The sequence below is a fragment of the uncultured Kordia sp. genome (genome assembly GCF_947489565.1).
GTDB lineage: Bacteria > Bacteroidota > Bacteroidia > Flavobacteriales > Flavobacteriaceae > Kordia.
The window spans coordinates 173014-213968 of record NZ_CANLEA010000013.1 but is presented as its reverse complement, the minus strand read 5'-3'; the positions used below and the strand labels follow the sequence as shown (position 1 = coordinate 213968).

At 34.2% G+C, this 40955-nt stretch carries 26 protein-coding genes; 13 read left to right on the top strand and 13 right to left on the bottom strand.

All coding sequences use genetic code 11. The features are described 5' to 3' along the window. The 6 genes from Q0845_RS18290 to Q0845_RS18265 form a co-directional block, all read left to right on the top strand. A partial coding sequence (locus tag Q0845_RS18290; protein WP_298516306.1) for a leucine-rich repeat domain-containing protein occupies nucleotides 1–2962 on the top strand: 2962 nt, incomplete at its 5' end. Nucleotides 2963–3749: 787 nt separating this feature from the next. Continuing rightward, on the top strand, nucleotides 3750–4121 hold the full coding sequence (locus Q0845_RS18285) for a BlaI/MecI/CopY family transcriptional regulator (RefSeq protein ID WP_298516304.1): 372 nt from the start codon (nucleotides 3750–3752) through the stop codon (nucleotides 4119–4121). Beyond that, on the top strand, nucleotides 4118–6727 hold the full coding sequence (locus Q0845_RS18280) for an ankyrin repeat domain-containing protein (RefSeq protein ID WP_298516301.1): 2610 nt from the start codon (nucleotides 4118–4120) through the stop codon (nucleotides 6725–6727). The genes Q0845_RS18285 and Q0845_RS18280 overlap by 4 nt, the downstream gene beginning before the upstream one ends. 196 nt (nucleotides 6728–6923) lie before the next feature. Next, on the top strand, nucleotides 6924–9023 hold the full coding sequence (locus tag Q0845_RS18275; protein WP_298516299.1) for an FAD-dependent oxidoreductase: 2100 nt from the start codon (nucleotides 6924–6926) through the stop codon (nucleotides 9021–9023). 182 nt (nucleotides 9024–9205) lie between these two features. Beyond that, complete coding sequence (locus Q0845_RS18270; RefSeq protein WP_298516297.1) at nucleotides 9206–10897, top strand: patatin-like phospholipase family protein; 1692 nt, start codon at nucleotides 9206–9208, stop codon at nucleotides 10895–10897. A 422-nt stretch (nucleotides 10898–11319) separates the two neighbouring features. Further along, nucleotides 11320–15918 (top strand): immunoglobulin-like domain-containing protein, encoded by a 4599-nt coding sequence (locus Q0845_RS18265; RefSeq protein WP_298516295.1) that lies wholly within the window; start codon nucleotides 11320–11322, stop codon nucleotides 15916–15918. Between the two features lie 78 nt (nucleotides 15919–15996). Here Q0845_RS18265 and Q0845_RS18260 read toward each other — a convergent pair whose 3' ends face one another. From Q0845_RS18260 to Q0845_RS18250, 3 genes are all read right to left on the bottom strand, one after another. Further along, nucleotides 15997–16560, bottom strand: coding sequence for a biopolymer transporter ExbD (locus Q0845_RS18260; protein WP_298516292.1), 564 nt, complete (start codon nucleotides 16558–16560; stop codon nucleotides 15997–15999). Between the two features lie 163 nt (nucleotides 16561–16723). Continuing rightward, nucleotides 16724–16879 (bottom strand): hypothetical protein, encoded by a 156-nt coding sequence (locus tag Q0845_RS18255; RefSeq protein WP_298516290.1) that lies wholly within the window; start codon nucleotides 16877–16879, stop codon nucleotides 16724–16726. Nucleotides 16880–17021: 142 nt separating this feature from the next. After that, on the bottom strand, nucleotides 17022–17711 hold the full coding sequence (locus tag Q0845_RS18250) for a pseudouridine synthase (RefSeq protein ID WP_298516288.1): 690 nt from the start codon (nucleotides 17709–17711) through the stop codon (nucleotides 17022–17024). Between the two features lie 92 nt (nucleotides 17712–17803). On the opposite strand from Q0845_RS18250, the gene Q0845_RS18245 reads away from it, so the two are divergent. From Q0845_RS18245 to Q0845_RS18225, 5 genes are all read left to right on the top strand, one after another. After that, entirely contained in the window at nucleotides 17804–18466 is a 663-nt protein-coding gene (locus Q0845_RS18245) for a hypothetical protein (protein ID WP_298516287.1), read from the top strand. A 79-nt stretch (nucleotides 18467–18545) separates the two neighbouring features. Further along, on the top strand, nucleotides 18546–20108 hold the full coding sequence (locus Q0845_RS18240; RefSeq protein WP_298516284.1) for a YdiU family protein: 1563 nt from the start codon (nucleotides 18546–18548) through the stop codon (nucleotides 20106–20108). 63 nt (nucleotides 20109–20171) lie between these two features. Continuing rightward, entirely contained in the window at nucleotides 20172–21392 is a 1221-nt protein-coding gene (locus Q0845_RS18235; protein WP_298516282.1) for a bifunctional alpha/beta hydrolase/OsmC family protein, read from the top strand. Between the two features lie 256 nt (nucleotides 21393–21648). Beyond that, nucleotides 21649–21840 (top strand): cold shock domain-containing protein, encoded by a 192-nt coding sequence (locus Q0845_RS18230; RefSeq protein WP_298516280.1) that lies wholly within the window; start codon nucleotides 21649–21651, stop codon nucleotides 21838–21840. Between the two features lie 291 nt (nucleotides 21841–22131). After that, entirely contained in the window at nucleotides 22132–25059 is a 2928-nt protein-coding gene (locus tag Q0845_RS18225; protein ID WP_298516278.1) for a S8 family serine peptidase, read from the top strand. 126 nt (nucleotides 25060–25185) lie between these two features. On the opposite strand, the gene Q0845_RS18220 is transcribed toward Q0845_RS18225, so the two are convergent. The 3 genes from Q0845_RS18220 to Q0845_RS18210 all read right to left on the bottom strand — a co-directional run bounded on the left by Q0845_RS18220 (nucleotide 25186) and on the right by Q0845_RS18210 (nucleotide 29311). Continuing rightward, complete coding sequence (locus Q0845_RS18220; RefSeq protein WP_298516276.1) at nucleotides 25186–25797, bottom strand: hypothetical protein; 612 nt, start codon at nucleotides 25795–25797, stop codon at nucleotides 25186–25188. Nucleotides 25798–25860: 63 nt separating this feature from the next. Further along, the gene (locus Q0845_RS18215) at nucleotides 25861–28041 is read right to left on the bottom strand and encodes a T9SS type A sorting domain-containing protein (protein WP_298516273.1); all 2181 of its coding nucleotides are present in this window, start codon (nucleotides 28039–28041) and stop codon (nucleotides 25861–25863) included. A gap of 55 nt (nucleotides 28042–28096) precedes the next feature. Further along, the gene (locus Q0845_RS18210) at nucleotides 28097–29311 is read right to left on the bottom strand and encodes a multidrug effflux MFS transporter (protein WP_298516271.1); all 1215 of its coding nucleotides are present in this window, start codon (nucleotides 29309–29311) and stop codon (nucleotides 28097–28099) included. Between the two features lie 166 nt (nucleotides 29312–29477). Between Q0845_RS18210 and Q0845_RS18205 the strand changes: the two genes are divergently transcribed. Next, nucleotides 29478–30197, top strand: coding sequence for a hypothetical protein (locus Q0845_RS18205; protein ID WP_298516269.1), 720 nt, complete (start codon nucleotides 29478–29480; stop codon nucleotides 30195–30197). Nucleotides 30198–31004: 807 nt separating this feature from the next. Here Q0845_RS18205 and Q0845_RS18200 read toward each other — a convergent pair. Continuing rightward, on the bottom strand, nucleotides 31005–31226 hold the full coding sequence (locus Q0845_RS18200; protein WP_298516267.1) for a helix-turn-helix transcriptional regulator: 222 nt from the start codon (nucleotides 31224–31226) through the stop codon (nucleotides 31005–31007). 137 nt (nucleotides 31227–31363) lie between these two features. Between Q0845_RS18200 and Q0845_RS18195 the strand changes: the two genes are divergently transcribed. Continuing rightward, the gene (locus tag Q0845_RS18195) at nucleotides 31364–31561 is read left to right on the top strand and encodes a hypothetical protein (RefSeq protein ID WP_298516264.1); all 198 of its coding nucleotides are present in this window, start codon (nucleotides 31364–31366) and stop codon (nucleotides 31559–31561) included. 112 nt (nucleotides 31562–31673) lie between these two features. On the opposite strand, the gene Q0845_RS18190 is transcribed toward Q0845_RS18195, so the two are convergent. The 6 genes from Q0845_RS18190 to Q0845_RS18165 all read right to left on the bottom strand — a co-directional run bounded on the left by Q0845_RS18190 (nucleotide 31674) and on the right by Q0845_RS18165 (nucleotide 40731). Continuing rightward, the gene (locus tag Q0845_RS18190) at nucleotides 31674–34103 is read right to left on the bottom strand and encodes a LytTR family transcriptional regulator DNA-binding domain-containing protein (protein WP_298516262.1); all 2430 of its coding nucleotides are present in this window, start codon (nucleotides 34101–34103) and stop codon (nucleotides 31674–31676) included. Beyond that, nucleotides 34087–34602: an ABC-three component system middle component 4 gene (locus Q0845_RS18185; RefSeq protein WP_298516260.1), complete on the bottom strand. Its 516-nt coding sequence runs from the start codon at nucleotides 34600–34602 to the stop codon at nucleotides 34087–34089. The genes Q0845_RS18190 and Q0845_RS18185 overlap by 17 nt, the downstream gene beginning before the upstream one ends. A 2-nt stretch (nucleotides 34603–34604) precedes the next feature. Then, nucleotides 34605–35825, bottom strand: coding sequence for an ABC-three component system protein (locus tag Q0845_RS18180; RefSeq protein WP_298516258.1), 1221 nt, complete (start codon nucleotides 35823–35825; stop codon nucleotides 34605–34607). 421 nt (nucleotides 35826–36246) lie between these two features. Next, nucleotides 36247–37515, bottom strand: coding sequence for a M18 family aminopeptidase (locus Q0845_RS18175; RefSeq protein WP_298516256.1), 1269 nt, complete (start codon nucleotides 37513–37515; stop codon nucleotides 36247–36249). A gap of 185 nt (nucleotides 37516–37700) precedes the next feature. After that, complete coding sequence (locus Q0845_RS18170) at nucleotides 37701–39860, bottom strand: T9SS type A sorting domain-containing protein (RefSeq protein ID WP_298516254.1); 2160 nt, start codon at nucleotides 39858–39860, stop codon at nucleotides 37701–37703. 382 nt (nucleotides 39861–40242) lie between these two features. Further along, on the bottom strand, nucleotides 40243–40731 hold the full coding sequence (locus tag Q0845_RS18165; protein WP_298516252.1) for a DUF664 domain-containing protein: 489 nt from the start codon (nucleotides 40729–40731) through the stop codon (nucleotides 40243–40245). Between the last annotated feature and the right edge of the window lie 224 nt (nucleotides 40732–40955).

Sequence of the window (40955 nt, the reverse complement as noted above, 5' to 3'; positions counted from 1 at the left end):
TCAAGATATCCAAGCACTTTCCAAGTTGACTTCATTGACTTGGTTGCATCTTTCTGATAATAAAATTCAAGATATCCAAGTACTTTCTAACTTGACTTTATTGACTTCGTTGTATCTTTATGATAATAAAATTCAAGATATTCAAGGACTTTCCAAGCTGACTTCTTTGACTACCTTGTCTCTTTTTTTTAATCAAATTCAAGATATCCAAGCACTTTCCAAGTTGACTTCATTGACTTGGTTGCATCTTTCTGATAATAAAATTCAAGATATCCGAGTTCTTTCCAAGTTGACTTCCTTGACTGCGTTGTATCTTAGATCTAACCAAATTCAAGGTATCCAAGCACTTTCCGAATTGACTTCCTTGACTTCCTTGTATCTTTCTGATAATAAAATTCAAGATATTCAAGGACTTTCTAAGCTGACTTCTTTGACTACCTTGTCTCTTTTTTCTAATCAAATTCAAGATATCCAGGCACTTTCTAAGTTAACTTCATTGAATGAGTTGCGTCTTTCTTCTAATCAAATTCAAGATATCCAAGTACTTTCCAAGTTGACGTCATTGATTGATTTGTATCTTTCTGATAATAAAATTCAAGATATTAGTAGTATCGTGAATCTAACTTCATTACGATATTTAAATCTTAAAAATAATCCCATTAAAAATGTTAAGGAAGATATTCTACAAGGTTCTGCGCAAGAAGTTGTTCGAAGATTGCAAGAGCAACAAAAGTCTCAAAAAAATGAAGAAAAAGAACTTCTCATAAAAGATGTCAAAATATTGCTATTAGGAAATACCAATATTGGGAAATCTAATTTATTAGACTTTTGGAAACAGTGGCATACAGCTAAGGAAATTACAAAAGCGTATCCTGAAGATAGTGACTCTACACATGGTTTGGTCTATGAAGAGTTCGAAGAACAGGACATAATGCCACGTTTGCATATTTGGGATTTTGGAGGACAAGAATATTTTCATGCCACACATCAATTGTTTTTTAGTGCGGGCGCATTGCATGTATTGCTATGGTCAAAAATGCCACCAGAAACCCGTAAAGAAAATGAAGAAGTCTTTGAGTTGGACTATTGGTTGCGCTGTGCGGAGCAATTGAGTAAAGGTAAAAATGCCATCGAAATGGTCTTGGTGGAAACTCATATTGATCATGCAGACAAAGATAAAAGCGTAGAATTCTATTCACATTTTCCAACAGCTAGCTATTTGAATAAGTTCAATATTTATTCACCACATGAAGAAAAAGATAATGACAAACCTTCTTTTATGCTCAATGCCTGTTCGGTAAGTTTGTTGTATCAAAAACGCTTACAAGGCATGTTTGAATTGTTGGAAGAACGTATTGACATGTTGTATCAAAAAAATACCTATCCACCAATTTATACCAAAATAAGAGATGCTTTAGTAGCTTCAAACGAAGCCATTTGGACACTTGAAGCCTATAAAGAAGAGTTTTCCGAAAAAGATGGTGTCATTTTACAAACGCTACATAGAGCAGGTTGTTTATTATATTTTCATAAACATCTTCCAGAAAAAATATTTTTAAAACCAGAAGTTTTACTAGAGTTGATTTATGATAAAATTTTAAATCCAAATCTTAAAAATAAGAATGGAAAAATAACAAACGAGTTAACCAAAGCTGCAAAAAACAATAAACTACAATTATCTGCCCAAGAATTAGAAACACTCTTAAGTGCATTTAAATTAATCTTTAAAACCAAAGAAGGCGATTGGTTCGCTCCACAATATTTACCAGAAGAATCACCTGTTTGGCTGCAATTATTGAAAGAATATACATTTGGAATTGCCAACATTATTGTGTCCACCGATCATTATTTGATGAATAGTATTTTGCTCGATATTTTTTCAGAGTATGCGGGTGTGATCAAAAAAGATGATTCTTATATGTTTTGGCAAAAAGGCTTGGTTATTGAAAAAGATGGACAACTATTATTGATAGAATATGACCGAAAACAAATGCGTTTGTTATTGTATGGAGATCAGCAAGAAAAAAATAAGCAGTTACAGAAGGATGTGGTCGATTTTATATTAAACACGATTAAAGAAGCTGATGGAAGCTTATATGATCAAGATAATTTAGTAGCAGTAGAAGATACTGAAAGTAGGGTCATCTCAAAACGAATGGAGGGAAAACAATACAGACCTAAAAATGCGAACTGGAATAGTACTAAAATAAAAATAGGTGTGAGCGTAGATGGAAAATACTATGTACATGTACAGCAACTCAATGATAATGTTGCAAATGGAATCTATACAATCAAAGCCTTTGATTATGACGATAGCTCTATTCAAAAAACATTTTCAGTATTTCAATTCAATCAATATTTAGATAATCAACATAAAGGAATTCTAAAAAAAGTAGCCATCAGTTATTCCAAAGACGATTTAAAATTAGTGAATGAATTTATCAAAAATTTAGTACCACTACATGACGATGGATTGATTGAAAACCCTTGGTATTGCTCACAATTGGAAGCTGGTACAGAATGGAATAAAGAAATTCAAGAGAAATTCAATCAAGCTGATATTATCTTTTTTATGGTGAGTCCCAACTTTTTAGCTACCAAATACATCAAAGAACACGAAATCAAAACGGCTATTGCACGTCGTCAACAAGAAATTGAAGACAACGTAATGCCAAGCAAGCAAGTCAAAATCATTCCCATCATTTTAGATTTCTGTCGCTGGCAACGAAAAGATGCTAAATATAATTTAGGAACATATACAGCACTTCCATACACTGCCAAACCTGTGATGGATTTTAAAAATAGAAATATGGCGTGGTATATCATTGAAGAAGCCATTCGTGTTGCCATTGAAAAAGATAACGATCCAGAATTTGATTCAACATTATCCAAAGAAGTCAAGAAAATTTACGAACGTATTATGGATAGGAGAGTAGATGATGACAATGATACTTCTAAATAAAAAAGGTTACTCCATATAGACAAGGGTAATCTTTAGAATTTAAGCTATATAATTCCAGCAACTACAATACTAAAACGTCAATTCGAGTACTAAATCTGTGATTTGGCGTACTTCGTCATGCTTAGTAGAACTATCGAGAACAGCTTTGATTTTAGGACTTTTTACATGTGAAATTTAGTATTTTACATTTTCAGTTTTGAAGTACTTCTCGATACAAAATCTTTGCAAGATTTCACTCGAAGTGACGTATTGAGATTCATAAACTGGTAGTATTTATATAATGATACTGTTAAGATACGTCACTACGAGGAGCAAAGCGACGTGGTAGTCTCATTATCGTATAACGTATTCGTTATTTAAAGTAGCAGATTACTTCGTCATGCTTCCTCGCAATGACGTAAACAATTATTTAGAAGAAGAAATATGTATATTTCTTATCATAGTAATTCTCAAAAACTCTATAAAATGCAGGTAAATCACTTGAAATAATGATACTGTTAAGATACGTCACTACGAGGAGCAAAGCGACGTGGTAGTCTGTGTATTGTAGTACATATTCGTTATTTGAAGAAACAGATCATTTCAACGATGTTCAATCTAAATATTTCGTCATGCTTCCTCGTAATGACGTAATTAAGTTGAATTCTACTAAAAAATTAGTAGTTTTAAATGATTGTTTTTCAGTTGTTTAAAATCTGTTTAACAAAATTTCAATCAAATTACCTACTAATAAATTAGTAGTTCTACTAAAAAGTTAGTAGGTTTGTAATGTAATCTTGTAGAAATTATGCAAAAACTAACGAAAAGAGAAGACCAAATTATGCAAATCGTATGGCGATTGAAAACAGCTTTTATTCGTGATATTATTGAACAACTTCCAGAACCCAAACCACATTACAATACGGTAGCTACTATTGTAAAGATTTTGGTAAAGAAAGGAGTTCTGCAATCCGAAATGATCGGGAATACGCATCAATACAGTTCTGCAGTCGATTTTGAAGCGTATCGTGATGAGAATTTGGGAAGCATCAAAAAGAAGTTTTTCGGCAATTCTTTTTCGAAAATGATGGCGTATTTTGCCAAAGAGGAAAATCTCTCTGAAGCAGAAATTGAAGAATTGATACACATGATTAAATCAAACAAAAACAAGAAATCATGATCGCCATTCTTCTAAAAGCATCCATTGCATTATTCGTTTTTCTAGCATTCTATAAATTGTTTCTAGAAAGAGAAAGTTTCTACACCGTAAACCGTTGGTATTTAATCAGCTGTCTAGCATTAGCCTTTATTTTACCTTTTATTTCGGTACCACAATTGGTAAATCATCAAGGCTATGTTTCAGAAGTCATAACGTCCTTTGAAACCCATGAAAGTGCAACAACACATACAATTCCTGTTTCAAAAGAAGGAGATACACCAGAAATAATGCTTACCGAAGTAGAAGAGGAGCAAATCGTTGAAAATACTACAAATGCTAGTATTTCCGCAGTTTCAAAACCTTCGTTGTCATTATTAGATTGGATTTTAGGAATCTATTTCTTTGGTGTCATTGTATTTGCCTTGCATTTGCTGTTTCAAGTGTTGAGCGTTTGGCTGAAAATTATTCGTAGTGATGACAAAATTCACGATGAAAATGCCATCATTATCAATCATCCGAGTATCAAAGAACCCTGTTCTTTTTTCAACTATATCTTCATCAATCCAGAAAATTATGACTATGAAACTTATGAACAAATTCTAGCGCACGAACGTGTTCATGTAGACAAAAAACATAGTGTAGATTTATTATTTGCTGAATTGGTCAAAGTATTTCTATGGTTCAATCCGTTTGTATGGATGTACCGAAAATCCGTTGAAAAAAACATCGAATTCCAAACAGATGCTACTTTACTAAATACCGAAACGATTGAAAATGATCAGTATCAACTGAGTTTACTGAAGATTGCCACGTATACAAAGCCGTTAACCATCACGACGAATTACAATCAATCACTAATCAAAAAACGAATCGTAAAGATGAATTCAAAAAAATCAAATCCGCATAGCTACTGGAAATACTCTTTCCTAGCACCGACCTTAATCGTTTTAATTTTATTCTTAAACAAGCCATTAACAGCCGCTACTGTTGAAAATGCTATTATAGATACTGCTATAACGAATGCTCCTGAAAAAGAAGAAATCACCACAAACGAAATTACTCCAAAGATAACAACGCAAAAAACCTTGACAGCTGCGGAAATCGAAGCTTCATCGGATTGCGCACGTTTATTAAAAGCCATTGCAGACAATGATGTTGCCAAAGTAAAAGAACTTTTAAAAACGGTAGATGCAAACTGTATCGATAAAAATGCAGGTTATGTTGAAAAACGTACAGATGAGTATATATACAGAAACAGAAAACCGCAAACACCGTTAGTGGCGGCCGCACGTACAGGAAATCTAGTGGTTGGAAAACTATTAATTGAAGCTGGAGCAAAGGCAGATTTCTTTTCTCCTGAAAACGAACCACCAGCATTCGCAGCTGCTGCAGAAGGATCTGTGGAATTCTTAAAATTATTAGTAGCCAATGGAATTTCTATTGACAAAGCCTATACAAATCACGGAACCGCATTAATTACCGCAGCATTAAAAGGACATTTAGACGCTGTAAAATACATTCACGGTCAAGGTGCCGATGTCAACAAATCAGTAATGAATGTGGGAACACCTTTGATTGGAGCTGCGAGATGTAAAGACATTGAAATTGTTAAATTTTTATTAGACAAAGGAGCTGATCCAGACAAACATGTGATGAATGTTGGAACGCCGCTTATTTATGCCGCGCGTACTTACAATTCGGAAGCTATAAAATTATTAATTGCCAAAGGCGCAGACGTTAATAAAGAAGTGGCCAATGTGGGAACACCCTTAATTTATGCTGCTCGCAAAGGACATCCAGAAGTCATAAAATTATTATTGGCAAAAGGAGCTGATGTAGACAAACAATCGCCCAATGTAGGAACACCAATGATATACGCTGCTCGTAATGGACATACGGAAGCTATTAAATTGTTACTAAACAATGGTGCCGATATCGATAAAGAAGTAGCGAATGTAGGAACGCCGTTATTGTATGCCGCTAGAAATGGCAATATAGAAGCGATTAAATTACTTTTAAACAAAGGCGCTGACATCGACAAAGAAGTTGTGAATGTAGGAACGCCATTGTTATACGCAGCTAGAAACGCAAATGTAGAAGTTGTAAAATTGCTCTTAGACAAAGGAGCAAATATTAATAAAGGAACTGCTAATGTAGGAACACCTTTGTTATATGCCGCGCGTAAGGGACATAAAGAAATACTAAATTTACTATTGGACAAAGGTGCTGATATTAATAAAGAAGTAGCAAACGTTGGAACGCCATTAATTTATGCGGCTCGCAATGGACATAAAGATATTATTGCACTTTTACTTAACAAAGGAGCTGACATCAATAAAGCTGTTACAAATGTAGGAACTCCGTTGATTTATGCAGCTCGCAGTGGACATACCGATATTGTAAAACTATTGCTAGACAAAGGCGCAAAGGTAGATCTAGAAGCGCCGAATGTTGGGACTGCACTTTCAAAAGCGGTACGTAGCAAGAATCAGGAAGTAGCAAAAATTTTGTTAGAAGCTGGTGCAGATCCGTATTTGGTTTCTCGTCATAATGATTATCCAATGTATTATGCAGTTAAAAACAAGGACAAAGACATGCAAACACTGCTTGAACGCTACAAAAAATAGAATACCTCACTTTTCTCATCAATCAATCAAAAAGCCATTATTGTTCGCAGTAATGGCTTTTTAGATGCAAATGGTATAATTCTCACGTTAGTCAAATTAAAATCACGTAAAAATGCCTATTGTTCATCTGTACTCAGTTCGTTAACTTTGAAACTATCAGTTGAACAACTGATCACTAACCTCAAAACCAAAACAAATGAGTTATTTATCATTTAGCCCTGGAAATCAATCTACCGGAAAGGGCAAAAAGAAGAAAGGAACTGTTCGTAAAGCCTTTTCTGATTGGATTATTCAAAATTACGGAGACGACTACAAAGAAACCTTACTAAAACAACGTTCTGATGTCAAAAACATCGGATTGCTGAAAGAACAAATTATTGAAGTAAAAGACGATACTCAAAAAAAGCCTTTAGTAGGAATTATTGGTGGTGGATTTGCTGGAATGTATGCAGGATTGATTCTACAATCGCTCGATATTGAGTTTGAAATCTTTGAAGCTTCCGATCGTGTTGGCGGACGTATTGATACTTGGTATTCTACGGAATATGATGCCAATAGTCAAGAAAACAAAGGATTATATGGAGAAGTAGGAGGCATGCGCGTTCCACAATTCTCAGAAGATATGTTGCCTGTACAACATTTAGCCTTGTCGTTAAATTATGTACTAGAACGCAATGGATTAACAGATAAAATGCTGCGTTGGCGAAAATTCTATTATAACTCAGACTATCAGCGTTTGCGTTATAATGATATGAAAAAACCAATCATTGCCAAAAATGCAAGTCTCAACTCTTTACAGTTTGGGAAAGATCAAGGAGGCGATTTGAAAGAAGTTTGGGTGACTCCAAAAACGGATGAAAACGGCAATGAATATTTACCTATAAATGTCATTTTAGATAAAGTAAACGGTCCATTTTTAGAAGCTATTGACAAATCTTTTCAAACAGGATTTGCCAAATTGATGCGTTATGATAACTATTCAATGTGGGCATATTTAACAAATGTATTTACCTTGGCGGATTTAGAAGAATACTACGATCCAAAAATGGGAGCACCTTGCGAGAATCTCTCCTACAATGTAGCGAGTTATTTGGAAACCTTGAATGTTGGAACAGGAATGTACAGTGTTTCTTTTGTGGAAATGGTCATTGCGGTATACGATTGGGATGGAAGTAAAAATTCGTACGATCCGTCAGATCCAAATATCTATATGATTACGATGGACAAAGGAATGCAGCACTTTCCAGATGCTTGTAAAGCCGTTTTAAATCTTAAAAATGGAGTTACTGTTGATGATGGAAATTTGGCGAAAGTACTAATTGGTATGGAAAAAGGAGCAAATAACGAATATGGATATTCGCCACCAAACCTAACCAAAGACGCAGAACCACCAGCTTCTGTACCGCCAGCAGATCCTAAAGGACAAGCACATACAAAATTAGATCCTTCTACCTCAAAAGAACGTGTCTTTATGAATCATAGAGTTACCACAGCTCGATATGATGAAAGTTTGTATGAAAATAATGGAGGCATACGCTTATCCATCTTAAATGACAAAAACGAAACTATTGAACGAGCATATGCATATGTGATTAGTACGTTGCCAAATGGTGCGTATTTAAACGGTCAAAAACATAAAAACTTCTTTGATGGTTTATCCTTCTCAAAATCAAGAGCATTGCGCGAATGTAACTATATGCCATCGTTCAAAGCATTTATAACATTCAACACACAATTCTGGAAAGACATTGGAGAACGTCAATATGAAACCGGATTAGGAGTTTCTGCAAGTGATAGACCTAACAGACAGATTGTATATCCATCGTACGGATACGATGCGCAAAAAGGAGTCTTGCAAATTTATTGCTGGGCACAAGATGCAGAACGTATGGGCGCATTGTCTGATGAAGAACGTGTGAATGAATGCTTAAAAGGAATTCAATTCATGTATCCAGAAGTTGACATTTACAAACATTTTGCGGGCTATAAAGATGGTGTAAACACAAAAACATGGTTTTGGGATCAACATGCAGGAGGCGGAGCCTTTGCATTGTTCAATCCTGGGCAATTCAAAAATTTATATCCAACCTTACTAACTCCAGAATTTAACGGAACTCTCAACCTTGCAGGAGAATGTTGTTCTGTACATCACGGCTGGATTGTTGGTGCATTAGATTCAGCCTATAATGCAGTCAATAACATTTTAGAAAAAATGAAAGCCACCAAACATATTGCTAAAATGCAAGCAACTTGGGGCGTATTGACCGCACCAGATATCGCCATAAAAAAGAAATAGACCTCTGTAGGATTCTCAGAATCAAATACTAACAACTATTAAGTGCTCCAAAAGGAAAGTGTTTTTAAAGCTTTCCTTTTGGTTTTTATATAGTTAAAAATGAGTATATTTGAGAGACTTCCCCAAGATTGAAATAACCTCACAGTACAATAATTAACAAAAACTAACCATATACTACTATTATGTCAAAAGACTTTATTCCATTTAAAAGCATCGGGCTTTGTTTCAGTGGTGGCGGTTATCGCGCTACGTTCTTTTCGCTTGGTGTTGTATCGTACCTAGAAAAAATACAGTATCAAAATCACTCGTTGGTAGACAATGTGGAAGCTGTAAGTACAGTAAGTGGTGGAACCTTATTTGGTGTCGCTTATTCCAAGGCAGTGCAAGATCCTAATTTTGATTTTAAAACTTTCTTTCAAAAATTTTACACCAATTTTGAACCTGGGAAAGACAAACTTTTAGAAACGGCCATTGCAAAACTGAGCGATGACCAAGTTTGGAGAGATAATCCGCATAAAAAACGTTCACTTATCAACGCTTTTGCTTTGACGTATGCAGAAATGGATATTTATAAGGATGATTTTAAAATTTTTGCAGAACCGACTTCTCCAAATCTAAAATATGTCTGCTTCAACGCAACTGATTTTTCTTTTGGGTTGGTATTTCGCTTTCAAAATACGGGGAAATTTGGAAACAATCCTTTGGGGAAATCAGAAGTCACTAAAATAAAAAACGAAATACAACTGGCTGATATTGTAGCATCTTCTTCGTGTTTTCCATTAGGATTTGAACCATTGGTTTTTCCGGATGATTATATAAGAGATCAAGAAAGCAGCAACTACAAATCGGTAAAGAATTTAGAATTATTCTCGGATGGAGTCGGAATTATGGATGGTGGAATTGCTGACAATCAAGGGATTGGAAGTATGCTACGTATTAGTGAACGCAGGAAAGATGAAGATGATCCTAAAAAGAAGCGTGAGCTAGACTTAATCATTGTAAGTGATGTGGCAAGTTATAAAATGACACCTTGGCAACCAGAACCCAAAGCAATTTATGAAGGTGAAAATATAAAAACCAAAGCTTCAAACATTCTTAGTTACTTTGGCGTAAAACCACTCTATTGGATTTTATTATTGATTGGTGTTTTGATGATCGTTCTCAATTCCTTTGAAATTATCAGTGGAAGATCGTGGCCAGCGTTATACATTATTGGTGGAATTATTACTGGAGTTGGAATTTTACTGACGGTTTTTGGAATTGGCGCAGGCATTGTAAAAGGATTTGCTGTAAACTGGGTTTCTTCCATGTTCCGAAAAAATGTACCACAACCTTTAGTTGATGATGTCTTGAGTTTTAGAAAACTACGATTAGATTTGGTACAGCGAATGCTTACAGAACGCATCAGCACAACTGTTGTGATGGTAAACGATATCTTTTTAAAACAAATACGACGTCTAAACTATAAGTTCTTATACTTTAAAAAAGGACGCGAATTCAGGTCTGTCACTTCTACAGTATATCAACTCAATGGAGCCAAAACTGCTTATGGAAGGCAACCATTCAACAAAGCTATTACGACAAAACCATCTACATTGCTAGAAAATGTAGCCTTAACAGCTTCTGAAACTCCTACAACACTTTGGTGGGACAAAACAGATATTGCCAAAGGACGTATGGATACCTTGATTGCTTGCGGACAGTTTACAATTTGCTATACATTGATGGATTATATAATTGACTTGAAAAATAGCAAAATTGAATTCTCTGAAGAACAATTAAAAGACATGGATGCACTTTATGATGCCTTGGAAGATGATTGGAAAAAATTCAATAAGAATCCAATGTTTCATGTGGAATCCTTAAAGAGCTAATACATAGTTTCTTACTAAATACAAGCGTTTTTGAAAAAAGACGCTTTTTTTATGAAAAAAAAATAACAAAAAAGACCTAACATTCCGAAATATGCAATAACGTAAGTAAAAACCCTAAAATAGATAAGGTAAAACCAAAAATATTTAATCAATAATTCTTAAGTTTTTTACATTTTTTATGCATTTAAACCTAAAAAAGTGTATTTAATCGATAATAACATGCGTTTTAACGATAGTTTAAGTACAGTCAACTAAATAGTCTGGAGATCATTTTAAATGACGCTAGCTTTATAAGAGTATTAAAATAGCCCTTGAAAATACACATTTTGCCCTGAATGAATTTTTCAAAAAATAAAGACTGTTTTAACAGGTTATTTACCCCAAAATAATCTCTTTGAACTTAACCTAATTAGTAAAAAACCATGAAAAAAATTCTACACCTAATGGTGTTATGTTTACTTGCGTCTTATTTGCAAGCACAAACACCAGGCGTATCGATCTTTTACGAGCAAACAGCTGGCGATACCCGTAACTACATTGAGTACATTCCAGGAAACTTACCGATTATTATTTCTGCGCCACATGGAGGAATACAACAATCTGGACAAACAATTGGAGGGATATTTTATCCTGATAACGACAGTTCTTTACCAGATAGATCATGCGGAACTAATGAAAGAGATGACAATACAGACATTTTAGTACGTGAAATTCAAAAAGAAATCTTTGAACTTACAGGTTGCTATGCACATGTTATCATTAACAATTTACACAGGTCTAAACTCGATCCAAACCGTGAAATTAATGAAGCAACTTGTGGCAATGCAAATGCCGCTGATCATTGGACAGCTTTTCATGGATTTATTGACCAAGCAAGTGCCTCTGTAGAAGCTAATTGGGGAAAAGGATTGTATATTGACTTACATGGTCAAAGTCATTCAGTTCCAAGAATAGAAGCTGGATACAATATCACTGCAGACGAATTGAATTCATCAAACCTAAACGCAGCAAGCATTATTAATAAGTCTACAATAAGAAACTTAGTAAATAATAACTTAAACAATCTAACGCACGAGCAACTCATAAGAGGAAATAACAGTCTTGGAGAAATGTTTCAAAATGCTTCTGGAATATTCTATGCAAGTTTAGGTCATGCAGGTTGCGGAAGTACAAATGGTTACAGAACTGTGCCAAGCGCTACCAACAATGGCGGAGGAACTTGCGATGATACACGTCCATATGGAAACGCATATTTTGATGGAGACTTTTACAACAACCGTCGACACGGATCAGGAAATGGTACAAGTGACGGAACTGGTGGAGCTGGAAATATTGACGGAATCATGACGGAAGTCAACCGTCGTGTACGTGACTTAGGAACCTATAATGGTCAAGTATACGATTCAAGACCACAAACTTTAGTGCCTTTTGCCAAAGATTATGCAGCAGTAGTGCTAAACTTTATTGACACACATTACAACGATTATGCAAGTTTTGGATTTTTGGCTAGCATGTATGCGATCAACGGACCAAATCCGACACCAATTTTGATGAATCCTATTACTACAGGAACATTCTCTGCGCCAGCTGGATTAGCTATCAATGCTGCAACAGGAGAAATTGACACTGCAAATTCAACTCCTGGAGATTATGTAATTACGTATACTGCTGGAACATGCGGATATTTCTCTACATCACAAACCATTTCTATTGTGACAGATATTTCACAAGATACAGAACCGCCAACAGCGCCGTCTGCTTTATCTGCGGTAAATATTACTGAAACAACGGCAGATTTATTATGGAGTACTTCTGTAGACAATGTAGATGTAACTGGCTATAATATTTATCAAAATGGTACTTTACGAGAAACGATTCCACAAGTGACCAATTATGTATTGACAAATCTAACACCTGATACAAGTTATACAATTAGACTAACAGCAATAGATTCTGCTGGAAACGAATCTGCTTCAAGCAATGAAATAAACTTCCTAACATTACCAAACGTAATATTAAACTATTGTGATTCAGCGAGTGAAAATGTAACTGACGAATTTATTAGCAGAGTGCAATTTGGAGATATAGACAATGCTTCTGGAGCACAATTCTATTCAGATTTTACCAATATATCTACGGATTTAGTAAAAAATGGACAATATGTATTGACAGTAACACCAACATGGACAGGAACAGTATACAACGAATCTTATGCTGCTTGGATTGATTACAATCAAGATGGAGACTTTACCGATGCTGGAGAACAAATATGGACACAAGGAAATACACAAGAAACGCCGGTAAGTGCTACAATTACCATTCCTACGTCTGTGCCAAATGGTGCAACTAGAATTCGTATTTCCATGAAATACAACGCATTACCAACACCTTGTGAAACTTTTACGTATGGTGAAGTAGAAGATTATACGGTAAACATTGTTTCTGCAGAACCAGATTCTGTAGCGCCAATTATTACACTATTAGGAGAAAATCCAATTCAAATATTTGTAAATGACACGTATACAGATGCTGGTGCAACGGCGCTAGATAATGTAGATGGTGATATTAGCGATTTAATTGAAGTAACTGGAACGGTAAATACAGCTGTAGCTGGAACATACACACTATCTTATAATGTTAGAGATGCAGCAAATAATCAAGCCGCAGAAGTTACAAGAACAGTCAATGTTGTGGAACTTGTCGATGACATTGCGCCAGTAATCATATTGAATGGAAATAGTCCAATCAGCTTAAATGTTGGTGATGTTTATACAGAATTAGGAGCAACTGCAACGGATAATGTAGACGGAGATATTACTGCAAATATTAGTATCAGTGGAAATGTTGATACGTCTACAGCAGGAATGTATGTAGTTCGTTACAATGTAAGTGATGCTGCTGGAAATGCAGCTACAGAAGTCATTAGAAATGTAAATGTAACGGCAGATACTACCATTCCTGTGATTACGCTTAATGGAAGTGCCGCAATTACCTTAAATATTGGTGATGCGTATACAGAATTAGGCGCTACAGCAACAGACAATGTAGACGGAGACATTACTGCAAATATTAGCACTAGCGGAACGGTTGATACAACTGTCGCAGGAACTTACTTAATTCGTTACAATGTAAATGATGCTGCTGGAAATGCCGCTGCAGAAGTTACACGTACAGTAACTGTATTAGCAGACACAACAATTCCTGTGATTACTTTAAATGGAAATGCTACAATTACCTTAAATATTGGTGACACGTATACAGAATTAGGCGCTACAGCAACGGACAATGTAGATGGAGACATTACCGCAAATATTAGCATTACTGGAACGGTGGATACTGCTGTCGCGGGAACTTACTTAATTAATTACAACGTGAATGATGCTGCTGGAAATGCCGCTGTACAAGTAACACGTACGATAACTGTATTAGCAGATACCACAATTCCTGTAATTACCTTAAACGGAAATGCTAGTATCAACTTAAATGTAGGTGATGCGTATACAGAATTAGGAGCAACAGCAACAGACAATATTGACGGAGATATTACTGCAAATATCAGCATTACAGGAACGGTTGATACCGCTGTAGCTGGAACTTATACAGTACGTTATAATGTAAGTGATGCCGCTGGAAATGCTGCTGTAGAAGTAACACGAACGATCACTGTAGAAGAAGTTGGTGTGGGTTGTGCTAATGGAATTGATACATTCCCATATGCTGAAAGTTTTGAAAATTCGCTTGGCGGATGGACGCAATCTACACAAGATGATATTGATTGGACATTAAATTCTGGAACAACACCTTCAAATGGAACAGGACCAGAAAGTGCTATTGATGGAAATTCGTATGTATATGTGGAAGCTTCTGGAAATGGTGCAGGATATCCTGACAAACAAGCTATTTTAACATCTCCATGTTTTGATTTAACGCAGTTAACACAAGCTACATTTAGCTTTAACTATCACATGTTTGGAACGGATATGGGAACATTGGATGTAGAAATCAGTGAAGATGCTGGCGCTACTTGGACTTCTATCTGGACAAAAACAGGAAATCAAGGAAATGCTTGGCAAACAACCAACTTAGATCTTTCTGCATACACAGGAAGCAATGTACAACTACGTTTCAATAGAGTAACAGGAAGCACATGGAGAGCAGATATCGCGATTGACAATATCAGCTTAATCGATCAAGAAATCGTAGTAGAAGGTTGTGCAAACGGAATAGGAACGTATCCATATACAGAAAGTTACGAAAATACGCTTGGTGATTGGACACAGTCTGGACAAGACGATATTGACTGGACAGTTGATTCAAACGGAACTCCATCAAACAATACAGGACCTTCAAGTGCTACGGATGGAAACTTCTATATCTATGTGGAAGCTTCTGGAAATGGTACAGGTTTCCCTAACAAACAAGCCATCATCAATTCACCTTGTTATGACTTAACAAATGAAGCAAGTGCATCATTCAGCTTTAGCTACCATATGTTTGGATCTGATGATATGGGGACTATTTCACTTGAAATTAGCAATGACAACGGATTGTCTTGGAATACCATTTGGACCGAATCAGGAAACAAAGGAAACCAATGGCTCAATGTAAATTTAGACATCTCTGCATATGTTGGTGGCAGTGTACAATTGCGCTTCAACAGAGTTACTGGCGGAACTTGGCAAGCAGATGTTGCTATTGATAAAGTAGAATTGAAAACAACTTTAGCGGCACGTCAAGAAACAACCACAACAAAAGATAAAGAAGATACAAATACGGTTGTAGCTTCCAATGGAGCTAATTCAATGACCATCTTCCCAAATCCGGTTCGTGGTAGTGTACTAAACATAAAACTAGATCATGGAACGGCAAAAACGTATAAAATTATCAATTTGTACGGACAAGCTATTGTAGCTGGAACGGTGAGCAATCAAATACAAGTCAGTAAAATTCCATCAGGTATATATTTCTTAGAAATTTTTGATGGACATAATACACTTACTAAAAAGTTTATCAGAAACTAATTTCAAACGCTCACTAAACTACACGAAAAGCCCGGTACAGAGATTTGTATCGGGCTTTTTAATAGCTAAAAAATAAATCTATTTTCCTAACTCAGCTTCTGTAATTAAAAAAGGGTAGGAATCTTTTAATACTTTCAGTTCTTCCTTAGTCAAATCTTTAACGTCTTTTTGAAATTTAGCTTTGCTTAAAGTGGTGCGCAATTCAGCATACGCGCCCATTAATTCATTTTGGATGCCAACATAGGCATTGTACGAGGCTTCACGATCGGTTTCAATAGCAATAATCGCTTTTGTCGGATGATCGGATAAATTCTCCTTTTTAGTTCCATTACAATAATCACAAGAGGTATCGCCATTATTGTCTACAAAAGCTTTGACGTTTTCACGCAACGCATCAATAGAAATAAATTCATTGTTTGCCATTAACTGATCATTTTTATTCAGTTTAATCTTAAACACATTCTTTGTACGAATCTCTGAATTACAATCAGTACCTTCGGGACAAGGTTTCCCAATGACACTATTAATTCCCTGATCTTCATCAAAAGTAGTGGTGACTAAAAAAAAGATGAGTAGTAAAAACGCAATGTCGGCCATAGAGCCAGCGTTAATACCAGAAGTGGTCTTTCTGGACATTTTCATAATAAATCGGTTTTAATGTTAATGCTATAATCGCATCAAAAGTAATGCCGAATACTATTTTATAAGCTTAAAATGAGAGAGATACCTTTCTGAATACTAAGGAGAAATAATTGAGATAACTAAAAAACGCTCTCTATAAAGTAGAAAGCGTTTAAAAAAATTATTAACCCCGTAATGGGCAAACACAGATAATTAGTGGATGACTATTAGAAGCTGGATCGACAGTAGTTTTAATATTCCCACCTAAAAGAGCTTCCTTCTGAAAGTTGCTAATTACTGTTTTGTTCATTTTTAAACTTTTTAAATTCTTTTTTTTCATAATTATCTATTTAATGATTTCTATTCAAGATAAGAGAATCGTATGGCCAAAAGAAATAGACTTACCTCCATTTTATATAATAAAGGTTCGATTTTAACTGAAGAATAACTACTATATTGAAAAGTAGATTTCTAGATGTTTTTTAAGGTAATTTCCATTGAAATTTTTCTGTAATTGTATACCAATGTCTTGGGAATGGACACTGAATCACCATTGGTGTATTTAAAAACGGATGCGTAAACGAAAGTGAAGCTGCATGCAAAAACAAATTAGAAATGTCAAATTCCTCCTGAAACATTCTGTTATGAAAACGATCGCCGTATTTTGGATCGCCAATAAGCGGATGACTGATTTTATTAAGATGGATTCGCAATTGATGCATTCTGCCAGTCTTTGGAAGTAATTTTACCAAACTATAACGCGAAGTTTCAAAAGGTTGTACAGGAATTGGCAATTCAATATTCACGAGCGTTTCAAAATGTGTGAGCGCTTCTTTATGCACATTTGCATCACGACCTTTTACAGGAGAATCAATCGCACCATTTTCTGGAGAAAAACCTCGAACAAGACCATAGTACACTTTTTCAATCTGATTCTCAACAAACAACGCTTGAAATGTTGAAACATATTCCTTTTTCTTAGCGCACAACACGATTCCAGAGGTTTTCCTGTCCAAACGATGTATCGGATAATAAGATGCATCAAACTTTTCTTGAAGCAATTCCAACAACGTCTGTTCATCTGACTGATTTCGCGCCATCAACGAATGATGCACCAGCATATTGTTGGGTTTTGACACAGTAATTACAAAATCGTCTTCGTATAAAATCATCTGTAAAACTACTAAACTATACTGGATTCGCAATTTGTACGTTTATTTCTTAAGAATCTTTCTTATATGGAACCCATAAACGCATTGCATGTATGAATTATAGAATATTCATGATCACCATACTTTTCATTGCTGGATGTACTACCAGTTCAGACTTCACAATTCTCACAAGTGAGATACAATTAACGTATAAAGACTCCAATAATCTTGAAACATCATTATTCAAACGTTTTGAAAATGACTATAGAGGACGATATCAAATAACATCAGAAACAAAAAAAGACACTACATTTCTAATTTTAAAGCGTAATGAGGAACTAGCAATGGGATTTCCTCCGTGGCGCTATGATAGACGATTGAAAACAACTACATTAACATGTCCTGAGAAAATTAGAATTGAAACAGGAAGACTCTCTTTTTATTTCTGTTATTCAGATGTGTTGATACACATACAACAACATCCTGCTAAAAATGATGTTGCGTATTCATTTCTTTTTCAAGAAGTTGAAAAATTACTCATCAATCTAAAAGAGAATAGAGGAGCTGCTCTCCCGGATTTAGTGGTGAATGAGCGAATTATTTCTGAATTATTACGTCATATCAATTTTGATATAAAAGATAGTGGAGGAGAAGTTATTGAAATAATTAGTATTGGGGAAATATATTCGGGCTGGTCTAAAGATTTTGAGTATTACTTTATGAATACTCAAAATGATACGATTGCTGCTTTTTCATACAATGAATGGGTACAATAAACCATATACTTCGTCTACGATATCTAATGAGAAATCAGAACAATCTTAGTATCTTTACATACTAAAGAATTGCTAGAGAATGAAACTCAATATAAAAGATACCTTCAACAAAGAATTACCAGCCGATCCAAACAAAAACAATACACGACGTAAAGTATTTGAAGCCTGTTATTCGTATGTAACACCACGAATTCCATCGAATCCCAAACTAATTCACGTTGCTGATGAAGTCGCAGAAATGCTCGATTTGGAACGCGACACAAATTCTGAAGACTTTTTGAATGTCTTTTCAGGAAAAACAGTCTACCCAAAAACAAATCCATTTGCCATGTGTTATGGCGGACATCAATTTGGACATTGGGCAGGACAATTAGGTGATGGAAGAGCCATCAATTTGGCAGAAGTTCGATCAAACGGACAACATTGGGCATTGCAACTCAAAGGAGCAGGAGAGACGCCATATTCGCGTACAGCAGATGGTTTTGCAGTATTACGTTCTTCTATTCGTGAACATTTATGTAGTGAAGCCATGCATTATTTAGGCGTTCCCACAACACGTTCTTTGTCATTAATGCTTACAGGTGATGAAGTCATGCGTGATATGTTGTACGACGGCAATCAAGAATACGAAAAAGGAGCCGTAGTCTGTAGAGTATCTCCAAGTTTTGTACGTTTTGGAAACTTTCAAATATTGACAGCGCGAAAAGATCATAAAAATCTTAAAAATTTAGCGGATTATACGATTCGAAATTTTCATAAAGACATCCAAACAGAAGGAAAAGAAAAGTACGTTGCGTTCTTTCAAAAAGTAGTAGACAACTCGTTAGAAATGGTAGTACACTGGCAACGTGTCGGTTTTGTACATGGCGTAATGAATACAGACAATATGTCCATTTTAGGATTGACCATTGATTACGGTCCGTATGGTTGGTTGGAAGGATATGAACCAAATTGGACACCAAACACAACCGATAGTAGAAATCATCGATATGCGTATGGAAATCAACCAGGAATCACGTTGTGGAATCTGGTGCAATTGGCAAATGCCTTATATCCTTTGATTGAAGATGCCAAACCTTTAGAAGACATCTTGGAAGGATATCAGCAACGTTTTGATCAGAAATATGTGGAAATGATGTCACAAAAAATCGGTTTGACACAAAGAAGTGCGGAAGTTGAACAACTGATTGAAGATTTAGAACAAAATTTACAATTGACAGAAACGGACATGACCATATTTTTCCGCGAATTGCCTCGCATTCAAAAGAAAAATACAGCTGCAGAAGCATTTCAAAAAATACATAAATCGTTTTACAAACCTATAGAATTGGCTGGCGGAACCACAAGTGCTTGGCTCAAATGGTTTACCACATATATCGATTTCTTACAACAAGAAGAAGACAGAGACGAAACTCGAAAATTCAAAATGTATGAAGTCAATCCGAAATTTGTATTGCGAAATTACATGGCACAACTCGCCATTGATGCTGCAAACAAAGGAGATTACACGGTCATTGAAGAATTATACGAAGTCTTAAAGCGTCCGTACAACGAACAACCAGAATATGAAAAATGGTATGTCAAACGTCCTGAATGGGCACGACATAAAGTTGGTTGTTCTATGCTTTCTTGCAGTTCGTAATGTTTTATAATTTTAACGTACTAAACTGTTATCAATAATACAGTTGAAGAATATAACAGACTTATGAAAAGTACCAAACTCAAAATACAGAATCAAAAAGGCCACAATTTAAATGCTTATTTAGAATTGCCAGCCAATCAAAAACCGCATTATTACGCCATTTTTGCACATTGTTTTACCTGTAGCAGCTCTTTAAATGCGGTAAAAAACATCAGTAGAACCTTAACCACGCACGGTTTTGGTGTAGTTCGATTTGATTTTACAGGTTTGGGTAGGAGTGAAGGTGAATTTGCAGAAAGTCATTTTTCAGGAAATGTAGAAGATTTAGTTTCAGTTCATGAATACATGAAAACCAACTTTGAAGTACCAAGTTTATTAGTAGGACATTCTCTTGGTGGCGCTGCCGTATTAGTTGCAGCTTCTCAATTGAAAGATATCAAAGCGGTGGCCACAATTGGAGCGCCTGCCACAGTAAGTCACGTAAAGCACTTGTTTTCACACGATATTCATAAAGTACAAGAAGATGCTGATGTACAGGTAAATATTGGAGGAAGACCTTTTGTGATTAATAAAGATTTTGTGAGCGATTTTGACAAAACAGATCTTCCTGCAATTGTAAAAAACTTACGCAAACCATTATTAATTCTGCATTCGCCGATTGACGCTATTGTGGGAATTGAAAATGCGAAGCAATTATATGTCAACGCGCATCATCCGAAAAGTTTTGTCTCGCTCGATAATGCCGATCATTTATTGATGAATGAACGTGACAGTCGTTATGCCGGAAACATGATAGGATCGTGGGTAGAACGTTATTTTCCAAAGCAAGAAAACACCATGTTAGATACGGAAGGCGAACAATTGATTGGACATTTGAATTTAGTGGAAGATAATTTTACCACAAAAATTCAGATGAAAAATCATAGTCTCATTGCTGACGAACCTATTTCAGTTGGTGGAGATGACTTTGGACCTTCGCCATATCAACTATTATATGCAGGATTGGCAGCTTGTACGACCATGACACTAAAAATGTATGCCAATCGTAAAGGATGGGATTTACAAGAAGTATTCGTGTATATTTCTCACAGTAAAAAGAAAAATACGGAATTAGGAATTGAACTTGAAAAACCTGCACGTGTAGATTTTATCACCAAAAAATTAAAATTCATTGGAAACCTCTCAGACGAGCAGAAACAACGCTTAAAAGAAATTGCTGCAAAATGTCCTGTACATAAAACGTTGGCAGGAAATGTTGTATTTGAGAGCGAAGTTATTGGTTAGACTGACTTAAAACTGTTAGATTTTTAGACTTTCTTAGATTGTAAAATAGCATGACAAAGATCAATCGTTAATTGTCATGACAAGTTAATTAATCTACCGAAACCAATTTACTTGGTAAATTTTACTGACATAAGCTGATCACTAACAAGCAACTTTGGAAGAAATCCATTAAAATACTGAAATAGTGACACTATCTTGATTCTTGGCATAGTAATTGACTGTGTATAAGTATTATTAAAAAATTAAATATATTACAATGAGTAGAGGAACAGTAAAATTTTTCAACGACGCTAAAGGATTTGGTTTCGTAACGGAAGAAGGTTCAAACAAAGAACATTTTGTTCACATTTCAGGTTTAATCGATGAGATTCGCGAAGGTGATGAAGTTGAATTCGATCTACAAGAAGGAAGAAAAGGTTTAAACGCAGTAAACGTAAAAGTTATCTAATACATATACTTCAAGTTTTACAAAGCCCCATCAATAACTGATGGGGCTTTTTTTATGCCGCTATTTTTCAGAAATGACATTCTAATTTCGCTTCTTCAAATCAGCCTAAACGACTTCATGAATATATCAAAAACAGGAAAAACCCTGTTGAAATTCAGGACATTACACTTGTAATAAGAGTGAAACAACTCTTTACTTTAAACGATTAGCAGTCTACATTGGTAGTCTTAGAAAATTATTCCTACGCTAGGCATAGTTTTTTAATGACATTAATAAACCTAAAAAGACCGTATGAAATCAAAAAAAAACCTGAAAAATCTAAAGAAACCAGAGAAAGTTAGTATTCACATTTCACTCCATAATCCAGGAGGGAAACCTTATGAAAAAGAAGCATTAGTACGTTTGGGAAGAACGCGACTGAAACGAGTAAAAGGAAAAAACCTCTATAAAGGCGAAATGCTTAAAGGAAATTATAAAATTTCTGTGACAGCGAATGATATGATAGCACCTCCAAGAATGCTTGAAGTCACTGGAAGAAATGAAATTACACCTATTTATCTAGGAAAAAAAGGATGGCCATCGTATCGCATGGGACAAAATCGCGTTCCTTTCCAACCAGAAGAAAGTCTCGTAGGATTCACATTTGAAATAAAACCTCCTTCTGAAAAAGAGTCAAAAAGAGCCATTGATAGAGTTTGTAAACAGTTTAAGCTAAAGCCATACAAACTTAAAAATGAAAAAGGAACAAACATTGCTGGCGATGGCGCTATATGGATGTTTAAATTAAGAAACCCTAAAGATCTAGATAAAATTAGAGCCAATGCGCCTAAATTCTTGGAAAGAGATGTTAGAGTTGGTATTCCTGTTGATTTGGGCAAAGATCAAATCAAGTTAATTGATCACCGTTTTGTGGTTCGATTTAAAAATCACATGAAGCCTAAAGATATCAATGCGCTCGTAGAAAAAACTGGCGGACGTATTTTAAGAAAGTTTATTCAAGCTGGAAATGCTTTTTTGATTGAATTTTTGAAAGGAAACTGGAAATCGCATCTGGAATTGATGGAATCTTGGTATGAAAAAGACATTGTTAAGTACGCTGAACCAGATATTATCGCAGAAATTACCGACGATGTATTTCCTGCCGATCCACCAAATGATGCATTGTATGGCACACAAGCTAATCTGACACTCCAAAATGCAGATCAAGCTTGGCAATTTTTGAATGGCATTGATCCAAATATTACTTTAGGAAGTACCAATGTAACCGTATGTTCGTTAGATAGAGGAATTGATATCGATCATCCAGATATTGGCGGAAACCTTACGGATGGAAATCCACAATTATCACAATGTTTCGATTTTTCGGGCATGCAACAATGTACCGTCCCTGGATATACTCCGTTTTCGGATCATGGTATGGGCGTTTATGGAATCATTGCTGCATTAACGGATAACAATTCGGCAGTAGCAGGAATCGCGCCTAATACACATCAAATAGGTTTAGAAAGAGTGAATGTAAGTTCCGTTAATTATGGAGATATATTATTATGGGCAGCTGGTTTTACAACAGGTAATACTACTGCAGGTTGGCCAGCGGAACCAATTCCTAATCCAGCAGATATTATATCCTGCTCTCATGGTTCAGACGGATTGGCTTTATCTGGTATCATGGACGACACTTTTGAATACTTAAGCACTTACGGTCGTGGAGGATTGGGAACATTGGTCGTATATTCTGCTGGAAATGGTGGTCAAGCAATTACTGGAGTGAGAACCTTTGCTGCACATCCACGAACATTGGCCATTTCTAATTCGTTACAACCTAACGGAGCAGGCGTTGAAGTATTGAGATTTACGTCTAATTTTGGTCCAGAAATAGACATTTGTGCACAAGGTCACGATGCACCTTCTCTTGATGATGTAGGAGGAACACAAACATTTGGAGGAACTTCTGCCGCAGCTCCAACCGTAGCCGCTGCAGCTGCATTAATGCTATCTGTTGAACCACAATTAACCTGGATTAACCTAAGAGATATTCTTAGAAACACAGCCGTAGTGATTGATGGCGCCAATGTAGATCCTGTTGGACAATGGGTTGGCGGTTTTAGCCAATGGTATGGTTTTGGACGCTTAGATATTCTGGCTGCAGTACAAGCCGCTAATGATTTTGATACAGGAGCCGTGAATCTTGTGATTAGAGACAATCTGTCTGACGACGGATCTGTAGTACCGACAGGAGGAACTTTTTGGAGAAGTCCAGATATTTGGATTAGAAATGCGGATCCGGCCGTAGAAGGATTAGCCGATCCAGCGTATGGAGTCAATCCTCCAAATCAAAATGCAATCTCAGGTTCAGACAATTGGGTACGTGTTCGCGTAAAAAATGCAGGAACAACAGCTTCTTCTAATTTTTATGTCAGATTATATTTATCGCATTTCGCAGGATCGCAATTTGTATATCCAACAGATTTCATTCCAACAGGAAATCCAGGAGATCCTATTCCAAACCCTTTAGTACAAGGAACGTACTTGATAGGAGAGGAGTTTGTAACGACACAAGCTAGTGGCGATGAAATTATTTATGATTTCCAATGGCCAGCAGCAATGGTTCCGCCGGAAACTGTAGGAGCAACTTCTTGGCATCCGTGTCTTTTAGCTGAAGTTTCACCACATACGGGACCAACTCCATCAGGAAACTTAGTTATTGATAATTCCAATCTTGGACAACGAAATATTACCATCGATTATACGGATGACAGTACTGATGATACGTATGAAGCTACCGGAGTTGTTGGAAATGCAGAAGATAAATCGACCATGAAACGTTTGGTATTACACAAAGGAAAATTACCTAAAAAGAGTGCCATTTGGATTCGTTTCTTAGATGAACGTGTTGAAAAAACGGTATTGGAACTGCTTCGAAAAAATCCATCATATAGAGAATATAATGAACTATTGATGATAGAACAGAATGCTTGTAAAAAGGCGAATGCAAAGGTGAAATCTAAAAATGGACAGACTTATTTTTATACGAGAGAATCTCGATTAATTATAAATGTACCTATGATTAATGGACGATTAACACCTGTTGTTATTGGAACAGAGTTTAGCGACAAACCAGGAAAAGATGGAATAGAACTCGTACTGATAGAAGAAAACATGTCTAGTTTACAATTAGGAGGATTTGGACTTCGTTTAGAAGCTGAAAGACCTAAATAACATAAGGTTTATTCAAAAACAATTGATTACATTCAAAAATCAGTTGTAGTCATTTCGAACACCGTTGAGAAACTTAGAAAAGCTATTTTTTCAGAATCTTATCTGTGTTCGATTTGACATTTATTATCATATATTAATAATTTGCTGAACTTCAGTAATTGGAATTTCACACGATTCTGAAACATTCCACTGAAGATTTTTACCCAAATTTATAAGTATAGCTTTATATTCATCATAGAATCTATAAAAACACATTATGGAGCCTTCGTCTCTGGATAATGTGTTTCGAGTATAATAAATGATAAGTCCATCATCAATAGGATCATAGTTAAGTTCTTTATCCCCGTAAGTTGAATCGTATGAGCGATATTCTTCTCTTTTTCTTTTCTTAATATAACTTACATCATTCTTTTGCTCATATCCTTTATACGTTTTTAGAAAAATTTCTGTAAAAGGTCTATATATGTTAGGATGATAGCTTGTAACTCTAAGTTTATTACCAGAACTCCAAAAAGAAAAAACATCTGAACTATCACTTTTATATTTAATGGAAGCATTACAAAAAGTAGTATCTATACCAATAATAAATAATTCTATTGGATTCCAATGACAGATTCGATTTTTAATTATTTTCTCGCAATTGCGAATAAAATTCGGATCGTCGCCTTTTGCTACTGATAAAAAATCTCCTTCAAACTTACAATTGCCAAATTTTATAACTGTTTTCAATTCTTGCATGTAATGTATCTCTGCAATTTTTTATGTTAATCAATTGATTTAGTATGTAATATTGGTCAAAGACTAGTTCTTAATCACTTTTTCTTGTAGCATAATTTTTCCTGTTGAATTATATCCTTTTATAAAATAAATTCCAGTCTGTAAGTTCGGTAAATTGATTGTTTCTTGATTTGAATTGATCGTTTCAGTAAACAGCAAACGTCCGTCAATACTGTATAAATCTACTTTTGAGATTTCCTCGTTTTCTGTTTGAATCGTCAATTGATTTGTGAATGGTACAGGATATACTTTTACGGAGGAAGTTTCAAACGCTTCAGTACTCAAAACACCACTAAAATAGTCATTGGCTTTGGTAAAAGCTTCTACACCAATTTGCGCACCAATAATTCGTCCACGAATATCATCAATTGGAGGATGAATTCCGCCCCAAATTCTTGATAAACTTGTTTGATCTGAAGCATCACGATAGGTTGCCCATTGCAATGTAAATGGCGCACTCGGTCCTTTTTCGAAGACTAAAAAGTTATCTTGTGGAATGTCAAACGTTCCCATTCCGCCAGGGAAAAATTCGTCTCCTGTCAATAATGTCAATACTTCAGCGGCAGCTCTAGAAAAAGTAGAATGTCCTGATAAATATCCTGCAAAAGGCGGCGTAACAAAGGTTCCGCGTTGATATGGCCACCATCTGTTAGCTAAAATCCAACCAACACCCGCAATATCTTGCGTAGGATCGTTGATATAATCTGGACCTTTCCAAGCATATACTTTTACTTTCCCTACATTTTCATCGCTATCTCCAGCTAACGGATCGCCCGTTTCTATCAATTCAATATAATTTGGAATCAACGGTAAACCATGCGGATCGTAACTAGGTAAGGAAGCATCGGTACTTTGTCCTTTTCCTGCCATATAACGAATGGCAGAAATTGGTCGCACATAATCGTAATATCCTTTAATTCCCCAAGTATTAACGGCTGCATCATGCATCGCGCCACCGAGCGCTAAATAACATTTTACATCCCATTCTAAATCCCCTAATATTGATCCTGAACCGTTTAAACGTTTTTCTACTAACGGATGATCACTTACATAGTTCATAATGGTAAACCAGTGTCCTGGAGGCGTTTCAGAATCTGGTCCGTCTGCCCAAAATTCAGCCAATACACGTGCATAATCTGCTCTTTTTACCATTTGTGGTGTATAGGGAAGATTCGTCACAGGATTGATGGCGTGTCCCGTACTAGGATCGCCACCATTTATAATATCATAAAAGGCTTTGTATTCTTCAAAGGTTTCTGGAAAAGCTGTTGTAGGCAAGTTTCCTATCGCGCCAGGTGAAATATCGATCATGGTATTATCGGCAGGATCTAAATGTGAAGACCACAACGAAACTAAGGCAAAGTGCCACTTATACGGATCGTCAATTCCATCTTCATTCGATTCTTGAATGTATACTGGCGGACCTGGATCGCTGTAAACGTAACAGTCAAATCCTTCATTGATAATCTGTAAATCATCATATTTTAAGGCAAAAGGGTAGACTTCTCCCCATTCTGGACTTAAAAAAGGTGGTGTATTTAATGGAAATACATTTCCGCTTTGGTCAATATAAACATCAAATGCTAATGGTTGCCATTTATCTGGATTGATATCGTTGGTGTCTTCGTACAAATCTAAAATCAATGGACTATTTACAGGTTGATAATGCTCATTGGCATAATCATTCTGCTCATTAGCACCATCTTGCATTCCATACGCAATAATTTCATCTGCTAAGTGATTTCCCAATGCTGCATACGAACCGGAACTGTAATCCGTAGACATAAAATTGACATCATATCCATACGATTCAAATAATGTTTGAAAACTCGGTAGGGAAGTGGCAGCACCTGGAGAATTGGCAAAACGATGCGTTAACAAACGATACATGGCATAACTAATAACTTCATGTCGTGCAGCTTCTACATCTGTTGGCGGCGCAATTCCGTTAAAAGTACTGGTATATGTACCATAGGTTTTTCCTAAAAATACCGTTTCTGCCGTAGCATCAAAAATGGCCCAAGCGTCATACATGACCATGGAACTATGAAATAAGTTTCGTGCATGTACTGTGGGACGTGCGAAATCGCCACGAATGGCATGTAATAATTCTTCATTCCAATCGCGTGCAACAGAATGCTGTGCTTGAAGTAATGGGATACAGAGAAATAGACTTAAAAAAGTCGCTACAATTATCTTTTTCATTTTGGTTGATCGAGGTTTTGCCGTAAACTTAGTTAAAAGATTGTTTTTTTACAAACTATGTTGTTGACAATGAAGCCGTTTTATTCACTTTTTTTAGAATCATAAGAATTAGGATTGAAGCGCATCCACAGATCATAAAACCAATAAATAGAGGAGAAGCTGTCGTTTCTATAAAGCTTCCGATGTAGGTTGCAATGGGAACTGCCATGATCGTAGATACAAATCCGTTAATGGCAGCACCAACGCCGGCAATATGTCCAACAGGTTGCATGGCTAACGAGCGTAAATTCCCGAAAAGGAAACCTATAGCGAAGAACTGAATGCCAAAAAATCCAACTAATACATACACACTAGGATTCGGTTGACCGTAGAAAAAAGCCAAATAAATCACCGGAATTGACGTAAAAGCAATCATAAATGCACGTACCATTTTGTACATGCCATACTTGAGTACAAAAGTTCCATTCAAAAATGTCGCAAATCCTACCGAAATGGCCAAAGCTGCAAAGATGTATGGGAACTCTTCCACCAAACCATATTGCTTATGGAAGATGTCTTGTGAAGCACTTAAGTACACCATAAACGAACCTGTAATTAATCCTGAAATTAAGGTGAATGCAATGGAAGTTTTGAATTTTAAAAATTCTTTTAAACCATTGATAAATAAATCTTTAGATATCTTTATTTGATTTTCTGGATGAAGTGTTTCGGGTTGTCGTTTCCAGAGCCAAATCATGATCAAAGCTCCAAAAATTAGTTGACTATTAAAGATGGCTTTCCAACCATAATGATCTAATAAAAGTTTTCCTAATGCTGGCGCAACCACAGGAACTAAGATGAATATGGCTACAATAAACGACATGATTTTTGCCATGTAATCACCGCTAAAACTATCGCGCACCATGGCAATACTGATCGTTCTTGGCGCCGAAAGTCCAATTCCTTGCAGAATACGTCCGAGAATCATGATTTCAAGATTGGGAGCAAAGACACAGAGAATACTGGCCAATACAAACAGGATGAATCCCATGTAAATGATGGGTTTTCGACCAATACTGTCGGATAGTGGACCAAAAATCAATTGTCCAAAACCTAAACCTAAGAAAATCATGGTAATAAGCTTCTGATTGTCTTTAGAATTTGTGGTTCCAATAGAAACTCCGATGGATTCCAATGCAGGTAAAATCGCATCAATAGACAGTGCTACAATAGACATTAATGATGCCATTAGTATGATAAATTCTGTTTGCGATTGCTTTTTTGAAATCATTTTGCAAAAGTACGGCTTCTGGTTGAGTTAAGTGTTTTAAAAAATGAAAGCTTTGTGTTAAATTTGGGTCTTGGGTCTTGGGTCTTGGGGCTTGACTAACAGCGAAGCGACCAAAGACCAAACACCTAACACCATAATTTACTATATTAGAACCAGATTTTCGCTTATGAGATTATTTAACAAACAACGTTTTGAGTATATGGGAGGAAAGAACTTTAAAAAATACCTTAAATACGCTTCTGGTGAGATTATTTTGGTTGTAATTGGAATTTTGATTGCTGTGGGAATTAACAATTGGAATCAGCGAAAACAGCTAAATAATGCAAATGTAGAGCTTAAACAAAACATTATTAAGCAATTAGACAAAGATATTGAAGCTATAAATGTTTATCAAAAGAATTTGGATACGTTGCAGCAAAATTATTTGAATTATTTGAAAACTTCAGAAGATGGTTCGAATCCTTTATTTGGAAATATTTTAGGATCCTTACTGTTTGAAGTCAATACTATGGATATCGATACACACGCCATTACGATGATTGACAATGCAACGTTGAACGAAACCAAAGCATCTGAAAAATTGTTGGATTTAAATTCTGCTTATAAAATGTACCTGGAAGAAATAAAATCTGTAGAGCGTCTAATTTTTACAACCATCACAGAGAACTTGAAAGAAATTGAACGCACACAAGATTGGTATACAGAATTCATTACCAACTTAAAATGTCAAAACGATTGTGTGGATTATTTTACGAATAACAAACAGCACAAAGCAAGAATAGCGTCGTTACGTTTTTTATATGTGAATGGTTATGGACAGATCATTACAGCTTTAAAAAATGATTTAATTGGATATCGTAAAGAACTCAAAGCCATAGAGGACTAGAAATATAGGATTGATGGTGAAGGTTGTAGTGTTGTTGAAATATTCTATTTAACATAATATAAATTATAGTACAAATGTATTTGTAGGCTATAATTCTACATTATGCTAAATATCCCAGAATCTGTCTAGTTTATTAAGGATATTTAGTACTTGGGTTAAGAAAAAATAAAATACGCTATTCTCAGCGATTACCTTTTTAGTTAGACATTTGTCCCATAATTTGTCGTTATGCAAAATTGCCGCGCGCAAATGCTTTATTGCTTTTCAAACACAAATGCGTAGCATTCATGAGCTCTTTAATTTAAAATAAAATGATGCGAATAATTTTCCAACGCTTTCCAGCCGCACAAAAGCTACTTTAGAAATTCTACACAAACATTGTATAAATTAGAATCATTTCGTTAGAAAAAGTTTTATAACCTTTACGTTAGCCTGTCGCATAATTATAAAAATTTTCTGCGAAGAATTTTCTATAACTATGCTAACTGTTTGTTTTCATAAAAACCTTTTTGATTTTCGTTATGTTAAATAGCTTTTGAGTTTTAATGAGAACCTTTTGTAGTTTTTTATTTTGTCTTTTTCTTGATAAAAAGAAACAAAAATCAAGACTTCATAAAACTTTGGAAACAATTACGGCTCGTTCGCTATATTTTAGAAGCGTTTTGAGTTCTTTAGCTTGTTTTGGATTTCGATTAAAATACAGAGTTCTCAATAACAATATTGCTTCATCTCTAGAATATAGACGCTCACTCGCCTATTGTTTTGACCAAAGTTTTCTGAGGTCGTTTTGGCGCTTGCGTTTATGGACTAATTTTCGTCTTTTAATTTAAGGTCTGCGCAAATTTCTTTGAAGATATCACAAGGATCAACATCGATAGCTAAAGCAATTAGATATAATTCATCAGCTCTTAGCTTAGTTTTTTGATTGTTAGCTAGTTCACTAAGTCTAGTTTTACTTATTCCTGTTTTTCTAGCAACATCGGAACGATTTACTGATTTTTTTGATAAGAATAAACCTAATTCGGTCATTATTGTTTGATTTTAAGAACATAAATTTATATAATAAGATAAATTATTCCGATTTTATGAACTATTGATTTTTATTTTATCCGTTTTTATATATATTTGTTCTGATAATCGGAATATTTAATCTTAAAACAAGAACAATGCCATTTCCAAAATACACAAAAGCTGATTTAGAGAAAGTAGTTTATACACAACTAGAAAACTTAAACGCCATTCATGATTTATTACGCATTATGAAAGTTCAAAATGAACTCATAGAAAACGCTAATAAGAAACTGAAAGATGAAATTATAGATTTTAAGAAACGTGTTAATTATGGAACTGGGAAGTTTGAGTGAGATGAATTATTCACAAAAGAAATATACTATTACTTTAGACAAGATTTTATGGTATTAATTAAGATTTTCTTCGGTAAAACATTTCAAATAATTTAATAGCAAAAAAATAAAATCACTTTTTTATAAAGTTTTTATAAGCTTGCTGAAATTCCAATAAATAATTAGATTCAATTTTGATTTTTATATCATCAAATACTACAAAATTATTACTCACACTTCTTATTAAAGTTAGATTAACTATATATTGACGATTTAACCAATAAAAATTTTCTGGTAAAACATTTAAGACTTCATTAAGTGATTTCTTTATAAATAGTTTTTTGTTATCTAATGTTTGAAGCCAAATATAATTCTTCCTAAGAGTAATCTCTTTTCCATCGGTATTTCTGAAATTTGAATTAGTAAAAAACATTATTTCATTTGACATTATTGGGATTTCTTCGTAGTTATTGTAATCAACTAGAGCTAATATATTTATATAATTTGATAATTGAGAATTAGAGTCTAAATCATAAGAATCCACATCAAAATTATTATTAAGTTCTTCACTATTATCTCTAGTGTAATTGACTTCATAAGCATCGTCAATAAATCCAATTTCATCACTTATTGTTGTTGGAGTTGTTGTATAATGTTTAGCTATAAAGGGTTTTAGTTTTTCTTCTAATGTTTTTGGAACATCGTTATCAACAACAATAATTTGAAAACTATCAGATGACTTCAAGCTTAAATTAATTAAATAATTATAAATATTTTCATATTTAGTAGCATCTTTCATTCCTTCTTTTAAATCCTCTTCTATACTTGTATTTGATAAATCAGCTTCTTTCGTTTTACCTATATACTTTGCAATTGTATCTATCATTAAAAGCGATGGATAATTAACACCATTACTAATTGCATATTCAAGTAAACTAAGATAAAACCCTACAGAACTTAGCGTTCTCACTCCACCAGAAGTAATTTTTTCATAATCTCTATTTCTTATTATAGGTAGATAACTTTTAGATGAAATAGAAATATTAGTTACATTTTTCATTCCGACAAATTTTAAAAACTCTTCTAAAGTAGTTCCTAATTTTAGAAAAACTCTATCTAAACTTGGAGCTGAATCTTTTAATACTTTTAAATCATCTCTAAATACTGTGATTCTATTATCCAAAGTCACAATCTCAGCATCAATAATAGTTTGTTGATTGCGTATTTTATAAAAATGTTGAAGATTTTTAAGATCACTATTTATACTTCCAATTTTTGAAGATATAGTATCTCTTTGACTAATAAAAGGAGTTACAATTTCTTTAGTTTGATTATCAAATTGTAACCTCATTTCATCTAAATTTTCAGTATTTAAAGTAATTATTGAGTCATATTTAGATATATCTTCTCTTAAATTAGTATGGATTTTTATTAATTCTTTCTGCCTTCTTCTTAATCCATTAAGTTCTGATTTTATAGTTTCTGTATCGGTATTTGCAAATTGCTTTTTAAGAACACTTAATTTAATATTTTGTTCACATACAGGACAACTAGTGTCTTTATCCTCTATTTTTGGGAACTTTTTCAAAACTTCAATCGTACTAATTATCTTTCTAATATCATTTGCATATTCATTTCTCAAGGCTATGTTTTGCTTAATAGCTTGTTGCTTAAGAGATCGATCATTAATATAATCAAGTAATTGCTTTTCTAAATTACTAATGTTTTTCCTTAAACCATCAAGTTCAGAGCTGTCTGATAAGATACTTTTATCTATTTCCTTTAAAGTACTTTTTAGTAATAAGTATTCTGCTTCTTTTTCTTCTTTCCTTTCTTCTAAAACTTTTAAAGAATCTATTTTAGTTTCTTTTAGAAAACTTGAAACTGAAATATTTCGTTTATTTAAATCATTACGTTCTTTAACTAGTTCTGATATTGACTCTTCTAATTGTAAGATTTGAGTATCAAGAGCATTATACATCAACTTAAATGTCTCTTTTAATTTTGTCAAATAGGCAAAGTTCTCTCCTAATAACTTTTTACTACCAACTTTATCTTGATTTAAATAATTAAATCTAAATATATCACGAAAACTCAATGTTACCATTTTAGAATCCTCCTTTGTTGGAGATTGTTTTAGCTTGGTAATTGGTATATTCATTGATGATAAAAGGAACTCTGAAAAAAAACCATCTTCGCTAACTTTATTATAATTTGGAGAATAATATTTAGGAAAGATATTATCAATTTCATCATAAGAACACCTATAAACTTCAATTTCTGCCTTTGGATTAAAAATATCTCTTTTAATTGTATATTTTTCTCCCGTTAATAACACCTCTAACAAACAATAATCACCAGCTAACTCTATTTCATCATATAAATCGACTGAGCTAGCACCTAGGCAATAATTGATTAAATTCAAAATACTTGATTTACCAGTATCTGAATCTCCATAAATTAAATTGAAACCATTATTAAAAGGTACTTTGTAATTTTTTCTATGTCCAATAAGAACTAAGTTTCTAACAATTAGTTTAGGTGTTTTAATCTTTAATGCCATAATTTAGATAAGGTTCAATTAGTTTATTAATATTAGAATAGCTTAATGATTTTATAGGAGTTATCTTTTTATAAATACGCTTCAATCTTTTGAAGTATTGGGAATCTAAATTTTGAGCGTATTCTATTCCTCTTTGAGTTATAAAATAATTTACTTCAAAATCTTTTTTAATCTTCACATTTATGAATTTATATCCTATCAAAAGGTTAAGCAATACTTTATTTGTTGAAAAATTAAATAAGGGACCTCTATCTAAGAATAATGCTTCAATTGAATATTTCTCGGAATTATTTAAATCAATTAATTCTTTATTCTTCAAATAAAGAATTCTATTTAAAAGCATAGGATGTTTTGTTAAAAACTCAAAAATTGAAATTTTTTCTAAAGTAAGTATAGGTTCTTTTTTTGAATTAGTTGATAATTCGTTTAATAATAATATCAATTTTCCTAATTTTAAATAAACCTCAGAATCTGGTATGTATATAGGTATTTTAGTCACTATTATTTTTGCTTAATTTGTATTTCAAATTCTTCCAAAGAACTTATATTATTATCTTTTGCCCACCAAATATCATCATCTATGGAAGCTAATTGCTGTAGCATTCCAAATTTTTGAAATGATTGAAGTGAAGTATATAATGATTTCAAATGATTTTTATCCTCGTTTATTATTTTTCTATGAATAGCCGTAACTAACGCATCAGAATTTTTATGAGTTCCGTTTAATAAATCTCCAAATTCTAACATAAATAATTCTTTAACCTTCTCATAAAGAGAAGTTAACTCTTTTACATCAACTCCTAACCTATTTAATTTTCTAACTGTGAATTCTGCACTATAAAAAGCTTGTTTAGAATTTCCTACTAAATTATCGTGGACATCGGCCATTAATAATTTTAAAACAAACTTTTCTTCATCGTATTGACCTTCGTCTACAAACGTTTCTTTATTTTCTATTTCTTGAATTTCTTTATTCTTTATAAAATCTCCTAACTCTTTTCTAAGTGCGTGTACAATTACATCGTCTTCATTATCAGGTATAATTATAGTAAAATGGTCATCGTCTGAATAGATTGGTTCTATTTTATCTCTATCAAATGATACTCCTGAGATTTTCGGTACAATATCATCACTTAATCCTTGTGCATAAAACCTTTGTGGTAGTGATTTACATTGAACCCATTCTTGATTTAAGCTATTAATGTTATTACTTAACGGTGCTAAATCCTTTACTTGGCAATTAGATATTATATTTTTACCATAAGTAGCTAAATCAGAACCAGAATGTGGTGTAGCTAATGATATATATAATTTAACTTTTGAGGAAGAATGTTGTTTAATATCGTTTAAAATAAATCTTTTAGCTATTAATCCGCCCATACTATGACCAATAAGTATTATATTTTCATAATTAGTACACCTATATTTTAACTGTGTAGATAATAGATCACTTAAACTCTCAATTGGTAAGTTCTTTGTTGCTTTTTTTTTCTCAAGAAATTTTGCTATTCTGCTAATTTTAGGAAAAAACTCTAAGAGTTTTGTATGATATAAAAATAGACCAATATCTACTTTTTTCTCAAGACCATCTGTAAAAACATAGTCTATTAAAGGCTTACTTCCATTTTCTTTTACCCAAGTTTCTTCGCCACCAATAAATCCATGTATAAATATTACTATAGTATTTACCTTTTCAGGATTTTCGTGTATTATTTTTATCATATTTTATTAGATATATATTGCAATCAGGAAAAACATTCAATATGGTCAACTCCAAATATAAGAATAATTAACAAGTAATATTTTACGGAAAACCGTAATATGAAACAGTTTGTGTAATATTTATTCCACTCCACAACTATTCCACTTCCCTCCTACGTCACTTGTGTAAAAATTGTTCCATTACCTTTCTTGAAGAAACTTTTAGGTAATAACTTTTTAAAAATGTGAAGATTAAACTTTGCTTTTCGCCTAAGCAAAGTAACATAACGCGAGAACATTATAACACATTTTATATGTAGTCATAATAAGTCGTTATGCAAAATTACTTTCTGTCGTTTTATAAGTAAAGATACTTACATGACACAATGATTGAATCCTTTATTTTTTTGTAAAGAATCCTTTGATATTAGTATTCGAACTTTTAGCTCTTATAAAATTCAGTAAACACTTTTATAATAGCATCATGATCTTTCACACCGCACATTTCTCTAATACTATGCATAGATAACATTGGGTTTCCAACATCTATCGTTGGGATGCCTATTTTTGCTGCAGTCATAGGTCCAATGGTAGAGCCACAGCCAATATCATTACGGCTACAAAAATCTTGAAAAGGAATATTTGCTTTGTTACACCATTGCTTAAATTTGGCTATCGAAAAAGCATCGGTTGCATAACGCATGTTAGCATTACTTTTTATGACGGGTCCAGCACCAATGTGTGGTTTGTGATTGGCGTCATGCTTTTCAGAATAACTAGGATGTACCGCATGTGCCATATCTGCTGATATAAAAAATGAACGTGCAACGGTTTGAAAATAAGTTTCTTCTTTTGAAGAAATATGACCATGAATACGTTTTAAAGTAGCTTCCAAAAAGTTAGAATTAGCTCCGTTTTGAGATTCTGAACCAATTTCTTCATGCTGGAAGTATACAGCCATTTGGATGTTGTTATTTTCAGAATCAGCTGTTTTTAAAGCCTCAAATGATGCATGAACACTGGCTAAATTATCTAACCTAGGCGCAAAAATGAACTCTTTATGAATACCTCCTAAACTCGATTTTTCAGCATCAAACAGAAATAAATCCCAACTAAGTATAGTTCCAGAAAGTCCTGTTTCTTTTTTAATCCAATCTTCAAATTGTAGGTCTTTATAAAGCCCAATAACAGGAAACATATGCTCTTGCGGGTTTGGTTTAAATCCTTCCTTATTTACTTCTCTATCTAAATGTATTGCCAAGCGAGGTATGCGTAGCCTTTTTTCTATTTTTATTATTTTTTGTTCTAATTGACCATTTTCAGTTTCAATAATTATTCGACCACCAAAATACAGGTCTTTGTCAAACCAACTCGTTAATAATACACCACCATATATTTCAATATTTAATAATTGATAGCCTTCTTTTGTTGAAATAGGATTATTTTTTATTCTGAGACATGGTGAATCAGTATGTGCTCCAATAATAGAAAAAGCATAATCACTTGTCCATTTCTTAGGTGTTTTGAATATGATAATTGATCCTTCTGCTCTTGTTACAAAATACTTCCCTCCTTTTTCTAACGACCAATTGGCTTCTTCCTTTAATTCTGTATAATTTTGTTTAAATAATTCATTTTTTAAATTTTCTACAGCATGGAATGCCGTTGAACTTTGATCAATAAATTCTAAAAGGCTTTGGGAATAAGACATGTAACGTGTTTTGTTTAAAAATTTAGATAAAACACCAAGTTACTTAAATTCTCTATTATAGTCTAGTTCTATTTACTAAAGATTATGAAGCTTCAAAATGAGCTTATTGAGAATGCCAATAGAAATCGTGACCATCAAATAAACAAAGAAGGAGACTTTTTAGCCTCCTTCAATGATTGAATATTTTAGTTAATGATTATTTTGTGGGTTTCATCAATTTCTTTTCCCCTAATTTTTAAGAAGTAATGACCCGCTTTGAGATCACTGACATCTAGTTGAATTCTATCAGATGTCTTGTTAATTCTTATAGATTTTACTGCGGTTCCTGCAAAATCATACAATATGGCACTCTCAAGTTGTATTGACGTATTGTCTCCGATTTTTGAATTTTCAGAAGAACTGATTTGCACTAAGTTTAATTTATCTGATGTTGGATTTGGATATACTTCCATCCTGTAAAATCCAATGCCACCACCTGAACAACCTGGAATGGACTGAGAGCCATAAATTGAATTGCCACAAGAGTTTGTTCCCTGTACTTGAAGGAAACCGCCACCACAGCCTATGTTATAGGTAAGATTCGGAGAAGTAGTAGTTACCTGATTTGAACCACCATTTCCGTAAATGATCCACGTGTAAGGTCCAGATGCACCAGAAGCATTTGCACTCAACCAGCCATTGCCATTATAGGCAGACAGAGATATGCTGCTATTTCCTCCATTTGCAGTTACTGTTCTTTGTATGGTATATGAACTTGCACAACTAGTAGACGTTGTAACAACTGCACGTATCCAGGCACTTCCTGATCCTCTAGCTTTGAATTTTGCCGGATTCACGCCTTGTGAAGTTGTGCGTGTTAAATTACTGCTACTACTCCAACTAAGTGTTGCACCTGCAGGAAGATCATAAATTGTAACGGGTCTTTCTGTACAACCAATTGTACCAGGATTGCTCATATACGGATTGGTAATAGCATTCGTAGTTTGTGCTCCTGTACCGCAAGGATCCAGCCAATTGCTCAAACGAGTAGAATTTGTACCGCCTCCAGTCCATGAGAGATTAAATTTTCCATATTCTCCTCTAGTTTGCCTACAATACGAAAGAGAAGGATTGTAATTTTGATTTCCTTGTAATTGTCCCACTACACGTTGATTTTGATTGAAAAGTGGGCTACCAGAAGAAACATGTTGTACAACACCATCGTCAAAATTAACCAACCAATTGCTATTGGTTCCGTTCCAACTTGAAGTTTGAAAGGTGTTAATTTCGATAGAGATTTTTTTGATGTCTCCTGCAGGGTGATGTATCCCGGCACCACTTGAAGGTGCATTCGCTCCTCTGTCCCAACCAGCATAGGTATGCGATCCATTATATGCAAGCCTATCAAGTTCCAACAATAAGAAATCCGTTGTATTCCAACCTGCTCTAAATGTAGCACCGTTACTCATTATAAAATTAAAGATGCCATTACTCGTAGAGCAACCCGTTCTTCTATAACCAAATTTAAACAACCAATCTCCAGCATTGTTCTTTTCAGTTGTACTTAAGGTTCCGTTAAAATTGGTATCTGCGCAGTGAAATGCAGAAAGAAAATAAGGCCTTAAACTATTATCTGTACTATTTACAAGGCATCCACTACACCACTCAGTCCCACTTGTCAGGAGAATTAATGCTACAGAATTCCCTGCATTGATCCATGCGCTGAAACACGCCAAGTCATTATTACAGAATTCAGATGCTCCTGGTGTTCCCCATGCTTTTTGAATATCAGGACCTCGATATCCATGTACGACACGTTTAATGGTAAATTTAGAACTACGCTCTGAATCAGAAGGTTCTTTGACATACATAGTAACATGATCACCAAAGATTACATCTGTTAGGAAAACTCCTTTTGTTTTGTTTTGTTCACTGGTTACAGGACCATAAATCATAGTTCCAGTATCGTTGTATAGATAGAGTTCTGCTCCATCTGTCAATTGCAGATTTGAGAGCACAAAGTTCATAGAAATTGCACCTTTGGAATGAAATTCGGTAGACCAAATTCTACCTTCTTTTGTTTCTTCTCCTTCTGACGCTACATCTATATTGATGTCAGTATCAAAAGCCTTTCCAAATCGATATGGTTTGGGATCAACTGATTCTGCATTCTTTTTGTCTTCTTCAATTAATGCTTTTACATTGAAAGCAGGCATTGTGATTAATTTCTCGGCCTTGTAATTTTTATCAATTTTTTGTGAAAGTGATCTCGCATTTCCTTCAGGATAATAGCTTGATTCCACTTGTGAATACACAAATTGGGCGCTTAAAAAAAGTAAAAAATAAATAAAGTGTTTTTTTTTCATGGTAAATTATTTTTCGGTTAAAAATTGTGTTGGCAACACTGTTAATGTAAGTGTGAAGATCTATTAGTTGGCAAGGCTAAGCTATAGATAATACCAGAATTGTAAGAAAAATTAACAAGTAACTTTCTACTGTTATCCCGTAATAAAATAGCACCTATAATGCGTATTTTTATAGGTATTTGACTTCACAAAATATCGTTGTTGTTTTTGTAGAAATTATTTTCAATTCCTGTATTGAAGATTCTTTTTAGAAATACACTAGGAGGTGAATAATTTGCCATCATTTGATCGCATCAAAAAAAGCTACACCTTTTGCGATTCAATGAAAATCATGTATTCGAAGAAAATACTGCGAGATTTTTTTTTTAGGAAATGCGCGTAATTATTTAGGCAATCGATTCTTTATGGTTGCAATTTGTCCCATGTGATTTGCTGAATGTTCCATGACATGATACCAAATATAATGGTAGTTGAGTCCTTCTTCTATATTTGAAGCAAACCAAGCATCATCTTTGGTTTTGAGGAGTTTCAAGGTTTTTTTACGGACTTCATCCCATAAATCTAAATAAAACACAATCGGCTTACCTTTGAGTATTCTTTTTACTTTCTCATTAATTTCACCTGCAATACCAAATTTCTTTAGCTCATCTTTTGTCCATTCTCTACCTTCCAATGTCATGGTCTGATAATATGATTCTGTGGAGACTAAATGCATAATCAATGATCCTATACTATTGGCATTAGCATCATACAAGAAATCCGTTTGTGATTTATCTAAGTCTTTAACTTGTTCCGTAATTCTATCTTTTAAATCTTCCAACATGTAGACCATTAAACCAATTTTTGGTGAATAGCCTTCAACTGATTTCATCTCACCTTGAGCGTATGACAAGATTATTGGTAGTACTAACAGTAAAGATGTGATGTTTGTTTTCAGAGATTTCATAGTGGCAATTTAAAATCAAAATTTATCTTCTAAAAGTAGGTATTATAATCATTTGGTATTATTAAAAGATCGTTAATAGTTTGAGAATATCGACAACGACAAGAAGTATATACATTCAAAAGTTTCCTACGTATAAATTGTACAGAACA

Bases quoted from the DNA above. Each gene is read 5' to 3' on its own strand.
- Q0845_RS18235 (WP_298516282.1), top strand. From the start codon at position 20,172: ATGAAAAGTACCAAACTCAAAATACAGAATCAAAAAGGCCACAATTTA.
- Q0845_RS18270 (WP_298516297.1), top strand. From the start codon at position 9,206: ATGTCAAAAGACTTTATTCCATTTAAAAGCATCGGGCTTTGTTTCAGT.
- Q0845_RS18210 (WP_298516271.1), bottom strand. From the start codon at position 29,311: ATGATTTCAAAAAAGCAATCGCAAACAGAATTTATCATACTAATGGCA.
- Q0845_RS18250 (WP_298516288.1), bottom strand. From the start codon at position 17,711: ATGATTTTATACGAAGACGATTTTGTAATTACTGTGTCAAAACCCAAC.
- Q0845_RS18170 (WP_298516254.1), bottom strand. From the start codon at position 39,860: ATGAAAAAAAAACACTTTATTTATTTTTTACTTTTTTTAAGCGCCCAA.
- Q0845_RS18260 (WP_298516292.1), bottom strand. From the start codon at position 16,560: ATGAAAATGTCCAGAAAGACCACTTCTGGTATTAACGCTGGCTCTATG.
- Q0845_RS18205 (WP_298516269.1), top strand. From the start codon at position 29,478: ATGAGATTATTTAACAAACAACGTTTTGAGTATATGGGAGGAAAGAAC.
- Q0845_RS18165 (WP_298516252.1), bottom strand. From the start codon at position 40,731: ATGAAATCAGTTGAAGGCTATTCACCAAAAATTGGTTTAATGGTCTAC.
- Q0845_RS18175 (WP_298516256.1), bottom strand. From the start codon at position 37,515: ATGTCTTATTCCCAAAGCCTTTTAGAATTTATTGATCAAAGTTCAACG.
- Q0845_RS18245 (WP_298516287.1), top strand. From the start codon at position 17,804: ATGAATTATAGAATATTCATGATCACCATACTTTTCATTGCTGGATGT.
- Q0845_RS18190 (WP_298516262.1), bottom strand. From the start codon at position 34,103: ATGGCATTAAAGATTAAAACACCTAAACTAATTGTTAGAAACTTAGTT.
- Q0845_RS18195 (WP_298516264.1), top strand. From the start codon at position 31,364: ATGCCATTTCCAAAATACACAAAAGCTGATTTAGAGAAAGTAGTTTAT.
- Q0845_RS18180 (WP_298516258.1), bottom strand. From the start codon at position 35,825: ATGATAAAAATAATACACGAAAATCCTGAAAAGGTAAATACTATAGTA.
- Q0845_RS18215 (WP_298516273.1), bottom strand. From the start codon at position 28,041: ATGAAAAAGATAATTGTAGCGACTTTTTTAAGTCTATTTCTCTGTATC.
- Q0845_RS18225 (WP_298516278.1), top strand. From the start codon at position 22,132: ATGAAATCAAAAAAAAACCTGAAAAATCTAAAGAAACCAGAGAAAGTT.
- Q0845_RS18240 (WP_298516284.1), top strand. From the start codon at position 18,546: ATGAAACTCAATATAAAAGATACCTTCAACAAAGAATTACCAGCCGAT.
- Q0845_RS18255 (WP_298516290.1), bottom strand. From the start codon at position 16,879: ATGAAAAAAAAGAATTTAAAAAGTTTAAAAATGAACAAAACAGTAATT.
- Q0845_RS18285 (WP_298516304.1), top strand. From the start codon at position 3,750: ATGCAAAAACTAACGAAAAGAGAAGACCAAATTATGCAAATCGTATGG.
- Q0845_RS18280 (WP_298516301.1), top strand. From the start codon at position 4,118: ATGATCGCCATTCTTCTAAAAGCATCCATTGCATTATTCGTTTTTCTA.
- Q0845_RS18220 (WP_298516276.1), bottom strand. From the start codon at position 25,797: ATGCAAGAATTGAAAACAGTTATAAAATTTGGCAATTGTAAGTTTGAA.
- Q0845_RS18265 (WP_298516295.1), top strand. From the start codon at position 11,320: ATGAAAAAAATTCTACACCTAATGGTGTTATGTTTACTTGCGTCTTAT.
- Q0845_RS18230 (WP_298516280.1), top strand. From the start codon at position 21,649: ATGAGTAGAGGAACAGTAAAATTTTTCAACGACGCTAAAGGATTTGGT.
- Q0845_RS18275 (WP_298516299.1), top strand. From the start codon at position 6,924: ATGAGTTATTTATCATTTAGCCCTGGAAATCAATCTACCGGAAAGGGC.
- Q0845_RS18200 (WP_298516267.1), bottom strand. From the start codon at position 31,226: ATGACCGAATTAGGTTTATTCTTATCAAAAAAATCAGTAAATCGTTCC.